The organism is Myroides sp. ZB35, from assembly GCF_001865835.1.
GTDB classification, from domain to species: domain Bacteria; phylum Bacteroidota; class Bacteroidia; order Flavobacteriales; family Flavobacteriaceae; genus Flavobacterium; species Flavobacterium odoratimimum.
This window is the reverse complement of record NZ_CP017769.1, coordinates 3,595,048-3,652,718: the sequence shown is the minus strand read 5'-3', so window position 1 is coordinate 3,652,718 and position 57,671 is coordinate 3,595,048. Positions and strand designations below refer to the sequence as shown.

Here is a 57,671-nt window from a genome sequence, read left to right as displayed (position 1 = left end):
GAGTATCATAATTACCAATCTGACAATCCTCGATATGTAAAGACGCTCTTACTCCATCAACCTATTATAATACAGTATAGGACTACAGTAGAACAATGGAGAGGATTAGAAGTAAGAAGAGTACAGATAGAAGGTGTAGAGTTGTATTTGACTCCATTGTTTGGACATACTTTAGGACATTGTGGTATTATTTATCAAGTAGAGGAGAAGTGGTATTTTTATATAGGGGATGCTTATTATTTAAGAGAAGAACTCAGTAATTCTAATCATCCTGTACACCAATTGACAGAGGCGAGAGCAGATAACAATAGACTGCGATTAGAGTCATTAGAGCGTATAAAGGAGTTTATAAGTCAGTATCCAGAAGTAGTGGTGTATGGCTATCACGATATAAAAGAGTTTTTAGAAGTATAGTATATAAAAAAGCACCTCAATAGTTATACTGAGGTGCTTTTGATTTTATAAAGTAGTGTTATTCTGCAGAATAATCATCTAAAATGTCTAAAGAAGGCACGAAGAATAACGTTCCTGATATGGCTTTACTAAAGTCTAATAGTCTATCGTAGTTACCTGCTGGTTCTCCAATAAACATATTTTTAAGCATTTTTTCTGTTGTGCTGAAGGTAGAGGCATAAGAGATAAAATAAGTTCCTGCTTGTCCTTTAGAAGGATTAGCATAGGGCATATTCGCTCTAATGATTTTTAGTTCATTACCGTCTTCATCTTCTATCGCTGTAAGGGCAGTATGTGAGTTGGCAGGTTTTTTATCTTCTTCCATCTCTATATCTGTAGCTTTATATCTACCGATTACTTTCTCTTGTTCTTCTGTAGATAAATTGTCCCAATCTTTCATAAAGTGAATATACTTTTGGACGAATAAGTAACTACCTCCTTTGTATTGAGGATCTTCGTTTCCTACGATTCCGAAGTAATCTCTGTCTTCTCCGATAGGGTTTTCAGTACCATCTACAAAACCTATGATTGCACGACCATCCCAATATTTAAACCCTTGTACTTCATCTATACAGTCTGCTACAGGCAGTAGGACTTTAGATATCGCCATGGCCATATCATAGCAGATAGCAGGATTAATAGCGCTCAAGTGTAGGTGTAAGTCTGCATCTGTAGATACAGCAGTATGTTTATCTCCTTTGATTTCTTCAAAAACTTTTAATTCCTTCGGCATTGGAGTAGGTAAGTCTAGCTTTAACCAAGCGTTATGACTTACTCCTAAGATACAACTAGTAGGTCCAGCGTTTACTCTAACTTTAAATGAATTGTTTAAGTTATTGACTAGACCACATAAAGCCTCAAAAGCTTGTTTTATTTCAGCTTCTTCTTTAAACTTCCAAACTGAAAAAATAGTATTGTTATTTGGATAATCTGTCACATTTTGTGCTTTTTGACTCATTTGTCTTTCTTTTTAACGATTAAACTAACTGTGTTCTGTAAAGATATTTAAAATTTTGGCAATAGGTCAAGGATAAGGCAGTATTTAAAAAGGTTTTAAGAACGAGAGTATATCTTTGTTAGAATAATTGAACACACTAGTGAAATGATAAGGACAAGTTAAAACGTTAGTATCTTTATCTAGTTATGTTAGTTTTGTGATGGATATAAGAGAAATATGGATATTATTTTATGGATTATAGTTAGTGTGGCTTTTATTGGGAGTATCGTTATGTTTGTTCCTTCTATTATGTCGATTGCATCTCCTAAGTCTAGAGTTGTAGGACGAAGATATTATTGGTTAGACAAGGTATCTAGAGTTTTTTTATATCCGTACTTTTTTATCCTCTATTATTTTTGATAGCTGTATTGTGTTATCGTTTTTTTGATCTAAAGGTTCTACCTTGGTTATTTGGCTATGTAGTAGTCTCTGTTATTTTATTCATTATCTGGAGTAAGTTAGATCAGCTAATAAGGAGGTGATTTTTACAGAATCTGCTTGTAATAGAAATAACTAAATAATTTACCTTAGAGAATTGGTATCATCCATCTTGTTCTTGTAAGTTTGTGTCATAAAAGGACTATTTGTATGGAAATTGTATTATGGGTTATAGTTAGCCTTGTGTTTTTAGGAAGTTTAGTGATGTTCGTTCCTTCTCTGATGTCTTTGGCTTCGCCGAGGGCAAAAGAACTAAAAGGGATGTATTATTGGAATAGTATTGTTTCTAAAACATTCTGTGTATTGGTGATGTTATATCCTTTAGTATTTTTAATCGCAGTATTGTTTTATTTCTTTCTTCAGTCTCCTGTTCTTTCTTGGTTAGTGAGTTATGCTATTTTAGTAGTTCTTCTTTTTGCTATGTGGAATAGACTAGATAAGAAAGTAAATGGAGGTAAAAAGAACTAGTGAAACTAGCTGAAACTTAGATTCCGCATTAGCTAAATGCTACAAAGCAATTCTACTTCATATCTCTTGCATTAGTTGTTAAAACATACTATAGTACGCTTTACACACTAATTCAGAGCTATTTTGTATAATTACTTTTCGTTTATATGTCTATCGCGAATCTGAGTTAAATAAAGGACTTACAGCCTATAAAAAATAGGATAGACTCTGTTAAAAGATAGGAATAAATATTCGAGTAGAATTAAAATAAGTAGAGTAGGGACAAAAAATAATCATATTTTTTGATAATTATCATGTTTAAATACTGAAGTCATCTTGACTTTTTAGTTTTCTGAAATTTCTTTAGTTCTATAACAATAAAAGCCATAAAATTCCACGCCATCCAACTAGAAAGTGTGGTGTCAAATCTATTGAGTAAAGAACGAAAACTATCTATCCAAGCATTTGTTCTTTCAATCGCATATCTTTCTTTGTATAGTTGTTCATCAAAATAATCATCTTCATTATTTTGTCCATTTCGTTTATTAGGACAGATGTTAGCTATTATTTCTTTATCACTAAATATTTTTCTAAGTTTCTGTGAATCAAACCCAGCATCAGCATTAATAAACAATCCCGATAGAGGTATTTCTGCTTTAGTTAATTGATCGGTTATATCTTCAAAATAGATTTCTATATCAAATAAATCATTGTGATTTCCAGCTATCGGTTCTGACATAGCTAAAGGTAAGCCTTGACGATCTGTAAAATATAAGGAGTTTGTCGTCTTACGTTTTTTCCGACCTTGATAAGCAACCTGTTCACCTCCTCTTAAAGCTGTGGTATGGCTTCCATCTAAATCTCCACTTGATAAATCAATAAGAGATTTATTCTTTTTTAATAATTCAGTCCAACAAGATTGCCATACACCAGCTTTACACCAATTACGAAAATGACCAAATACTGTTTTATGACTTAATATTTGAGTGCTAAATAAAGCTTGAACTATTAAATAACTCCACTGGATACCTGTTTTTAGTTTATACAATATAGTACTAACTATCTCATAAAGTGGAGCTTTTGATTTAAACCCTCTTTTTGGAAGTGGTAAGTGAGGTACTATATCTAATTCTATACTATCTTTGTGGAGTACTTGGTACACGGGGTTGTAGGTTTTGTTTGTTTAGCGACACAAATTTCTATAACCCTTCTTTATTTTACAAAAGTCAAGACGACTTCATTATTTATTGAATAAAATGTTTTAGTTTTGTTAATATATTAGTCGTCCTTGTTCTGTCTTTTTGCCTATTAATTGATAAGGAGTATAGAAAAGAAGGTAAGTAAAACAAAAAAAGACGACATAAAACAATTTGTTAATTTTATTGTTTTATTATCAATATGAATAAAAATCTACAAAAATATATAACTTTAGATCAGTCATACTTCTTCGATATAGATGAAGTGTACTGTGGGGCAGAAATTATAGTTCAACGTTTAATTAACTATGATCTCTACCAAAGACTTCATTCAGAAGAGTGTAAAAACTATACTCAACAGGAACTTTGTGATTATTATGAAAAGGCAATCCAGACTGAACAAGTGGTTTTAGATAAAGGAGGATACATTATCGATAATAGTTTTTTTCATGGAGAGTTCTGCGTAGGAGAATTTGGCTTGCTGGATGGAGAATGTAAACTTAGAAGTAAGGTAAATGGAAGTATTTTCGATTTAACCTTTGTAAAAGGAGTAGCTGTAGAAGGTTCTGTAAAAGAAGAAGATATAGTTACCTCTAGATTTTCTTTAGAAGATAGAATCTTTACTGTAGAAGGATTTGAGTCAGGTAAATTAGTGAGTAAACAAGTTATCCATTTTGATTTAGAATTAGATTATAATACTATTTTTTATAGTTATTACGAGGATGAATCCGTTGAGAGTATAGAAGACAATATTAATCAAGCTCATAAAGTATACTATCGAAATGGAAATATACAGAAGATAAAAGATGTACTAAACGAGCGCACTCAGTTCTTCGACAACAGAGGAGTGCTTACAGAAGAGTTTTTTATTGAGAAAGGCTATAGATGTTCGCTGACTTATCAAGATGGTGTTTTAACTGACAAGACTTGTATCGGAGAAGAAGATAAGTACTTTTATTTTTATAAAGAGGGTAAACTAGATTTTTATGAAGTATTAGACAAGGCTACAGATACTATTAGTGTGTATAAGAGTAGTGGAGAATTAGTCCAACAAGATAGCTTAATCCAGTTGGGTTTTACATCATAATAAGTGTGTATTAGATGTTTTTAATCCTAAATAAATAGTGAAAAGGGAATCCTATCACATAAAAAAGAGCTTTAGCCTTTGGGTTAAAGCTCTTTTTTGTTTTTAAAATATTCGTTATAAGTGTTTTATATAAGTGATGTTTTTTTGAAAAAAAATGCGTTCAATTGCTTGTATTTACTGGAAAAGTAGTAATATTGCACTGTTGTCAAAATCTGTTATTTGATGACTCGCTCTCTAGTCAGGCTTCCAATTCTGATTAGGGAGCATTTTTTTGTATATATCCCATCTTTGTTTATGTATATTGTAATATAAGTATCTGTTAATGAGTTTTTTATTGAATTATCAGTTATTTTGTGTCAATTTTTGTAAAAAATAGTATTAAAAATATTGCATATTTACTCAAAAGGTAGTAATATTGCACTGTTGTCAAAATCTGTTATTTGATGACTCGCTCCCTAGTCAGGCTTCCAATTCTGATTAGGGAGTATTTTTTTATACCTACTTCATTTTTGCTGTAAAAGGATGTTTTTCTTTTAAAAGTACTCTTACTATGATGTGTGGTGCATCTCGTGTTAATCTATCAACTTGTGTTTATCATTATTTTTATTGATAAACTAAGTTTCTAAATGTGAACTATTGTTAGAATTCAAATATCATTGTTTACATTTGTTATGTATTGATACAAACTGATATGAAAAAACTTCGCCAAATTAATTTTCTATTTGTTGTACTTGCATTGTTATTAGTGAATTGTAGTCGGTCTAAAAAATTGAATGGAACTGATTATGATCAGCTATATGCAGTGTGGTATAGTGATGATTATAGGGATAGCTTAGCTGAAACTTTAAAACCTAGTGTAAAGAAAGTTTTAAGTTTAAAAAACACACCTGACAATCGTGTTTTTATTGATAGTGTTCTCAATCAATTGCGCTGAACACGTGATTCTTCGTCGTTTTATAAACTTAGTCAAAGGGCAATAAAGTTTGCCGAAAGAAAGTCTGATGATATGCATTGGCTAGTATATACAATGATTTAGGAGTTTATAATCATGATTTAGGAATCCTAGACAGTACATTCTATTACTATATTAAGGCAGAGAATATCTATAGAGAGATAGGAGATTCTATGAAGATGGGGGAGCTTAAATTTTATCAAGCCCGTGTTCTTTTTGAAAAAGGTCTACATATAGAAAGTGAAAGCAAAGTTGCAAGTGTTTTACAAGTATTAAATAACTACCCATTTAGCCCTATACCTTTTGAGGCTAATCAATTAATGGGGACCTGTCTTTTGAATCAGAATGATTTTGAAGGAGCTAAAAAGTATTTATTAGAAGCGCTAGCATTAATGCAAAAAGATGCTAAACAAAATAAAATACTAGATTTAAATAGATTAAAGATGGCAAAAAGTATGTTATACTATAATTTGTCAGAAGTATCATATTATTTAGAAGATTATAAAGAAGTAACTAAGTATGCTTCTACAGGATTGAGCTTTATTATACCTGAGATTCCCTCTTTATTAAAGAGTGTATTGAATTTAGGTATCGCAAAAGCGGAGTTTATGGATGGTTTAAAAAGCTATAGTCAAACAGAGTTTGATTATTATATAAAACAACTAGAGAATACTTATGATGAAGCAGCTATCTTAACCAATAGCTATGTGATGAATGAAATGGCTATGACTATAGCGAGCTTATATCTTCAAGATAAAGATAGTATTCAAGCATTTAACTGGGCTGAGAAAGTATATCAACTAGCAGTTGACCGGAATATAAAGGTAGATCAGAAGAATGCCTTAGAGTTTTTAGTTTCCCATCAGCATTATGATAATAATAGTAGAGTAAAAGAAATTATAACCTTGAGTAATGATCTTGCAGAACTAGATTATGCTACGCGTAATCGCTTTGCTCGTATTGCTTATGAAACAGAGAGAGTAGCTACCGAGAACGATGAGCTTCGAAATGTGATATTGATGGTCGTAGTGACGAGTCTTATTATTATCTTATTATTATCTTATTATTATCTGTAGGAGTGTTTATCTATAGGTTGAGAAATAAGAATAGAGAACTAAGTTTCATACATACGGCATATATGCCAGTTCGCGCGGATTTGCAATCCGTCCAGAGTATGTAGAAGTGTATCGTATATGTCCAACAACCTATACCAGTTCGCGCGGATTTGCAATCCGTGCGATAAATAAAAAAGGCTAAACAAAATATTTTGTTTAGCCTTTTTTTAGTTTATCTAATAAGTAGGAACATTAAAATATTCGTACCTATTAAAAAAGAATTAAGCTCTTCTTACGTTAACAGCGTTTAATCCTTTTTTACCTTTTTCAACTTCATAAACTACTGCATCGTTTTCACGAACTCTCTCGTTTAAACCAGTTGTGTGTACGAAAATGTCTTGTCCTCCATCATTTGGAGTAATGAAACCGAAACCTTTAGTTTCGTTGAAGAATTTTACTGTTCCTTCTTGCATAATATTAAGTATTTAAATTTTATTTACTTCAACGGCACTTAGGCCTCTTGGAGTTCTTTCTTTTTTGAAGGTAACTTTATCACCTTGCTGTAATGGCTGATTAGACTGACTACTGTGTACAAAGATGTTTTCTTTTGAATCATCTTCAGTTATAAACCCGAAACCTTTACTGCTAAAATAAGTCACTACTCCAGTGCATTCAGTATCTGGAGCAGAAGCTGCCGCTAAGCGCTCTTCAAGTTCCCTTTTAGCTGCTTCGATGTCTTGCTCTTCTGGCGGAACGTCTGTTAGATTACCATTGTAGTCTACATAAACCAACATATCTTCAAGGTCTTTCCCTTTGTTGTTGTTTATTTTACGATCCTCTCTCTTTAATGCTTTCTCTTGTCTTTTCTGTGCTTTCTTTTTATTTTTCTCTTTTTTCGAAAAAGAATCAGCCATATTTATTGCGTTTTTAAGTTAATATTAAATTTCTTGTTTTACCTGCATTTTGATCCCTGTGAATCGCTGAATATCCTTCAGCTCTTTTCGTTGTTCAGGTGTGCAAAAACACATGGCAACCCCTTGTACTCCAGCTCGTCCAGTACGACCGATGCGATGAACGTAAGTCTCTGGTTTGTCTGGTATATCATAGTTGATCACAAAGGGAAGTTTGCTTATATCTATTCCTCTTGCAGCAATATCTGTTGCAATAAGGATATTGATTTTCTTATTTTTAAAATCATCTAATGCTTTAACACGAGCACTTTGAGATTTATTCCCATGGATAGCCATCGCCACCATATTGACCTTTTGAAGGTATTTTACTAGGTTATTAGCCTCGTATTTCGTTCTTGTAAATACTAATGTAGACTCCGTATTCTCCTTTAAGATAGTGTGTAATAACGCTTTCTTATCTTTCTTCTCTGTATAGTATACTTGCTGTTCGATAGTTGTCGCTGTGATTACTTCAGCAGCTACTTCTATTTTTACAGGTTTGTAGACGATCGTTCTAGCGAATTGCTCTATTTCTTTAGGCATTGTAGCTGAGAAGAACAGAGATTGTCTTTTAGTAGGAACAAATTTAAGAATTTTTTTAAGATCGTGTATGAATCCCATATCTAACATCTGATCAGCCTCATCTAGTACTAATATCTCAAGATTAGAAAGCTTTACTATTTTTTGATTGATTAGATCCAATAGTCGACCAGGAGTAGCCACGATAATTTCGGGATGTTGTTTTAACGCTCTTACTTGAGGAGGAAGAGGTACACCACCGAATAAAGTTACTGTTTTAAGAGGAAGCTCAGTACTATAGTCTAAAAAACTATCTTTTACCTGTATTGCTAATTCTCTTGTAGGAACTAAAATTAAGGCTCTTATACCTTTTGTCGATTTAGGAGTAGAGTGCAGTTTTTGTAAAATAGGAATAGCAAAAGCAGCAGTTTTACCTGTACCTGTTTGAGCAGTACCGATTACATCTTTTCCTTCCAGAATAGGAGGGATTGCTTTTTGTTGTATTTCAGTAGCTGTAGAATAACCTATTTTAGTTAATGCTGTTTGTATCTCTTGTGTTAATGCTAAATCTTTAAAGTTCATTTATTATTGCCTGTACTTATTCTTTTATCTTTATATGCTTTAAAACTATTGGGGTCTTAAAGTCTTTTGGTATTATCTATCCTAGTGAACTTGTTTTTCTATTATGCATCAGAAACTCATATTTCGTAGGTAAGTGGTCTTTTGTTTTTGCAATAAAGCTCTAAGAGCATAAGCAGGGAAACATCTTTTACTTTCTATTGAAATTGTAAAAGAATCAAGAGTTAAATAAAGTAAAGACCAAGGAAGTAAAATTAAACGAGGTTTTTTTAAAACTATTTAATTTTAGAATAACTAAGGCAGAAATCTATTAACTAATAATACAGGTGCAAAGGTATAACTAATAATCGAATAATGAAGTATTTATTTCAAATTAGAGAAATAACAATTCAAATAAGATGTTAGTTTAAGAAATAAAATACGCTTTTTAGCAAAAAGGCGTTAGCAATATTGAGGAAGAATAGTAAATTTGGAAGAACATATAAAATCAGTATAAATCACTTGAATGAAAACAATATCTTGGTTAACAATAGTACAGCAGCATAACGACTTAGTAAGACGATGGTTTATTTGTTGTTGTGTATTGATGAGCTCTTTGCTGTGGGGGCAGCAAGTGGATGAGGATCAGGTTAGTGTAGTGAAACTTTGGCGTGACCTCAATGGAGAGAATAGCCTATATATAAAAGTAGGCGCGACCTGTAATAACTATGATAGCAAGGGGATTTTTGCTAAAAATGGATATGATTCTATTATCTCTATAGAGCTGATTAACGAAGAGAATAAAGTAAGTGTAAACTACGGAGAACGCCTTCCAGATAACCAAATGCTGATGTTTTATGACGAGGGAATTTGGTTTGAAGAACACGTCGATATTCAGGCGGTTTTTATTCCTGTTTTTTACTGTAGACCCTATTTTGGAAATCAAATGCCCCTTACTTATATCGTTCTTTACAACGGAAAACGCTATATGTACCATTTTGATTACTATTGTCAATCGGATATATTAGGAACCTGTTCACTTCCTTATAGCAAGGGTAAATTACAAAAAAGGCTATCAGATTTACCAAAAGAATTAGCCAAAAAGTTCGCAAACTATTTGACCAAAGTATATACCCAAAGAGAAGACCTATTTCCCAATCACCTTATCTTTAGAAAAGAGAAATATAACAATATCTATAGACCCTATGATTTAGCAACAGCTTATCACGCATCATATCCCTATGTCTTATTAGACAAGGTCAATGGTTATCTTGAAGAAAAAAAGTATTCTTTAGCCACAACGTATTTAAACGAATTTGAATATATCTATGTCAGAGAAAAACTTACTGTAAATGTAGCAGGCTTTTACGTTCAAGATAGAACCATTAGCCAAAAAGCAACGTCTTATCGCTCAAGAGTGCATGCAGAAAGAGAAAAATTATTAGAAGAAGCTAAATTCCTAACCCGTAGAAATCAATACCAAGAAGCCTATTTAATTTATAAAGTGATATTAGAAGAAGAAAGCTAAATATGCGTCTGACAACGTATACTGTTTAACAGTAGAAACAACACCTTGCGTTTACCACATCGATTGTCTACACAGTATGTTATCCTGAGTGTAACGAAGGATCTCATCCCTTTTGAGAATTAAAAATTAAGACGCTTTATTAGGGTACCTACTTGTATATCAAGGTAATCTATGCTATATATAATACATTTATACAACGGTATGGTAGTATCACATACAACCGAATTATTCAATTTCAGAAATAAAAGAAACTCCTTGTACTTAATAGGTAAATAATTAACTTTACACCTATTGTTTATGGCCCCTGATAATAGGGATTAAGACAAAAAGAGTTAATAGACTCTAAATAAGAATTATACTTTTGGAGATTATATGAAGAATATACAAAAAATATGTTGCATAGGAGCAGGTTATGTAGGTGGACCTACTATGGCAGTTATTGCACAGAAAAATCCACATATCCAGATTACTGTAGTAGATTTAAATGAAGCACGTATCCAAGCGTGGAATGATGAGGATTTGAGTAAGTTGCCTATTTATGAACCAGGTTTAGATGTAGTGGTTGGTGAAGCAAGAGGACGCAATTTATTTTTTGATACCAATGTAGATAAAGCTATTGATGAAGCAGATATGATCTTTATTTCAGTAAATACGCCAACCAAGACGTATGGAAAAGGAAAGGGAATGGCTGCAGATTTAAAATATATTGAGTTATGTGCTCGTCAGATTGCACGAGTAGCCAAGACAGATAAAATCGTAGTAGAGAAATCTACACTTCCTGTGCGAACTGCACAAGCAATTAAACGAATTCTTGATCAAACCGGCAATGCAGTAGAATTTGAAATACTCTCTAATCCTGAGTTTTTAGCAGAAGGTACAGCTATTCAAGACTTGATGAATCCTGATCGTGTATTGATTGGAGGAGCAGAAACTCCGAGAGGAAGAGAAGCTATTGAAGCGTTAGCATCTATTTATGAAGCATGGGTGCCTCAAGAGCGTATTTTGCGTACCAATGTATGGTCGTCAGAGCTTTCTAAATTGACAGCCAATGCCTTCTTAGCACAACGAGTATCTTCTATCAATGCGATTTCAGAACTATGTGAAGTATCAGGGGCAGATGTAGCTGAAGTATCTAGAGCTATTGGTACAGATAGCCGTATTGGGAACAAGTTCTTAAAAGCATCTGTAGGATTTGGAGGTTCTTGTTTCCAAAAAGATATCTTGAACTTAGTGTATATCGCTAAGTCTTATGGATTAGATGCAGTAGCAGACTATTGGGAGCAAGTAATCATTATGAATGATCATCAGAAACGTCGTTTTGCAGAAAATATCGTAACGACTTTATTCAATACGGTTAATGATAAGAAAATAGCCTTCTTAGGATGGGCATTTAAGAAAGATACCAATGATACAAGAGAATCAGCGGCTATCTATGTAGCCAATGAGTTAATTGAGGAAGAAGCACAGATCCACGTATATGATCCTAAAGTAACGGAACAACAGATGTTGTCTGATTTAGATTACTTAGCGACTCGTGAAGCAGAGTTGAATAAAAAACATTTGACAGTTCACCAAGATCCTTATACTGCTCTAGAAGGAGCTCATGGTATTGCTGTATTGACAGAATGGGATGAATTTAAGACGTACGATTGGCAACGTATCTACGATAAGATGCAGAAGCCTGCATTTATATTTGATGGTCGTAATATATTAAATCGCCAAGCGTTAGAAGATATAGGATTTGAAGTTTATACAATAGGTAGAGGAAAATAAACTTTAACACGTAAATTAAGCAATAAAAATGCAAGGATATAAAATATTAGGATTTATATTCTTTAGAGTATCTCTTATATTTAGATGAATTTTATTACATATGTAATATAAGAAGAGACTATTAAATTGATGATATTAACTGTTTTTTAAAAAAGTAAAAACAGACATTAACACATATTATTTAACTATGAAAAAGAATTTGATTGTATTTGGTACAAGACCAGAAGCTATCAAAATGGCTCCTTTAATAAAAGAGTTTAAGAAGCACAATGATCAATTTGATACACGTGTATGTGTAACTGCACAACATAGAGAGATGCTTGACCAGGTTTTAGAATTTTTTGATATTGTACCAGAGTATGATTTGAATTTGATGAAACCCAATCAAAATTTGTATTCTTTAACAGGAGATATTATCACAGGATTAAAGCCTGTTTTAGAGGAGTTCAAGCCTGATTATGTATATGTACATGGAGATACTACAACAACGATGTCAGCTAGTATTGCTGCTTTCTACAGTGGAGCCAAGGTGTGTCACGTAGAAGCAGGCCTTAGAACACATAATAAACGAGCACCTTTTCCTGAGGAAATAAATCGTCAGATCACTGGCCGTGTGACAGATTATCACTTCGCACCAACCACAGCATCTCAAGAAAATTTATTAAGAGAAAATATCAAAATCAAAGATATTTTAGTTACAGGTAATACAGTTATTGATGCTTTATTAGAAAGTGTAGAGCGTGTAGAAGACTTGCAAAATGAAGAAATCATACAATTAAAACAGATTTTAGATTCGTCTAAGAAACTAATACTTGTTACAGGACATAGAAGAGAGAATCATGGAGATGGATTTATTTGTATCTGTGAATCACTAAAAGAAATAGCCTTAACACATGCTGATGTACAAATCATTTATCCTGTACATTTAAATCCAAATGTAAAAGGCCCAGTTTACGAAATCCTATCAGGAATAGATAATATTCAATTAATAGATCCATTAGCTTACCCTTCATTTGTATGGTTGATGAATAAGAGTTATATGATTGTTACAGATAGTGGAGGAATACAAGAAGAAGCACCGAGTTTAGGAAAACCAGTTTTAGTCATGCGAGATACAACAGAACGTCCTGAAGCCGTAGCAGCAGGAACAGTAATCTTAGTAGGTACAGATAAAGAGAAGATTGTAAGAGAGGCGAATAGCCTATTGACAGATTCAGCTCGTTATGCAAAGATGTCAGCCTTACACAATCCTTACGGAGATGGAAAAGCATGTGCACGTATTGTTGAATTTATTAGTCAATTACAGTAGAGACGCATATTTTGCGTCTAATAGAAAAGAAATATAGAGATAAGATAATGTTTTATGATATAAACGAAATCACAAAACAACAAAATAACATAATGAATGAATACACAAGTAGTAACAATAGGATTAGGATACATAGGATTACCAACATCTGCATTAATAGCACAAAATAAAATAGGTGTACATGGAGTAGATATCTCTCAGCATGTGGTAGATACCATTAATGCAGGAAAGATTCATATTGTAGAACCAAACATACAAGACCATAAAGTGTTTAAATTAACGAACTATAGAGAAGCGGTAGAAAAAGCAGATATCGTTGTGTTCTTAGTAGCACATAATGAGTTTAAAACATTAGAAATACCGCAAGGTAAAGTAGTTTTAGATTTTTGTGGAATTAAAAAATAAAAAAAGACAAGGAGCATGAATAAAATACTTATTACGGGAGGCGCAGGGTTTATAGGATCACATGTAGTAAGGCTTTTCGTACAGAAATATCCAGACTATCAGATTTATAACCTAGATGCACTTACGTATGCAGGTAACCTAGAGAACTTAAGAGATATAGAAGCTGTTCCGAACTATCATTTTATAAAAGAAGACATAACCAATCAAGAAGCAATAGAGCAGCTATTTATAAAAGAGCGATTTAATGCGGTGATTCATCTAGCAGCAGAGTCTCATGTAGACCGATCTATTACAGACCCGCTTGCTTTTGTACGCACGAATGTCTTAGGCACAGTCAATTTATTACAAGCATTTAAATCCTTATGGCAAGGCGATTGGGAAGGGAATCGATTTTACCATATTAGTACAGACGAAGTCTATGGCGCACTAGGCGAAGTAGGTTTATTTACCGAAACGACGTCTTATGACCCTAATTCACCTTATTCAGCCTCTAAGGCAAGTTCAGATCACTTTGTGCGCGCTTATGGAAAGACCTATGGGATGCCTTATGTTGTAAGTAATTGTTCTAATAACTATGGGCCTAATCACTTCCCAGAGAAGTTAATCCCACTTTGTATTCACAATATCATCAATAAGAAACCCCTACCTATTTATGGAGATGGGAAGTACACCCGCGATTGGCTATATGTCTTAGATCACGCCAGAGCCATAGATGATGTATTCCATAAAGGAAAGAATGCAGAGACCTATAATATAGGAGGCTTTAATGAATGGCAAAATATAGATTTAGTCAAAGAGCTGTGTAAGCAGATGGATGTAGTTTTAGGTCGAGAAGTAGGAGAGAGTGAGCGATTAATCACTTTTGTAACAGATAGACCAGGACATGATCTAAGGTATGCGATTGATGCAACGAAGATTAATAAAGAGCTCGGATGGAGTCCATCCGTAACCTTCCCAGAAGGATTAGCTAAGACCATTGATTGGTATATGAATAATCAAAATTGGTTAACCAATGTAACCAGTGGAGCATATCAAGAGTACTATCATCAACAATATAAAAAGTAAGTAAAAAGGCCTTGTACTTCGACATAGTACAAGGTCTTTTTACTTGGTTTAATAAATTGTTATTCTATTGTCATTAAATATTCCCCATACCCACTTTTGCACAGAGGTTTAGCGATATGGTGCAATTGTTCTTTTGTGATATACCCCATGCGATAAGCGACCTCTTCGATAGCCCCGATTTTCAATCCCTGGCGCTCTTCGATGACTTGGACGAATTGACCTGCTTTCATCAGAGAAGCAAAAGTGCCTGTATCTAGCCAAGCCGTACCTCTGTCTAGTATTCCCACCTTTAATTTGCCTTGTCTGAAATACTCTTTATTGATGTCTGTAATCTCATATTCCCCTCTTTTAGAAGGTTGAATAGTCTTGGCGATATTCACTACATCATTGTCATAAAAGTATAACCCAGGCACTACAAAGTTAGATTTAGGTTCTAGAGGTTTCTCTTCTATAGAGAGTACATTTTTATGTTGATCAAACTCCACCACACCATAGCGTTGAGGATCCGTTACAGAATAGGCAAATATAGTCGGTTCTGCTCTTTCTACGCACGATTGTAATAGTTTAGACATTCCACTGCCATAGAAGATATTATCTCCTAAGATCAGCGCTACGTGATCATCACCTATAAATTCCTCTCCGATAATAAAAGCCTGTGCTAATCCGTTTGGTTCTTCCTGTATCGCATAAGTAAATGAACAACCGATTTGGCTACCATCTCCTAAAAGTTTTTGGAAGTTAGGCAGGTCAGTAGGAGTTGAGATAATCAGAATTTCGTTGATTCCCGCTAGCATTAACGTGGATAAAGGGTAGTAAATCATAGGCTTGTCATAGACAGGCATCAGTTGTTTACTGACAGCTAATGTAAGAGGGTGTAATCGAGTTCCCGATCCCCCAGCGAGAATAATTCCTTTCATCTTAAAATAATAAAGGGATAAAGTTAATGATTTTTTAAACCAAGATTACGCAATAGACAGATAAACGAAGAGTAGTTATACAAAATAGAGCCAAATTAGTGAGTAAAGCATACTATAATATGGTTTTTAGACTTAATGAAAGAGAAAGGAAGTAGAATTGCTTTGCAGTATTTGGCTAATGCTTAATCTGGGTTAAAGAAATAGAGGCGAAGCTGACCTTCTATATCTACTTCATTTACCCCCTTAAAAGCATAAAATAAATGCTGTTGTAAAGACCAAAAAGGGAAGTAATGATAAAATATTACAGTGTAGAAAAAGTATCATTTTATTATTTATCTGAAACAGATACCTATTGCTCTAAAATTAACAAATAAATTAGGTTTACTGTTTTTTTATCTCTAATAACTCGGATAGATTTAAAGGTGTTATGTGTTGATTATTAGTGGTTTATAGTATGGTTGCTGCTTGTGTTTAAGAGGCTTTGGGCTTTACAAGTCTTAAATTTAAGAGAGGGCAAAAGAAAGCCTTCTTTAATATAAAACATTATGAAAGCAAAACTTGTACTACTAACTCTTTTCTCGTTAGTAGTATTAGGGTGCTCCCCAGAAGATGGAGGCATTAGAGAAAAAGAAGTGACTATCATTTTTATCAATAAAGAAAACAAGTATTGATAAACGATAGTTTTGACTTGATTAATGAACTGAAAATTGAGAATGCAACTAAAGAACAAGTTGTGTGGCTCAGTGAAAACCCAAGTGTTGTTCGCTTAAATGGAAGCATAGCTAAAGCGCTTTCAGAAGGAGAAACCAAAATTACAGCCAAAGTAAAGAATACTAACGTTCAGGCGAGTATGAAGATTCGTGTACAAGAACAGATCTTACAATTTAAACAAAAAGAATTATCTTTAGTTACGAATAAGACTTTTAATCTAAATTATCTACTAGAAATTAAAAATATTGAGCAGAACCAGCTAAAATGGACTGTAGAAAACCCCAATATTTTAACTATAAATAAAGGACAGATTACTACTTCTAGAGAAGGACGATCTAAAGTGACTATGGATAATCCAATTATCAAAGTAGATCGTGAAGGATACATCAAAACGTTTTTTGGGCAAACAGGAGTAACGAATGTAACGCTTAGAAGTAGACAGAATCCACATGTATCGATCACGATGAGAGTAGAAGTGGTCAGTTTTATAAATGATGTTTTGGTCAGCTCACACATCTTTGACGAGATTATAATTGATGGAACCCATACAGGCGAATTACAGTATCAGCTGTTTAGCCCTAGGAGAGAAGGTATCTCTATACAAGATTTTGTTCTCTATGACGGATATAATCGAGTGATCTTTAGAGACTCTAAGACCTACGCACTAGAACAGATTTATAGTATTAAGCTAAACAAAGTCTATAAACCATACGCCGAGTTTACCTTAATGTATAAAGACATAGCCATCAGATGTAGAAAAGAAGTCAACGTAGTAACTGGAATACCGATACCAAAGGCGCCCCCTTCGGGGAATTAAGAATTAGGTTTCCTTACAGGATTGTGTTAACACGGGAGGGGGGCCGTAGGGCGGGGTGGTTCTTTCGTTTAATTCCTAATTCCCCGAAGGATCTGTGCGGTTATTATACCCAATGGTGTAAAATTTTAACATTTTGTGAGTTTAAACTACAACAGTGAGTTTAATTATTGTTATAAGTTTATAAATGAAATTTAGATCTATTCATTTTATGATATAAAACTTATAATAAGTGATTTAGATTTCTATCTATTGTAATTATTATAATTATATCAGCCATTTAATTAGATAAATAAAAATCTATTTAGAGTGAAAATGTTTAATATTCTAAAGGAATAATTATTCTTAATTAATAACCAGGACTAATTATGAGGTTGTTCTTATAGTTAGTTATTAAAATCGATACAGTATGAAAAAAATCTATTTTATGATGGGGCTAATAACTCTTTCAACAGTAGTAGTATCTTGTTCAAATGATGATAATTTACAACAAGATATACAAGCAGAACAAAAAGAAAAGCAGGCACAGGAGGTCTTAACAACACTAGAAGTGAAAAGCTTTTCTGATGATAATATGAGTGATCGTGGTGATTTTGATTTAGATAAAGATAAAACAAAGAGAGAAGGAAAAGGAAAAGGAAAATAATAAGTGTGTACCTTTTTTAAGGTTATAGATTTTGCAGTGTAATAAAGCGATTCATTTTGAATCGCTTTATTGTTTTGATTATAAAGCAATCGTTATGCGTTTTAGTTTATTATTATTTTTATTTTGTTTTCTATCTTGTAATGGCGTGGCAGAGAAAAAAACAAAAGAAACAAACTATTTTGAAGGTTATGCTGAGGCTATTGATAAAGAAGTTTATCTAGATAGTATTGCTACTTTGATAATAAAAAGACCTAATGACTCTTTAACTAGAGAAGCACTTTTGAGATTAGCTAACCGCTATGAGTGGATAAAGCGGGATAAAAAGGTTAAAAAAAATCTAGAAAAACTGTACTCTTACTCAAAACAACAGGGAGATACAGCACATATAGCCAAGACCTATTGGTATTTAGGAGATTATTACGATAGAAGACAGATTTTAGATAGTGCTTATTTTTACTATCTCAAAGCTGAGAAACTTTATGCCTTGCAAAAGGATAGTATTAATTGGGCTAAAATGCTTTCTTATAAAGCTGGTGTTTTACACGATACAGGGGTTTATACAGAGAGTGAGACTACGATAGCCCAAGTTCTACAAGTGTTATCCAAACAAAAAAATACTAGACTTATCTATGAGGCCAACTTCCAAATGGCGTCAGTACTGAAAGAGCTGAAAGAGTATAGAGGTGCTTTAGAGTATTATGTAAAAATACCAGAATTACTAAATAGATTAGAAGAAGAAGGATATGACAAATTTAATTTACAGCGCTCTTGGCTATCCTATTATAATAATATAGGAGGGTATTATCAAGAAGTAGGTAATTTAGAAGAAGCCAAAACTTACTTTCAAACTGCACTTAGAAATCAGTATGTAGATAGTTTTCCCAGATTAAAGGCAATGGTTTTAAATAACTACGGTTATAATCAGATGCTTCTTTGTGAGGATACTCGAGTGATACAACCTACGCTTGAATCTGCTTTAGATATTCGGACGCAGATTAACCATAAACAAGGTATTGTCGCTAGTAAAATAAGAATAGCGGAGTTAAATCTTTTAAAGCAAGATACCTTAACGGCTTTAGTTTTAATGAAGGAAGCTTATACTATGGCTGCAGAAGATAAGAATCTTTATGAATTGACAGAAAGTCTAAAATTTTTATCCGAATATAATGTTCAGGACAAAGAGCTCTATACCACTCTTTATCTCAGAACCCAAGATAGCATAAGAACTCTTGAACGTCTAACGAGAAATAAATTTGCTCGCATCGAATATGAAACAGGAGAAATAGAAAAGAGAAATGATCTTCTAAAGCAAAGAAATGCATATTTAGGAGGAGTTATTTTACTTGTAGTTATACTGTCTATTGTATTTTTTATTGTGCTTAGTTTGCAAATGAAAAATAAAAAACTTTTATATCAGCAAAAAGATCAACAAGCTATACACCAGATTCAAGCTTTGCTTTTACAGCAACAAAGCATAACCTATAAGGCAAAAAACAAACAAAGAAAACAAATAGCCAAAGACCTACATGACTCTATTATTAATAGGGTATTTACTGTGCGTATTAACCTTGGGCAACTGTCAACTGATCAAACTAAAGAGAGAGAAAAGTTAATAGATCAATTAACGCAAATTGAAGCACAGACCAGAGCTTTATCTCACAATATGCACAAGACCTTATTTAACCAAGAACAAGATTTTAGTTTAGTACTTGAGAATTTAATATTAAGCCAGAAAAATACATTCGAAACTGTTTTTGAGTGTTCTATTGATAGACTTATTAATTGGGAAGTGTATACATTGTACCAAAAAGCACAGTTATACCTTATTGTACAAGTATTGCTTCAAAATGTAAATAAACATGCTCAAGCTACTAAGTGTTTAGTGATTATTCTTTTAAGTGAGCACCATATTATTGTTAAAATCCACGATAATGGTATTGGTATCGATACTAAGAAAATAGATAAAGGATTAGGTTTTAAAAATATAAAACATCGATTAGAAGCTCTACAAGGAAAAATGACAATATCTACTATTAGTCAGATGACAACGATTAGTTTAGAAATTCCCTACTTTCAAAAGAATATTTAAGGATATTTTTGTTGTATTTTTTATAAATATAATATTGTGTAATTTTTTTTTAATAGTAAATTGCATTGTGTTTTTTATAAAATAATTATATGACTATATTACTTGCCGATGATCATTTCATGACTTTAGAGGGATATATTTCTATTTTAAACGATGAATCTAATACTTACATTAAAGCCCAAAACTGTGAAGAACTCTATAGTCAGATACTTTGTTTAGACCAGCTTGACGTAGCTATTATAGATTATGATATGCCTGTATACGAAGAGCAAAATATATCGTCAGGTTTAGATTGTACTTCCATGATTAAAGAGCGCTTTCCTTATTGTAATATTATTTTAATAACTGCACATGAGGAAGCCTTTATTCTTTATGGTATTTACCGTAATAAAACGATAGATGCACTGATTGTAAAATCAGATTTTTCTGCCAAGACTTTACAAGATTTGATTTATAATGATAAGAGATCAGAACCTTTTTATAGCCCTATTGCCAAGGAGTCTATAAAAAAGGTAATTGCTAAAAATACACTTCTAGATCCTAAGAACAGAGAGATTTTAATGTATTTATCTCATGGATATAAAATTACGCAGTTAGAGAGTTTTGTATTTTTAAGTACAAGTGCTATACAAAAGCGAATAAGTAAAATGCTACATGAGTTTAATGTAACAGATTATCAGGAATTAATTCAAATAATAAAATACAACCAATTGCTCTAGTATTTTAAGAATATATTGATTTACAATATATTACTTGTTTTTTAAGAGTAAAAAGTGTTTTTAGTTTGATTTTATAGGTGTTGTTTTGTTTATGACTAATATTTATACTTTAAATTTGCTTAAATGTTTGTTTTTTTAACACTTGTTGTAGGTTGACTTCCTATATAGTTAATTGTCTTGTTGTCAGTTTTTTATATTGAATCAGTGTTGTTAAATTTATGTTATTATAAACCAAAATAATATTGATAATATGAAATTACACCACAAGATCCTTTTAGGATCATTCATCTCAGTAGCTCTGGTATCATGTAATACAAATGACAATGATACACCAGCAAATGATAGTAGTAAGGGGTTAAAAGAATTAAGAGCAGTGCCTAAAGCTGATATTGTTTCAGGATTTGAAGGTGCGAAAGTCTGTAAGGATGTTTATCCAAAAGGAACTGATCCAAGAGGGGCTGTTGTCAGAAGTACAAAGTGGCCTAATGGAAGTGTTATTACTGTAGGGTTATATGGAGGAACTCCTTATGTTCGCAGTAAGGTTAAACAATACGCTCAAGAATGGTCTAACTATGCCAATATCACTTTTAACTTTGTAGAAAGCGGTACTCCTCAGATTAGAGTTACTTTTACTCAAGGAGCTGGATCGTATTCTTATTTAGGAACACAAGCCCTTAGTATTCCTTCTAATGAAGAAACAATGAACTTTGGTTGGTTTAATGATTCAACTAGCGATACAGAGTTCAGCAGAACAGTTATCCATGAGTTTGGTCATGCGCTAGGAATGATACACGAGCACCAACATCCTTTAACGAATATTCCATGGGATAAAAATAAAGTGTATGCTTATTACGCTGGTTATCCGAACTATTGGAGTAAAAAAGATGTGGATAACAATCTTTTTGCAACTTATTCAACTACGCAAACTCAGTATAGCGCTTATGATACACAGTCAATTATGCATTATAGCATAAGCAGCGCTCTTACAACAAATGGATTTAGCGTAGGAAATAACTCTGTTTTATCAGCAACAGATAAACAGTTTATTGCAACAGTGTATCCAAGAAACTAAATTATATACATTAGGTTAGTTTTAATAACAGTCTACCTTGCCCTGGTGTGAGGTAGACTTTATCTATAGATGGCTATGCGTAAAAATTATCTTCTATTGTGTCTTATTCTTTTGTCAACCTATTTGTCTGGTCAAGTCAAAAGCCCTCCTTCTTATATTATTCCCTATCTACACTGGAATCAAGAAAAACTAAATTGGAATATAGCAGGCAATGAGTTTGGACAGTATCCTAATGTACTCTCAGAACTAGAGTGGGAGAAGTTATATGGGCCAGAGATTGGGACAGAAGCAGCTCTAACAGTATGGTCTAAGTTTCAAGTAAAGTTAGACTTAAGTTATAAAACCACCTTAAGTGGAAGAGTTACCGATACGGATTACGCAGGCGACAATAGGCTGGTAACCACCTCAGAGTTTAATCTTAAAAGTGATAAAGGACATCATATCAAAACAAGATTAGAATTGTCTTATCTTGCTTGGTCTAATGATTTCTGGTCTATAAGTCCTCATATAGGCTATTGGGCAAGTTATCAGAAGCTGTATATGTTAGATGGAGATATTCCACTTATACCCCAAAAGAAACTTAACAGTAAATACAGCCCTCAATTACAGGGGATAACATTAGGTGTACAGACTTACTTTAGACATCATAAATGGGAAACTTCTTTAGACCTTACAGGGATCTATCTACCTTATTACACAGCCAAAGCAACTTGGAATCTTAGAGAGGAACTAAGGCAACCACTTAGTTTTAAACATAAATCTAAAGGAGTAGGATATAATAGCACACTGCGAATCGGATATCAACTCGCAAGACATATCCAACCTTTTGTATCGGCTAGTTATACACACATAAAAATAAAGAAAGGAACAGACGAACTTTTTAAAGCCAATGGAACAACTCATACCGCCCAGTTAAATGAAGTTCATTCAAGTGGTTTAAGTCTAGGGATAGGAGTAAAGATATTTTTAGGTTCCTTATAAATAGCGTCTTAAACGTTTAAAAAAATCACAAAAAAAACACTCTCTTGATGTTAAATATAACAGTGTTCTTTCAAATAATAGCAAAACTTGATTGCTTAAAATTCAAAAAAAATATAAAGGAAAAACAAACAGATAAACACAACAAAGGATTTAATAGTTGGACTCACCTTATATCTATGTTATTTTATTTAAGTATAGAAAACCACCGCCTTTGGCGGTGGTGATGTTTTATAGGCTATGCCTTTTATAGGTTTGTACTATAAAACATTTAAACAGTGAGTAAATATAGAAAATTAACGCATGTGTATTACAAATGTGATTATCACATAGTTTTTACACCAAAGTATCGTTTCTAAATTTTGGAAGGTATGATAAAGAGTTTGATTGAATATGATATTCAATTGATTAGTAGTTGGAAAGGTGTTCAAGTTCAAGAAATGAATATTCAGAAAGACCATATTCATTTAGTATATTCCATTCCCCCCCCCAAAGTATCTATCAGTGAATTTATGGGAATTCTTAAAGGTAAATTAGCTATAAAACTCTTTAAAACATATCCAACATTAAAACAGAAGCCATATTGGGGTAATCATTTTTGGTCTCGTGGATATTTTGTTAGTACAGTAGGATTGGACGAAGATATGATAAAACGATATGTCAAGTATCAAGAAGATAATGATAATCAATCATAATACCCCTTTGGGGCTAATCTGAAAAACAAAGCCATCATTTTTAATGGGGGCTTTTTACTATAGGGTTCTAAGACGTCAGAAATACAACAAAAACTGGCAATAGGATAAGAAGAATCTATGACCTGTTTTTGTTTGTAATGTAATATAAATGCAGTTAAAATATTAAAAAAGTTAAATAAGATTGATAATCCATAGAAAGAACTGTTTTATAGTAGCTAGCAAAATTAATTTTCTATTTTTGGACAATGTAAACTATTTATAACATTAAAAAAGAGAAATTATTTTATGAGGCAGTTAGATCAGACCCCAATTGAGAGGATGGTATCACCTATACAACGATTTATTAAACAAGAAAAGTCTGGTGGTATAGTATTAGGATTAAGTGTAATTATAGCACTTATATTAGCCAATACTTCTTTAAAAGAACATTATCATCATATTTTAGAATATAAGTTTGGTTTTCAATGGGCAGGAAATAGTTTTTTCGAATATAGTTTACATCATTGGATTAACGATGGCTTGATGGCAATTTTCTTTTTCGTAGTAGGTTTAGAGTTAAAAAGAGAAATTGTAGCGGGGGAGTTATCTAATCCAAGAAAGGCAATGCTTCCTATTGGAGCGGCATTGGGTGGAATGGTTGTTCCTGCTGTTATCTATTTTGTTTTAAATCCAAGTGGAGAAATGTCTAATGGTTGGGGAATTCCTATGGCAACTGATATTGCATTTGCATTAGGAGTACTTTATTTACTAGGAAGTAGAATCCCATTAACACTAAAGGTGTTTTTAACTGCTTTAGCTATTGTTGATGATCTAGGAGCTGTACTTGTTATTGCTTTCTTTTATACTTCAGAGATTTCAACTTTGCATTTATTAGTTGGATCTTCTATATTAGTTCTAATGTATTTAGGAAATAGAATGGGAGTAAGAAATATACTGTTCTATGCTATTTTAGGAATTGGAGGAGTATGGACAGCGTTTTTGTTATCAGGTGTTCACGCTACTATTGCAGCAGTATTGGCAGCATTTACAATTCCAGCTAATGTTAGAATTAGTGAAGAGGTATTCAGTGAAAAGATACAAGTCCTTTTAGATAAATTCAAAGCAATAGATCCTGATAATACCAAACCTACGTTGACTAATGAACAATTGCATATTTTAGAAGAGATTGAAAAGAGTAGTGCTTCTGCAACGCCGCCTTTACAACGTTTAGAGCACATGATGCATCCTATGGTTACTTTTATAATCATTCCTATTTTTGCTTTAGCCAATGCAGGTGTATCTTTAGCTATTGATTTTGATCATTTATTTAGTACAAATGTAGCCCTTGGAGTAGCTCTTGGTTTATTAGTAGGAAAAGTTGTGGGAGTAGTTGGTTTTACATTAGTTTTAGTAAAGTTGAAAGTAGCTCCTTTTCCTGAAGGGATGAATATTAAAAACCTTTTTGGATTGAGTCTTCTTGCTGCTATTGGTTTTACTATGTCGTTGTTTGTAACTTCATTAGCTTTTACAAGTGAGGAATATATGACTCAAGCTAAAATCGGTATTTTTGTTGCTTCTATAATTGGAGGAGTGATAGGGTATTACGTTTTGAGTAAAGCAAAAAAATAGAAAAAAGGAATTGTAGATGACAAATAAGTTTTTCGATTACATCAATCTTCATAAAGGAGAAGAAAAAGGAGAGAAAGTTCTAGAGAATATTAGAGCTAATATCGCTTTTAAGGGAGCTAATTTATGGATTTTAGCTTGCGCTATTATCATTGCATCTGTTGGATTAAATGTAAATTCAACAGCAGTAATTATAGGTGCCATGTTAATTTCTCCATTGATGGGACCGATTGTTGGAGCTGGATTTGCATTGGGGACGTATAATTTTTTGTTGCTTAAAATAGCTATAAAGAATTTAATTATTGCTACTATTGTTAGTTTATTGGTCTCCGCTATTTATTTCTACATTAGTCCTTTTAAGGATGTTCAATCTGAATTATTAGCTCGTACTTCTCCAACAATTTACGATGTTTTGATTGCGTTTTTCGGTGGGCTTGTTGGGGTTATTTCTATTACTAGAGTTGAAAAAGGGAACCCTATTCCAGGAGTTGCTATTGCCACTGCATTAATGCCTCCCTTATGTACTGCAGGATATGGTTTAGCTACATTTAATTTAAGTTACTTTTTTGGAGCTTTTTATTTGTATACAATTAACTGCTTCTTTATTTGTATAGCTACTTTTTTTGTAATTAAGTACTTGAAATATCCAACATCATCTATTTTAGATACCCAGAAAGAAAAGCGTATTAGATACGGAATTAGTATGCTGATTCTGGTTATGATAATACCCAGTTTCTATTTAGCTTATACGCTATTTCAAGAAAAGAAATTTACCAAAACGGTTGAGGAGTTTATTGATTCGGAGTTTACTGATAGGGGATATACTGTAATTTACAAAAAAATAAATTACAATAGTAAGCCTAAAAAAGTAGAGCTTGCTTTTTTGGATAAAAAACTAACAGAAGAAAATATTCTGCTGTACAATAGATTATTGCAAGAAAAAGGTTTGGGCGAAGTAAATCTTACATTTAAACAAGATGAAAAAGATATCAAATCAGAAATTTTAAATGAACTCAATAGGCAAGATCGCTCATTTGCAGAGAAAGATATTATAATTAATGATTTAAAGCGCGAGTTAGCTAAGTACAAGGTGAGCGAGCCTGGTCTGGTGAAAGAGATCGGAGTATTGTTCCCATCACTCGAACAAGTATCTTTAGGTAAAGTAGAGCGAAATCTAACCGATACAACTAGTCAAGTCGATTGGGTGTTAATGTATAAAGATAGTGTTGCACCTATAAAAAATTCAGAAAAGATACGTATCACGAATTGGCTAAAAGCTCGATTACAAGTAGATACTGTTTTAGTAGTGAATACATACCAGCCAGTTGTATATACTAAAGAGTAATTTAGCAATTAAAAACATATCAAAGAGCTCCTTACTTATTTTGTGAATAGGGGGCTTTCTTTTTTTGTTACTAATGAGAAAAATATATTGTTAAAATGAAGTAAATTGTCATATGTAAAAAAGAGAAAGATGGAAATAGTAGTTTTAGTTTGCTTGAGTGTTTTATCTATATTGATAGGTATTTCAGGTGTTTATATGACAATGTTATAGTTTGTACCTGTTCGCTGGGTATATTATATGGAGGTACGCTTACCATTAGCAATTGTAGTTTTATTAATTGCAGGAGGATTGACATTTTATTGGCCTGACTATTGGTCTTGGTTGAGTTATATCCCTTTTGTTTTGACAATTTTCGGAGTATTACTGGTTTATCGATTAACACAAGAACGCATGTTTGTCTCAGTAGATTTTACGGAAATGAAAGCAGTGACAACAGAAGAGTTACTGGTTGATGGCAGTGAGTTAGCTGTGATAGAATACAATGGGGTAACAAAGTGTTATACTTTAGATTATGTCATCGATCACCACATTATTAACGATCAGTTTGGTTCTAAGACCGTGTCATTGACCTATTGTGCAATGTGTAGAAGTATTATTCCCTTTGATGTAACGGCTATAGGACCTTTATATGTTAGTTCGTTTAAACATGCTAATATGATAGTCTCTGACCGCAAGACAGGAACTTTTTATCAGCAGGCTAACTTCGAATCACTCATAGGGAAACTACACACTAGTGAATTGGTGGCGATTCCGTTTCAGATAGCGACTTGGGAGGAAGTAAAGAAGATGTTTAAAAACCCTATAATGCTAGTATTAAGAGAAGGTGACCTTACACCCTTTGAACTTCCTATAAAAGGCTTGTGGAAGCGTATTGTTGCTTCAGAATGAACTGACACCAGGATTATCGAGTAAAAATAAGGATAAGACTTTTCCTGCTAGAACAGGGGTGATAGGTTTTGTAGATAAGGCAAATAATACAACCGTTGCTTATTTAAAACAAGCTGTTTTAGCTCAAGGATTAGTTGTTAATAAAAAAGGCTAATTTCTTTTTAGTAGCTCACCAAAACAATGTGATTGGTTTTCGTTGGGATCATAGACAGGATTTAACGTTAGATTTACCAGCTAGATATATTACAGCAGAGGAGAGACTCAATGTTGGGACTTGAATGGAAAGTATCAATCGGGAGATGATAAGCAAGATTTAGAGCTCATTCGGGTATCTGATGAGTACTGGTTTTCGTGGAAACGCTTTCATCCAAACACCCAGATCATTGATTTATAATTAAAAACAGGCAGTCTAAAAGGCCTGAAAAGCAAAAAACTGTCTAAAAAAGTGAGGGACATTGTTTTTCTTAAAAATAATTATCTTCAAGGTCGTTGAAATCGTATCAACTATACAACAACTGGTTTTGAATCTAAAGTATCTGTATCAAGCTTCAAATTGCTTGGAATGCTCGCTAAAAGTATAATGTAATAAAGCAGTAGAAAATAGAACAGTTACGATGAAATATAGACTTGTTAAATTAAATAGCAAAAATAAATTTACTAGATTTACATTAATAGGGGGGGTAAATGGTTGAAATTGAGCTGATAGCACTTGTGTATAATCTAAGTAAACGTACCAAAAATAAAGCCAAATCTACATCAAAAAACAGTTTTCCTCTTAAACAAAAAATAAAACAGCCTAGAGCTAAAATATGTTTTAAATGTGCTGAATCTTGATTGTAATCAAAAATGATGATTTTGTATACAAAATAAAAGGGTGACCTTTTGGGATACCCTCTTACTTTGTCATTACAATTACTATATTCAAAAATGTCTTATCTTTTAAAACTCTCCATTTTCTAAAATAAAATCAAACTTCTCTTCACTGTTCGTTTTTGTATAAAGAATTTCACTTTCAATCAATTCTTTTAAACTATTTGCCACTACATTTCGTTGCCATGATTCATTTTGAAGTTCTATAATTTGTCCATAGTAACCCGATTCACTTGGATCTGTATCATATAGTAAATAGTCACCATTTCTACCTTCTGCGATTGGGATCCAACGCTTGTTTACATAACCATCACATTTTAATTTCTTATCAAACTTGGCTATTAGTTCTTCTTTAACTTCTTCCTCTTCATCTATTACCCCATTAACATCTTCCCATTCCTCAACAATTTTTTCAAATGGTAACAAATCGTAGATCCAACCATTCACATTAAAACCAAAAACTGATGTGACTGCATTCCAATATACATTTCCACCTTTGTAAAAATTAATCAACTCGGCAGGTAATACCAGCTCTTCAGAAGAACTTATCACTGTATCAAGCTCTTCTTGAGTAATTCCAGGCTTTATATTATAGTACTTATTTTGTTTATCTACAAATTCAAGAATAGTCCCTTTCCAATTAGTCCATATATCCTCAAGATAAGCAAACTCAGGATCAATATGTAAAATATCTATAGATTCCTCTTCATTATATCCCCGTATCGATAAAGATTCCAATTTTCCGTCTTTCATACCATACCAAACACAAACATCACAAAAAGCAAAAGCCCCATTAGTATCTTCTGGCCAAAGCTTTACTCGATCCTCTTTATTGATTTCATAATAGGTCATCGGATCATACTCATCACTAATTGTAATCGTTCCCCTAAAGGTTGATTGAGGAGCATACTTATGTTCTACTTTCTTAAAAGGAACTTCTATAGCCTCTATTTTTCCCTCTTCCTTAGCAAAAGCTCTCAGTCCTACTTCATGCCATATATATATCGTATTAACTTTTAAAGATACAACTTCTGGTTGTCCAATTTCACTAATTAGAGATTCAATAGGAATTGGAAAGTCATAATAGGTATCGTTAATCAAGAAGCCTACATAACGAAAATTCAAATTTACCATCGTAGTTTTTTTTCGAAAGTAGTAATTTTGTTCGTATTCAAGAAAGATATTCTTCAAAACTTACGTTAGATAGCTTTCGTTCTTTACTCCATAGATTTGATACCTCAGGCTCTAGCTAGATGGTATTGAGTTTCAGAGTTTTTATTGTTACAGGACTGAAAAAGTTGTACAAAACTAAAAAGTTAAGATGACTTCTATTTTATTCTTATCAAAATGAAAGAAATGGAGTTTTAAGTATTTTTTTAAATTCAAGTAAACTTTCATTCTTGTAGAAGTTTAAAAATTGTAGTTTTGTTTTTAAAAACTTCACAAGCATTTGTTTTGTACCTAGACTTAACAAAAGAGCGGTGTGAATAAGAAGAAACGTATTAATATCTCATTGTATTGAATTTAGCTAATCCTATTAGTAAAGTAACTTTATTATTTATTATAATTTCTTTTTTTACTTTTAATCAAAGTAAAGCCCAGCAGCAAGTATCAACTACTATAGATTCTTTAGCAAAAGTATATTCAAAATATGTATATTCAGAACCACATAAAGCTAGAAAAGCTGCTGTTACTTGGTTAGCCTTGAGTGAAGAGCATGATTTAGAAAAAGAAAAGGCTCGAGCCTACTATTCTTTAGGTAACTTAAGTTCAATTAATGGTAATTATAAAGAGTCTGTAGAATATGCATTAAAAACAATTGAATTATTAGAAAAATTAAAGATGGAGCAGGGGTTACCTGCTGCATATAATCTGTTGTCGCTTAGTTATAAAAATTTATCGTTATACTCCAAAGCGATGGAAAGTTTTATGATATGTATTGAGAAGGCTAAAGCTGTGGGGGATGTTCTTCAAGAGGCAAATGCTTATCAGAATATAGCTACCCTGTATATAAAGAAGGGAATGCATGATAAAGCGATAGAAAGCTTAAAACTAGCTAATGATCTGTATAAATCAATCGAAGATACTGATGGAGTACTAACCACTTTGTTTAACTATGGTAATATCTTAAAAGAACAGAAAAAGTTTGATGAAGCTAGGGCGCAGTATATGACTGTTCTAAAATATCGTCAGCAAGAAGGGAATAAGATGGTTGAAGCTTATGTTAAGATTAATTTGGCTCAAATATTAGTACAAGAACAAAAGTTTAAAGAAGCTATACCACAATTGGAAAATACATACTCATTACTAGAGGAATTGAACTATGTTACTGATATGTCAATTGTATTGAATGATTTGGGGTTATGTGAGAGTAAAGTAGGAAATACAGCCAAGGCAATAAAGTATTTTGAAAAAGCATTGAGTATTTCTCAAGAACGTGCCATATTAGCTTATAATGCTGATTTTTTCCAGAATTTAGGATCACTTTATGCAGACCAAAAGCAATATGAAAAAGCGTATAATTACTTACATCGGAGTATTATTGCCCAAACCAAATTTACCACAATTGAGAAAGAAAAACATTTGGCCGGGCTACAACAACAGTATGAAACAGAACTAAAAGAGACAAAGATAAAACTGCTTGAAAAAGAACAAGGATTAAAAGAGGCAGAGCTTCGCGAGGTAGAACAATTAGTAGTTCGGCAAAAGCAGCTTCGAAATACTTTTATTATTGGGTTTATATTAGTTTCTATTCTCCTTATTATTTTGAGGTACTTTTATCTACAACGTTTGAAAGTGTCACAAGAACTACAAGTAGAGCTTGAGAAGAATGCAAATCACAAGATTAGTGAAATGGTCAAAGATCATAAAATTTCTATGATAGAGCGATATCAAAAAGGACAAGAGGAAGAAAGAGCTCGATTGGCTCGTGAATTGCACGATGGAATAGGTAGTGATCTGGCGGGAATCAAGATTGCCTTTGAGCATTATTTTTCTCAACAAGAGACTCAGCTGCAAACCAAGCGTTTACAAGAGGCCATTAACAATGCGTGTAAAGATTTACGTTTGTTGTCGCATCAATTACATCCGTTGGCTTTCTCGTCCATTGGTTTTAGTAGTTTCTTGAAAGAATATGTCGAAACTGTAAGTCAGAAAAATAATTTAATTATTAAAACCTATTTCTTTCCAGAAGCGGAAATCAATAAGCTATCTGATGATGTATTAGCAGGAGTGTATCGCATTGTTCAAGAATTAATTACTAATATTATCAAGCATGCTAAGGCATCAAGCGCTGAAGTTCAGTTGACAAAGCATGAGGATCACCTCAATATTCTTGTTAATGATAATGGTATTGGCTTTACTAAGGTAAAGAGACAAGGAATTGGGTTGCGCAATATTAGTGAGCGTTTAGAAAAACTAAAAGGAAGTATTGAAATAGATAGCAATGCTAAATATGGAACTTCTATAGCAATAAATATACCTATAATAAATAAGTAATGAGCGGAATAAATATAATCATCGCAGATGATCATCTGATGTTTTTAGAGGGATTAAACACCATATTACTTGATATGGAAGAAGTAAAACAAGTGCATTTAGCAACAGAGGGAACACAAGTATTACGTTTGTTAGAGCAATTTGATATACAGTTAGTCATTACCGATTTGAATATGCCTAAGATGGATGGTATAGAGTTGCTTACTAAGGTGAAAAAGGATCAATCATCTATAAAGGTACTGGTGTTAAGTATGTTGGATAACCCACGTGTGGTACACAAAGTAATTAAAAAAGGAGCAGATGGTTTTGTTCCTAAATTTACAAATAAAGAGGAATTGCAATTAGCTGTAAGAGAACTACTTAATAATAAGCAATATTTTTCAGAAGTTATTAAACAGCGTTATATGGAAAGTGTGTTTGATAAAAAAAAATATCAGGATATTGAATTGACCCAACGTGAAAAAGAAGTCTTAGCACTTTTGGCAGAGGAGATGACCTCTAAAGAAATCTCAGAGAAACTTTTTATATCTGTCAATACAGTAGAAACACATCGCAAAAATATATTATTAAAAACGGGATCTAAGACAACTACTGGTGCAGTAAAGTTTGCTATTGAGACAGGACTTTTTGATTCGTAGAAAACTAAAAAGTATAGGTTATTCCCAACTGAGGCTTTATATCTTCTATAAGAGATACAAATGATTTGGACTCAGTAATGGGGATTATATCTCGTTGTATCACATTTTGATTTGTCAAATTAATGGTCTCTATTAATACTGCTGTTATAGGAGTGCTGTGATAGCCGTTTTGCTCTTGTCCTACTGCTTTTGTATCCATCAATAGGTGTACCCACGCTCCTTTAGTGAAAGAATCTGTATCTATATATAATAAAGAAAAATCATGAGAGTTATAACGATGGCTTATTTTTTCTAAATAACTCATGCGATCTGGCACCGCCTTTTTTTCCAAAATTTCGAAATAATTTGTTTTTTGGTTTACTGTACAACTGTCGATTTCCCAAGCGCCATCTTTTGTATGTATGGCAATCTCTAAAATATCTTCCTTATTATTAGGTAAAAAATTTATAATGGTAAACGCACTACTAAGGTCTATTTTTTCCCTTTGTTGGTTAAGTAAACTTAGAAGTTTCTTAATAGTTGCTTTTCTTTCAGTTGCTTCAGGAGTATAATGAAATCTTGTAGTGAGTGAATAGTACTCAAATATTACGTTGCACTTTACTATATTCATTTGCTTATTTATCGCTTCTTTTGTGTAGTAATCTGTTAATGCCTTTTCATATTGTATATGTATTGGTTGGGCATAAGATACCCCTTGCTCAATTCTATTTTCAGTTTTTAATATTTTGGCATCAAAGTATAAAATCCATCTTATTTCCTCTAAATTTTTATCATACACAATAACGGAAAACATGTTAGGATTCATATTACCTGCATTAAAGAATCGTCTAATTTCTGTTACTTTAAGCTGTCCTTTAAATTCACAATCAAGATAGGTCTGTATCAAAAGATTTGCTTTTTTCCTAGACATACCTCCCATAAGAGTAGATAGGTTATTTACAGCGAGTATTAGTAAAAGCAAAGGAATTCCAATAATTAATAAGGGCTTTATCATGTTTATTAAGTTTGAAGAAAAGGTATGATACTTCTCTGAGAGTTTATATCACGGAATTCCGTGATATAAATAATTACCAAATTTAGGTCTATTAAGTCAAATCTAAAGAAGAGATCTTTGAAAAAGTATTAACAGGAAAATAAGTACCAATGGGATTACAAGAAAAAAGAGCTTATACAGCAATTGAAGAACAGTATGTGACTGAATATCAAAAAGAGCTAAATGCGCTTGTAGATAAAGAATTACCAATTCAAATTAATTGGGATACGTTTGAATTAGAACATATTAAATTTGTTCCAAGTGTGTGTTTGCAACGTCTAATGGATGCTATGAAAGAGCTGTGTAAAGATAGTTTTGGAAAAGAAGCAGTACAAGAGTCAATCGATAAGATTGAGGTAAACTGTATTGCAAACGAAGGAGCTGAAGAAAATAAAAAATTAGAGTTAGTTGAAAATGTATTTATTCTCACTGCTTGTTGGGGTGGACATCATAGTGGTTTTTTTACAGACTTGGTAATTAGAGAGTTTTTAGAAGGAAAACTATAAAAAATTGCTTGAAAAATAAAAGTCAAACCAGAGTTAACTTTGTTTCACTTGGAATTGTTTAGGGTGTAATAATGGGGGGAATTCCCCCCATTTGCTTTACTATAAAGGGAAGGATGTCCCTCAGGTTTATATTCAAGTTAGCAGAATCAACTCAAAATAATAGAAATTATGAATACAGAAAATTTCCCAAAGTTACTAGAACATATATTGTGTAAAAAAGGTGCAACGCTAGAAGATATTAAAGCTTTAGCAGAAGCGGGAATTATGACAAAAGAAGATTTTGTGATAATAGGTGATACGCGTACTTTGATTGAAATTACGGCTATGAATGTTGAAACTGCACATATTATAATGCAATGGGCTTTAGGTACTCAGGCTAGTACTGGGATAGGTGTTGCCGAATCTATAGCTAAACAAGAGGCAGTGGTGATTGAGAGTGCGGATATTGTAAAATGTACTCATTGCCAAGCCAAGCAACCAAAAGACTATAAAGTGGGAGATTTGTGTTTGTCTTGTGGTCTTCAAGCAGAGCCTGTTCACAATTGTTATTGGTGTTTAAGTACGGGACCAGGTCAATTTTGTCGTACCTGTGGAGCTGAGTTTGTCGCTTCCTCTGATTACGAGGTAGCTTTACAGCTAAAAATGGAAGGAGAGTCAAAGTCGTCAATAGGTAAGCTAGTTAAAGAAATGACAGCAATTGAGAAAGAGAACATTTGGGCAAAAATTAGAAAAGGTAGATAGAAAAATAGTTCGTATAGTATGGCAGTTATCACTTATTGTGAATCATGTTCTACACCACAGCCAGTTGATTACCAGCCAGGGGATATATGCGTGGCTTGTGCAGGTAGTGTCCGTGTAGATGTACGTTGTGGCTGGTGTGTTTCTCTTACCCCAGCTCAGGGGAATTTCTGTAGAGGATGTGGAAGTAAGTTAGTAGAGGAGAAGCACTTTGGAGTAGCAAGGATTTTAAAGAGTTTGGGGTATAATCAAGAGCAAATACCTGAAAAGATACACCAGCTTTCCGAGGGTGAAGTTACAAAGTATAACGATGAGTTTTATAAAAACTATCGAGTTATACAGTATGCAAAGGAACAACTGCAGTTGTTAGAACCCTATTTGTTATTGCCTATAAATGAGGCTGTAATAGCTATGGAAACTGATCTTCTAAACTATATTCCATATTCAAAGCAGATACTAGATGAATATGAGGATTTACTATCTGAGCCAGCTTCACTGGATTCTTTGTTGAAGGAAGAAACTTACGGTATTCACCGTATTGTTAGACAATTAGTAAATCTAGTTCAGTTAAAACAATATCCTCTTGATGAGCAGGTCAATAAAAATATTCATTTGAAATGGGCGGATTTAACTACTGTGTTTGAATATGAATTTGTTCGTATAGAAGGCTTTTTATGGTTTGCTCATCCTAATAGTTTCCAAGGAAACTTTAAAGTGGATCAGGCCTTTGAACACCTTATTCAATGTACATCGGAGAAAGACTTAATTGAAGTCTATGACAAATTAACTGATCGACTAAAAGATACAAATAGGCTTAAGCCTTATTTAGATGTAGCTCGTCTTCATTTATATTCTTTCCTTAATCGAATAGAAGAGCAGGAGCCGACTCGTCTTTTTGATGCGATATCAGCTTATACGACGCATACAGATTACGATTTAGCCATGAGTAGTGCGCTAATCATCGATGATCAAATTAGTTTAGCCTCATTAACGGCTAAGAATAGAGGAGCAGCTACGACAGGATATTACTATTTGCTTTATTATGGAGAGGAGTACTTGATGCTTCAAAGCTTACAAGAGAGCGGTTTAAATTATTATCAATTTAAAGGTTTACTTCAATTTGTAAAATATAACAAGTATTTACAAGATCAAGGAAATACAGATGTATATACAAGGCAAATAGTTGTAAATGAAGCCATCAGTTTATTACTTAAGAAGTTCAATTCGCATGTCGTATTTGATCGGCATACAGATACTTTTTCTGACAATGAACTATATTCATGGGTTGATCTTATTAGTCTTTATGATAATACTGAGGTGGAGTTGGATTACTCTGGTTTTGTAAGTTTATTGATTAACCGTAATCTTCGTCATGCTCTAATTCAGTTATTAGAAGAGGCACCAGCACATTTAGTGTTTACTGATGAACTTGCAAAGGAATTATATCTTGTAGGTAATGAATTTGACAATACTTTAGACGGATTCAATCTTATTGCAGGTTGGAGTAAGGTCTGTGAGTTGGGGTATTTTCCAAGTGAAGATATTGTTGATCGCATGCTTCTTTTTATAGATGATAACTATAAAAATTACACTAGTAGCGAGGAAGAGAATGCCATACGTTTAATGGTCCTCAATGTATTGAGTGTATTGGTACAAGAAAGTTCTAGACATTCTTATAAAGTAGTTGTTAAGCTTATAAAGCTGTTGTTGATCAATGAAGATACGTCCAATACATGGTTGCCTAACGAGGAGCTTAAAAATAGTGTTTTAAGTAGTCATTATTATGTGAAAATACACGATGATTCATTTGAGTATAGACCTTTTGCAACAACTGATATTTTCATCACTGATTTCTTTAGAGGAGATTGGCACGCATTTACAAAAGCTTTAACAACAAGTTTAAGTATTGGCAAACGATATGATACCTCACCTTATAGTATATTGTTGTTTTGGATTAGTCAATCTGGTCATTATTTTGCAGATGTATTGACGAAAGATATGACCTTATCTCAATCTATTTCTGAAGTATTAATCGAGAGCCTTATTGCTTTAGATCAAGGAGAAGAATTGTTATGCCTTCAAGATAGTGATAAACAATATCCTTTATTGGAGGTTCTTTTTAATGATTCTTGGGATTATCGACAAGTGTATTATTACAGTCGTCGTCCTGATAACCTACCTATAGAGTTGGAATATAAAATGCATGCAGCATTTGTTTCGTGGTTATCTTTGGATATAGAAGAAAAACTACTTTCTGAGTTGTTTCAAAAAATTATCATTGTTCAATTTCAACAAAAGCCAAGTGGACAATTGCCTATATGTTTATTGATCTTATGGTTTATCTATAGTGATCGAATCAATTATAAACCCTTTGTAAGTCAATCTATAGCTTTATTATTTGAAAATATTGAAATAGGTCCTTATGAATGCAAACTGCCTAAGTTATTGACGGCAAAGGGTGTAAACCAAGAAGTAGAGGGACGAGAAATATTACAAACTGTTTTTTACAATACAGATCAATGGTTAGATTGGTTAGATAATCGCACAACAACGGGAAGTATAAATGAACCTATCCATCAGTTTATGTTGTTGGTATTACTTGATTTTGGAAGTGATTTAGAGGCGTTTATTCAAGCGCCACGAATTACAACCGACGATTTAGAGATACCTACAGAAGAACAACATAAAAGTAATAGAAGTATTCTATTTGGCTATTTAAAACAAATGGTAGCTACATTAGATACAATAGAGGAAGTTAAGTTTAGGTCGTTATATGCCAAGAAGATATTAAAGATTGTTGAAGACTTCTACTATGAGGATAATTTAGAAGATTGTATTGATATAGTAACCTTAGTGAATGATAGTTGTGATGATTTAAATGATGAGTGTGATCAAGTGGAGATTACTTTACGTATTGATAAATCAACAATAAATTGGTTTACCTTGCATACAGGGTATATGGCATTAGAAGATTACTTACTCAGTGAAGGAAAGCATGATCGTTGGGTGGGTAAGTTATTAAAAGATTATAGAAAAGATGCCTTTAAAGTAATGACAAGCGATGCGCTGACTTCAGAGCAAGTTAGTGTTTTAGCAGACTTATTATTACGATGTTTAGGTAAAGAGCATTGGATGGTTGATATCAGTTATCAAACAGAAAAGGTCTTTAGATTGGTTGTAGATAATCTTGGCGATATGCTAGAAGAACTTCCTCCTGAGAAATTTGATCCTGATTTTGTTATTTATATTGACAATTTTATTCAAAAAAACAGTTATTGGTCAAACTATTTAGATCGTTTAGCGGTAGCTGTTAGAGAATTAAAGAGGTATTATTTTGAAGATGTAGAGCAGCAAGAGGATTGGTCTTATGGTGATCAGCAACAAGAGCAAGATCAAGAGAGCATAAGTCAAGTAGTAGTGGACGAAGATCAACAGTACTCTTCTGACCAGGAAGAACAAGGTGCTGCTACAGTATTGTCAGATGTAGAGATAGCAGGGGTAATGATGAGTTTTTCGATTGACAAAGAAAATCTATTAATGATTAGTAATCATTTTAACGATTATACTCGTAGCGCTATTGACAATCCAATTGTCTTTTCTCCGATATTGACCAATGTGGTTGGTGTAAAAGAATTTTTGGCAGTTAATGTTGATCTAGCTATAGAGTTTTATCAAAAGCTATATATGATTGTATTAGATCCACAGACAGCCCCATCAGGTATTTATCCATCGATAGGTGCGATGGCTCGTATGGTATTTGCACAATTATTACACGGTACGATGTATAGTGGAGCTTATGCAATAGGGGTAGAAGCAATGGTTCAGTCTGGAGTCTATACAGCTGATTATTCTCAAGCATTAAATGTATTAGTCAATCAATTAAAAGCATAATTATGAGTGAATGTATAGCATTAAGTAGTTTTTTAAATAATCCAAAATCTATATCTAACGGTCTATTGTTGTATTATTTTCAAGACGTTTTATTAGATACACCTTTTGGTTTAGATCCGAATAATGAAGAACACGTTTATGATGTACAAAGTTTTATGCAAATGCATCAAATCAAGAATAGTAAGTCGTTTCGTGTTTTCTTACATAATTTAAAAAAAGGAGAGTATTTTCATGCCAACGTAAAAGATATTATTGAAGAGATATATCACCTAGATGAGGTTGCTTTTGCAGAGCATGTAGAGCAACTAGAAGGGGCTTACCTAAGAAATAGATATCGTTTATTGTATCCACAACGCTATGCTATTGTAGGTTATGGTATTTTAGGATTTAATTATGCACTCTATAGTTTAGTTTGTAGAATAGGTGGAGTGTTGGGATATATAACAAAGAAGGAAGTTCATACAAGGCATTGTGAGTTATTTGAATATATCTCACGTGTATTTGTAAATGGAAGAGAGTTACAAGAAAATATAATGTTGGGAATTCAATTTTATGAAGCCTCTTTACAAGCAAGCCCTACTAGTTTTTCTCGAAAAGGAAATTATTGGAATATAGTACGCGAGTTACAAAACGATCAGCTAAATAGTAATCATAATTTAAGGAAAAACAGAGATGAATTTTAATGAGTTAGTTACTTTTATTGCTCAGAGTATTAGTCAAAGAGATTACCAATGCTGTGAACAAACTTTGATTGAAGGATATGAATATCTTAATCAAGAAGAGAAATCACCAGTAGAAAGTGTAGAAGAAGTCTCTTTTTATCGTCTTTATATTGAGTTTTTTACCCGATTTATTGGTTCGGATAATTTCGATTATGATAAAGTAATTAATGCCCTTTCTGTTTTAGAGTATTATGGAGCAGATCAGCAGAGAGAGTTTGAGCTTATCGGTGGGTTAGAGCAATATTGTGAGGTTGCTTTTTATGAACGAGCATTGGATTATCACCCTAATAGTATGGCTCTTCTTTTAGGGTATGCTAATAAGATGGAAGAGATACAAAAGTACGATGTAGCCATTGGATGCTTACATCACGCTTTATCTGTATATCCAGAAGCAAATAACCTTCGCCTTCGCTTATGGGATTTACAAGTGAATTATAGTAAACAACTATTAAATAAAGATATTCTTGAAGAAGCAGAGATTGATGTTCTTGTAGATTATGCTGTGCGAACACAAGTACAGAGTGTCATAGAAGGTTTACTAAATCAAGATCGTTATAATTTATCTGATAAGCAAGTAAATGAATTATTAATAGCGCAGTATGTAGCCAACGACACTTTCGATTTAGAGGAGTGTATTTCTTTATGGGAACAAAAGTGGAGTAAAACCTTGTTGAGTGTTCAGGCGGGAATATATCTCGTTGATTGTTTTCATAGTTGTGGGATGTTAGAACAGATGTCAGAAGTTTTAGAAGTAATAACTTTTAAAGAAAAAAGACCTGTTGATATGCGTGAGCTGACAAAAGAATACGTCGAAGAGTTTTTTCAGTCATATAGTCGTGAAGATAAAGAATTAGTTGTGAGTTATTATAATTATAAAGCGATCTATCACAAGTATCAATACGAGTTAGAGCTAGCATTAAAGTATATCAATGTTGGGAAGATAGTGGTAGAAGATCACCCTAGCATATTACTGACAGAAGGGAGTATTTTAACTATGATGTTTAATCCAGAAGATGAGACAGTATTAAATGTTTTGATGGAAGCAGCTAATAAAGGGGCTAGTTTGCTTAATTATCTCCTTGCACTAGCACATTATTATACTATGATGGGAAATTTTCACCAGGTTCTTAGTTTAGTGGATTCTTATCATGATTATGCACTTGCTACGGGTGAATCCTTATATCTTCAGGGGAAGGCATACTTTATTTTAGGTCAGTATGGTCAAGCCTTAAAATCATTAGAAACAGCCATGAACTTAAAGGAAGATAGTCCGTATCGACTAAGTATAAACTCAGTTTTACTGACGACGTGTAAGTATTTGAATGATACACACAAGTTTGTAGAAGCTTTACAGTATAGACTTTCATGTTTTCATGTTTCAAGACCAGAACATTGGGAGGCGCGTAATTATTATGTGGTATTCCTTTATGAAATCAAAGCTTATAAGGAGTGTGCAAAACTAATTGTTCAATTATATCAGGTCAATCAATTATCTAAGAGTAATGAAGCAATCTTGTACTATCTTATAGATAATGAGTATTTGAGCAAGTCGCAAATACAATTGCCAGAGGTAACAGAATCTATGCTTGTACCAGACCCAAAAAGTTTAGAAGATTATCGAGCTAATGCACTTTACTATTGGATTATGGGTAACAATTTAGAATCGGCTAAGGCTTTTGAAGCTGCAGCTGATTTAAGTTATGAAAAGGGCTTTTATTTGGCGAGAGCGTATTGGCGTACAACTTATGATGCGTCCTTGTATGAATATTCATTAGCCTTAATAGAAAGATTAAAAAATGAAGCAGTGGAAAATGTAGATTATCAAATGTTGTATTGGGAACAAAATATATACTTTAGAAATGATCTAGCCCAGCCAGCCTATGATAGCTTTAAAGAGTTAATTACCAAGTTTCCTGTTACCACAATGCGCAAAGATAGCAGCGTTAGTCATTATGCAATACGACAAAAAATAAATACAGAAAAATTGGGTAATCAGTCAGAATGTAACCGATATCTTAGTATGTATACTAGTGTATTTCGAGAGAAATAAACAATTTCACTATTGTAGAACGTCCGCTGATAAAAAATAAATTATTTTTACTTCACTTAGTTAATGATTAATGATTAAACACTTATATTTTGGAACTGTCTCCATTGATATTACGACAGACTTGTCTAATCTAGACCAACAGTATAGTAGTTTTTTTAAAATTTTATTCTTGAAAGCAGGGAGCCAAATACAAATTGATTTTACCAATTATACTTGTGAACAAGATGCATTCTTTTTTTTAATGAAGAACATGCCTTTCAAATTCTAGATCAATCAAAGGGAAAATTAATCTATTTTCACGCTGATTTTTATTGTGTAGAAATTCACGATCAGGAATTAGCGTGTGACGGAATTTTGTATAGTAATGTATTAACAACTCCCTATGTCTATTTAAAACAAGAACAAAATGAAGTATTGTGCAATCATATTCTTGAAATTGAAAGAGAAAAAGATTTAGCTGATAGTTGGAGTGAAGAGAAAATTAGAATATTGATAAAATATATTATTATTGAGGCAACTAGGACTTGGGTAAAACGAGAAAATAACAATACGGGAGTGTTATCTGAATACCAAGAATTTTCAAGAAAATTTAATCAATTAGTAGATCGGAACTATATGAATTTACATAAGGTAGGTGATTATGCAGCACTACTAAATGTGACTACTAATGTTCTAAATAAGCGTATAACTGAAGGTTGTGGTATTTCTCCAAGTTGCGTGATTGTTAATCGTCTTATACTTCAGGCAAAGCGCTTGTTGGCTTATAGTGATTTAAGTGTAAAAGAAATTGCCTTCTCTTTAGGATATGAAGATGTGTCTTATTTCAATAGATATTTCAAGATTCAAACTAGTTATACTCCCTTAACTTTTAGACGTAATCAAGAACTGTCTAAGCGACCTTATTGAGCTGTTTGTTTTTAAAGGCATTATGTCAGAAATAAATCTTTAATATACTGAATTTCAGTTTTTTTTACAAATTATCCCGTCCTTTATTTATTTTAAAAATCAACTAATTAATACTTTTGTCGTGTACTAAGAGATATGTTTTTGAATTATTTTGTGTTTTGATATTTATTTCTGATTAACGTATTTTTACCTAATAGTAAAAAGTAAGTATTATATGAAAAAAATGTTTTTAGGCCTTTTCGCCTTGTTTATTATGACTTCTTGTTCTACCGAGAGCAATGATGCTGTAAATGTTGGTAAAGAAACTCCTGAAGTACCAGGTGAAGTGGTAACTACTCCTTTTGTGGAAGGAAAGATGACTATGAGTCTTTATACTAAGGAAATAAATGTTGGCGGACTATTGGATAAAATAGATTATTCAAAAGGGGACGTGTATGGACAGTTCCAAACACTAATGACAAATTTGCCAAAAGATGAAAATCCTTTTTTAGCATGGGGAGATTTCTTTGATAAGAAACCTATGGCTGCTTTTGCATTAATGTTGAGTATGACCAAGGCAGATTACTATGTGAAAAATAGTACAGTCTTAGCTAAAGCGAAGGGGGTAACTTGGCAGATGGATCATTTTCACAGTGAAGATCAAGATCAAGCGTCTGTTTACTTAAAAGCAATGGCTCCTGCTACTGATATGCCAGTTGAAAATCAAACAGCTTATGCTATATATACGCCTTCGAAAGGAGAAACTTATACAGAAGGTAGTACTATTGACTATAAGGAGTTTAATAGAAGAAAATTAGATAAGGTAGCTTATGTAAGCAATTATGCTTGTGATGTGATTGAATATACACGAATTAAAGCGCCTTCTGATCCAAATAATGAGTTTTCATTTGGTTATAACAAGTTGTTGGTTTATACTTCTCCACTGTTTGACAAGACTATAAACTTTACTCATTCTACATATCTTCCGGAGGATGGAGGTATTCTGAAAATTGAAATGTATGTAGATGGAATAGAAGAACCTTTTATGGTTTTTCAACCTGAAAAAGTAGAAGCGAAGACCATTGCAGATAGTGAATTAGAGACTAGAGTTTCTACACCAGTTTATGCTATTGACGATTTAGAATTTAGTGCTAAGGTACTTGGAATTATGTTTGCTCCTACAGATGAGCAAACTGAAGAACCTTTTCTTGCAAGTAAATCCTTATAATTAGGTATTCTGCATATATTCTGTTTTCATAGGGTAAGCTAAGTAAGAAGTGAATAACTAGTTTTTTAAATTCTAGTTATCTTTTTAAATAGTTGTTAGATAAGTAAACTCCCGTATAACTAATGATTCGTTATGCGGGAGTATTGTATATACAAAAGTATTTCTTTTTGGTAATAAGTCTTGTTATTTTTAGACTAATCTTCATCAGTGAACCACTTGACTAGATCAGTGTATCCATCAGTGATGAGGTTGTTGTAATATTTAGGGTTCATATTGGCTCCACTAAATTTACTAATAGTATATTGTAATTTCTTCAATTTAAGTGATCTAAATGAAGGAGGTATAGGTTCGCTAAAGTCACACCCTTCAATACTAAGACGTTCAAGGTGCTTAAGTTCTAATAGGGACTCTGGCAATCCTTCTGTATCAAAGTTGGTAAGGTGTAGTGTACACAATTCTTTAAACTGACCGATATACGTTGGTATCATGTCTATTTGATAGCCTGATAGGTAAAGTTCTTCTAGTGGTAAACTTGTAAGTTCTTGAGGCACATAGCACAACGAGTCGTTAGTTCCTTGTAGCTTAAGTTTTTTGAGTTTAGGGTATTTAACCAAAGCATTCGCACCAGCTAATCCGAACTCATAACACAGGGATAGATCTACAACCTCTAAATTTGGCGCGTCTAATTCTTCTAATGTCGGGATTTTGGAATAGGACAAGTCAACTACCTTTAAAACAGGTAATTGGACAGCAGGGAAGTGATCATAGCCTTTGAGTCTAATCGACTCTAGTAATGGACTATGTGTCAAGAGTTGGTCTAAGTTGTCAATCTCAACGTTTTCCAACTGTAAGGTGCGTAATTTAGTCTTATGATCCACTTGCAAATGCTGGCGACCATCAGGTATGTTAGCATTGCTTTTTATCTTTAATAGCGTTAGGTTTTTACAGTTTACCAAGGCGCTAGTCAATAGTTCTATTGGTAAGTTGGTGTACAAGCTAACCAGGACATCAGGTTGAGGCATTAGGCTAGTGAGATCTTCTATTTCATAGGTGTCGTTTTTTAATGGGAAGTACAAGAGGTCTTCTGTAGTTATATACTTGAATAAATCACTGTGTTTTTCAACCTTACAGTTTTCAAGCGAGGCTTTATTTATGTGAATTACTTTGTCAGATATCTTGATCTGTGCACAGTTTACGATTTTAAGTTCCCCTATAACACTAGGCAAATGAGCAGTATCTATGATCAAGTTGTTAGATTGTTCTATGGATACAGATATAAGCTGCTTGATATGTCCAAGTGACTCTGGTAATTGCTCAGCCTTGTAGTTAGCAAATTCAATGTGCTCGAGCGAGGTACATTGCTCTAGATTTTTTGACAAACCACTAGCATCATTCAGGTTGCCAAACTTAACACTTGTTAGTTTATTGAATTTGGACCAAGGCATTTCTATCTCTGTAAGGTTCTCCATAGTAGAAAAACTTAACATTTCTAAGTTGGGAAAAGATTCAGGGTTTTGACATAGATATATTAATATTGCCTGGTCTGAAACTACTAGGTTTGTCAGTGAATCAAAAGTATATTGTTGTTCTAAGTTGATCAATTCTCCAGAAAAGCAAGTAATCTTACTATTAAAAATTACCTTAGGATGAATTAGCTGGAGTCTATCATTTTTCCAAAGGCTCAACACAGTTAGGCTAGGTACGTTTAACTTGTCACTTATTGTAGTAAAATCTGGACATTTCATAATCTTGATTTTGTTAAGTTCAGGGAGTGTATTTAGTTCTTCTCCGATTGATTGAAAAGTGCTTACTAAAGAAAACTCTATTGATTCGATACTTCTAGGTAGTACGGGTAGTGTCGAAGTAGGCCAATTGGTGTCCATACACTTTAAAGACCTTAAAGCGGTTAGTTTTGTAAAGTCAAATTCGATATGTGTCAATTCGGGAAGTTCCAATTCCAAAGACTCTAGTGTCGTTAAGGTCTCTATTGAGTTTGGAAGTATAGTATATTCTCCTTCAATGCTTAGCTTTTCAAGTTGAGTAAATTTGTCAAAAACATCAGGTAGTCCTTGTTCAAAGTTTAAGGTTTCGATGTTGATAATTCTAACTGAGGGGAATCTCCCTAGTAGCATTGGATTTTGAATCAGAGTAGTTGGGTCATGACTATCCCTAACGTCAAGTACATCAAACCCTAGTTTACTATACATAAAATCAACATCTAAATCATCTGATATATTGGCATATTCTAATAAGGTATTAAAAACCTCGTACCATTGGGGAATACCAATTGACTTGATTAGTTTTTTTCGAATTTTGAAGGCTTTAATAACTTTCTCACTAGCATTTTGCTCTAAAGTTTGTCTGATTTCTTTAACTGTGTTTGTGTCTTTGCTACATTTTCCAATCAAAAATAAATCATTGATATAGTCTTTAGGAAAGTTAGTTTGACTTTGAATAGTAGCATAGTATTCAGGTAATGATTCAATAAACTTATACATATTATTTTTTTCTTTTTTCGTTTCTGATTTTAAAATTATTTTTGGATTTTGAGTAATAGTATAAATCAGTTAATGGTAAAAAATATTTATGGATCAAAGTAAATATTTTGTTTAGACATATTATTCACTGAATTAGGTGATATTAATACAGGAGTTAGAAAGAAGTAAGTCGATCTTTTTGAGTTTTTATTTAAACTATGTTATTGATATATAATGTATTATTTAGGGTGTGATTTTAAAATAGTGGTACATCTAGTATGGTGTATAAACAAAGAAAAATTTAATAAAAATGGGGAGTTTATTTAGAAATGTGGGTTATGTTATAGCTATTGTTTTAACAGTGCTTTGTGTCTTGGGAATGCTACTTAGTTTCTTTGACTTTAGTAGAACAAATGAACGGGCTGCAGCCAATATAATATCTTATATTGCAGCTCCTATGTTATTTTTGATAATAGTAATTATTACTTGTACTATTTTAATGATTGTTAATCTTATTGACGGACAAACTTTATTTTATGATTTTAATCGTTTTGTCAAGTTTTTTAGCTATTCAGGTTTAATCGTAGCAGTTTTATTTTTATTAAGTTTATTGAGGCTATAGTAGTAAAAAAGAGAAAGCCCAAAAGACTTTCTCCTTTTAAAGACAACTAGTAAATAAGGAGAACTAGTTTAGTGCTGTAAATCTCTAATATTGAATAAAATTATTTTTATCTAATTTAGAATTACAGTAGTAAAAATAAAGAATGAGATTTCTCACATTCAAAAATAGTGAAATTAATAGGTTAATGGTATTAATTACTGTTTTTTTATTCGTGAATTCAACTTTTAAATACTGTTGCATTTACTTATTGAATCTAAGATTGAAATAATTTTGTGAATCAAAAAAAATACGCTAAAATGAAATTTAAAATTATGTTTTTGTTAAGTTTATGCTATACCATTTTATTAGCAAGTTGTGGTTATAAGAATACAATTCAGGATGTAGTGCCTAAACATGATACTTTTAAACTAGAATCAAATCAATTAAAAGAAGAAAGAACTATTAATGTATGGACACCAAAAAATTATGAGAGTACTCAGGATTCTTTGTCCGTAATCTATATGGCTGATGGAGGAATAGGAGAGGATTTTCCTCATATCGCATCTACCATAGAAGAACTTATAAATGAGCAAAAAATTCCTGCTGTAATCTTAGTTGGAATTGAAAATACACAAAGAAGAAGAGATTTGACAGGATTTACAACTGTTGCAAAAGATAAAGAAATTGCACCAGAGGTAGGAGGTTCTAATCAGTTTAGAGCCTTTATTAAAGAAGAGTTATTTAAGGAAATCGATAAAAGATATAGAACCAAAGAAGAAAAAACGATATTAGGAGAATCTGCTTCAGGTTTGTTTGTGATGGAAACCTTTTTTGTTGAACCCGCCATGTTTGCAAATTATATCGCCTTTGACCCTTCATTATGGTGGAATAATCATTATTTAGTTAGAACCGCAAAAGCTAGTTTAAATCAAAATAATGCGGTAAAAAGAAAGCTTTGGTTTGCAGGATCGAATGCTGCTGATATTTCTCTCTATACAAATAAGTTGGCTACTATTTTAGCAGAAAATGAAAATAAGAATTTAGTGTGGCACTATGTAGATGAGCCAAATGAAGGACATACAACTATATTTAGAGCAACTAAAAAACAAGCCCTAATTTGGATATTAAATAATTAAAATAGCAGTAGTTTAGTATTTTATAATAAGATATGGATAGAGGTATTAAGAAAAAGACATTTTTAAATTTTGTTGGACTTTTAAGAAGTTTTTAATCAAGTGTTTTATTGGAATTGTCTTATGTAGTAGCATAGCGTTTTTTATATACTAACTTTATTTTTGAGCAAATATTATTTGCTCCTAAGAACCCTAATTTTCCTATTTATATTTGGCATCGTTCTTTGATAGATTTTTTTAATTTGAGTTCATCATTGTATATGGAAGGGATTGATTTTGATATTCAAAATCGAAAAATGGATGGTCAGTTAATGATTATGATTTGGACTAGTTTTACCTTTGGACTAATAGCTTCATTTCCTTGGATTTTGTATCAAATTTGGAAACTTGTACAACCTAAATTATATAATAGTAAGACAAGATACAGTATTGTATTTGTAACAATCACAAGTCTTTTATTTTTTATAGGTGTCTTGTTTGGATATTTGATTATAGTTCCTTTATCTATTCATTTTTTTATGAATATAGAGATTAGTAGTATTGTTGCCAACCAAATCGATCTTACCTCATATATTTCTCTTGTTAGAACCACCATACTAGCATCAGGTATTGTGTTTGTTTTGCCAGTTGTCATTCTAGTATTATACAAGATGGGAATTTTATCAACAGATATACTCAAAGGTTATCGCAGATATGCTTATGTTTTGATTTTAGTTTCATTAGCAATTATTACACCTCCAGATGTATTGAGTCAAGTTATTTTGGTTATACCATTAGTTTTATTGTATGAAGTGAGTATTTTTTTTCAAAGTTTATGAAGTCTAATCACATTACAGAATAATATATTATCGTATTTGCTATAAATATTAATTAAACTTGCATAGTTTAAATATACATCGTAATGTATAATCAAAAGATTTCCTCGAGACTCTGCCTCGGGGTAGACAAGTAAAGATTAGTATATTTGTTTGATGAGTGAACATATTTTCAAAAGAATAATAAAAGCTTGCTGCTCTATCATTTAGTTTGTCCTATAAAATACCGTAGAAATGTTTTATCAGAGGATGTAGAAATTAGTTTAGTTGAAGTTTGTAGAAAGATTTCAGAACGTTATGAAATTCATTTTGTTGAAATCAGAGCAGATGAAAATCATGTACATTTTTTGATTCAAAGTGTGCCAAAAATTTCTGATGAGATTATTGTTAGAACAGTTAAGAGTATAACTGCCAAAGAGATTTTTCGAATACATCCAGAAGTAAAACACCAGTTATGGAGAGGTAATTTTTGGACAAGTGGATATTATGTAAATACAGTTGGTCAATATGGTAATGAGGATGTAATTAAGAAATATATTCAAAATCAAGGAGAAGACAACACTGTATATAAATCGTTCAACAAAAATCAGTTACTACTATCTTTTGAGTAACGCGATACCTCGAGGTAGTTCATTGATTTTAGCCTTTTACATGTCTGGGACAGCAAACAAGTATTCTTTGTCATTAGACATAAAGACAACTTAAAATTTGAAACAATTAAAGAGCTGGAACTACCAGAGAATAGACATCAAAATATTTTAAAAGATGAGATAATCATACTAACTAATACTAGGTCATCACAAGTATATTCTAATAAACTAAGACGAGTAGCTGTATGGGATCAAGAAAATGAGCAAGTTATAGAGTTTATCACAAATCAATTTACCTGTACTGCTAATACAATTAGTGAGCTTTATAAAAGTAGATGGATGGTGGAAATATTCTTTAGAGACCTTAAACAACTTCTGCATATTAAGTCTTTTATAGGAACTTCTGAAAATGCTGTAATGATACAAATTTGGACTGCACTTATCACTATTTTAATACTGAAAGCTCTGCGTGCTCAGTCTCAATTTGGATGGCATTTATCTAATTTAGTCGCTTTTATACGTTTAAACCTTTTTGTTAAAATTGAACTACAAAAATGGTTAGATAATCCCCTAAATGAGATAGCAAAACCTCCTCCAAAATTACAACAAGGGGGGTCTATTTTAAATTTTAGCGAAATATAGCCTTAATCCTACTAAAGTGGGAGGATACTTTATGCCTTAAATTTATTTAGGACGCTATTGAAATAAAGGCTATTTAAAGCCAATTAAAGCCTGTATATACAAGGTTTTAATAACAGATAGTTTTCCAAAGACATTTGGATCTAGATATTAAGCAAGGTGCTTAATAGATAATCTAAAAATGTCAATTTTATGAAAACAAAAACATTTCAAAAGGTAGTAGTGTTAGGTCTAACACTATTTTTATCAAGTAATCTTTTTGCCCAAGGAAACGGAGTAGCAGGAATCACTGAGGCTACCCAGATGGTTACTTCTTATTTTGATCCAGCCACAAAGCTTATCTATGCTATTGGAGCAGTAGTTGGTCTTATTGGAGGAGTAAGAGTGTATAACAAATTCTCAAGTGGTGATCCCGATACAAGCAAAACAGCTGCAAGCTGGTTTGGAGCTTGTATTTTCTTAATTGTATCGGCTACCATATTGCGCTCATTTTTTCTTTAAAACTGTGCTTATGAAAAAGTATAGTATCAATAAGGGCATTGGAGCGAGCGTAGAGTTTAAAGGACTCAAGGCTCAATACCTGTTTTATTTTGCAGGCGCACTATTAGGTAATCTCTTTCTTGTTATGGTTTTGTATATGGCAGGGGTAAACAATCTTATTTGTTTAATTCTTGGACTTTGTACCTCTGGCTATCTTGTTTACAAAGTATTTTCACTAAATAAGAAATACGGTCAGTATGGCCTTATGAAGCTTCAAGCCAGAAAATACTTTCCTAGGTATATTATCTCAAGAAAAGATTTTAGAGGGTATTTAAGTAGTAACTTAAAACTAAGAAGTTATGAGAAATACAGCTAAGACAAACACCCTAGAGCGGATGTTTCCGATTCTAGCGGTTGAAAACAATTGTATTGTTTCCAAACAAGCAGATATAACGGTTTGCTACAAGGTAATCTTACCTGAGATATTTACCATCTCAGATAAGGAGTATGAAACTATCCACAGTGTGTGGCATAAGGCGATAAAGACCCTCCCTGAGTTTACTGTGATTCACAAACAAGATTGGTTTGTAAAAGAAAGGTATCAGGCGGATTTTAAAGACGAGCAGCAAAGTTATTTAAACAGAAGCTTTGAAAGGCATTTTAATGAGCGCCCCTACCTAAATCACAGCTGTTATTTGTTTATTACCAAAACTACCAAAGAGCGAATCAAAAGTCAGAGCAATTTTTCATCCCTTACAAGAGCAGAGCTTATTCCTAAAGAAATAAGAGATAAAGACGTGGTTTTAAGTTTTTTAGAGGCTACTGTTCAATTTGAGAAGATAGTAAATGATAGTGGACTAGTTCACTTAATTAAACTAACTGAACAGGATATCATTGGCTCAAAGGATAAAAGTGGACTCTTAGAGCAGTACTTAACCTTAAGTCCTAGTAAAAGAGGAAGCCTTCAAGATATTGCCATTAGCGCAGAAGAGGTTAGAGTAGGAGATAATAGGGTTTCGATGCACACCCTATCAAGGACAGATGACTTGCCTACTGAGGTATCGTATTTATCTTATTATGAAAAACTGTCAACCGATAAAAGCAACATGGCTTTGTCGTTTGCCTCGCCCGTTGGACTCTTGCTTAACTGTAATCACATCTATAATCAGTACTTGTTTTTAGAGGATAGCGACTCTAATTTAAAGCAGTTTGAAAAGTCAGCTAAGAATATGCACTCTCTTGCTAGATATAGCCGTGCTAATCAAATCAACAAGCAGTGGATAGAAGAATATTTAAATGAAGCTCATAGCAAAGGATTAATATCCATTAAAGCACACTTTAATGTAATGGCATGGTCAGATAATCATAGTGAGCTTAAAACCCTTAAAAATGACTGTGGGAGCGCAATCGCTTCTATGGAATGTGTACCAAGACACAATACGGTTGACGCTGCGACACTTTACTGGGCCGGTATGCCAGGCAATAGCGGGGACTTTCCAAGTGAAGAGAGCTTTTATACCTTCATAGAGCCTGCACTTTGCTTATTTACAGGGGAGACTAGTTATCAAAACTCACTATCTCCCTTTGGAATAAAGATGGCGGATCGGCTTACTGGTAAACCGATTCATCTAGATATCTCGGATCTACCTATGAAAAAGGGAATTATCACCAACCGCAACAAGTTTATCTTGGGACCTTCGGGAAGTGGTAAGAGTTTTTTTACCAATCATATGGTAAGGCAGTATTATGAACAAAACGCCCATGTACTCTTAGTAGATACAGGAAACTCTTATCAAGGGTTATGCGAACTAATTAAAGCAAAGACAAAAGGGAAAGATGGGCTGTATTTTACATACACCGAAGAAAACCCAATTGCTTTTAATCCTTTTTATACCCAGGATGGGGTGTTTGATATTGAAAAAAGAGAGAGTATTAAAACTCTTATCTTAACGCTTTGGAAGCGGGATGACCAGCCACCCTCAAGATCGGAAGAAGTAGCGCTTTCAAACGCCGTTAGTGGCTATATTGGGTGTCTTCAAAATAGCGATATAAAACCTAGCTTCAACACATTTTATGAGTATATCAAAACGGGTTATAAAAAAGAGTTAGAACAAAAACAGGTTAGAGAAAAAGACTTTGACCTCTATAACTTTTTAAATGTACTAGAGCCTTACTACAAAGGCGGGGAGTATGACTATTTGTTAAATTCAGAAAGTGAGCTTGATTTACTTAATAAACGCTTTATCGTCTTTGAGATAGATTTAATCAAAGATCACAAAATCCTTTTCCCCATAGTTACTATTATCATCATGGAAGTATTTATAAATAAGATGCGACGTCTTAAAGGAAAGCGCAAGCTAATTTTAATTGAAGAGGCTTGGAAGGCTATAGCTAAAGAGGGGATGGCAGATTATCTACGCTACCTTTTTAAAACCGTTAGAAAGTTCTTTGGAGAGGCAATTGTGGTTACTCAAGAGGTTGATGATATTATTCAATCCCCGATTGTCAAGGAGAGTATTATCAATAATTCTGACTGTAAGATCTTACTTGATCAGCGCAAGTACATCAATAAGTTTGATGATATACAAGCTATGCTTGGACTTACTGACAAAGAAAAAGCTCAGATACTTTCAATAAACTTAAACAATAATCCAAATCGCCTTTACAAAGAAGTATGGATTGGCCTTGGCGGTATGCAATCAGGAGTGTATGCAACAGAGGTGAGCTACTCAGAATACCTGGCTTATACAACAGAGGAAACTGAAAAACTTAAGGTAATGAACCTATCTAAAGAGCTTGATGGTAATCTAGAGATGGCTATAAAACGCCTTGTACAAGAAAAACAACAAAAATAGACTATACTCTACCCCAACTTCTTTAAGGACAAAAGAGTAAACAATCAATTAAAAACATATTACAATGAAAAAATTATTGCAGGTAGTTGTGGTAGCGATGCTACTGGTTCTGCCAATAAAGAATTATGCCCAGTGGACAGTATATGACCCTGGAAATTTAGCCCAAGGTATTATAAATAGTGCTAATGAAATAAGACAAACTTCTGCTACAGTGAGTAATGTTATTAAAAACTTCAAGGAAGTAGAAAAGGTCTATAAACAGGGTAAGGAATATTACGATAAACTTCAATCGGTTAATAACCTAGTTAAAGATGCAAGGAAAGTTCAGCAGACAGTGCTTTTAGTAGGGGACGTTTCAGAGCTATATGTCAAAAACTTTGGCAAGATGCTTAATGATCCAAACTTTTCCCCTCAGGAACTTGTAGCTATAGCTAATGGGTATTCCGTGCTTCTTCAAGAAAGCACAGAGCTTATCAAAGAGCTCAAGCAGATTATAAGCGCCTCGAGTCTTTCTTTAAATGATAAAGAACGCATGGATGTTATAGATAGAGTTTACAAAGAGGTAAAAGACTATCACAACCTTGTGAGCTATTATACTAGAAAGAATATTGGTATCAGCATTTTAAGGGCTAAAAAGAAAAACAATAGCCAAAGAGTGTTTGATTTATACGGCACTTCTAATCAAAAATACTGGTAGTTATGGGTGAGAGTAATCTTCATGAGGTTTTACAAAACCTCTACTATGATATGATGCCACTTACAAGTCAGATGGTATCTGTGGCTAAGAGTTTAGCAGGTCTTGGAGCGCTTTTTTTCATTGGCATTAAAGTATGGCAAGCCCTGGCAAGAGCAGAATCTATTGACGTGTATCCGATGCTAAGGCCATTTGCGTTGGGGATTTGTATTATGTTTTTTCCCACACTTGTTCTAGGAACTTTAAACACGGTCTTAAGTCCAGTTGTAAAGGGAACGCATCAGATATTAGAAACCCAGGTTATAGATCTAATTTCTTTACAAAAACAGAAAGATATTTTAGAAAAAGAAGCGATGCTAAGAAATCCTGAGGCTGCTTATTTAATTTCAGATGAGGCCTTTGATAAAAAACTTAACGAGCTTGGCTGGTCTCCCTCGGATCTAGCCACTATGACAGGAATGTATTTAGAGAAATGGCAATATGACTTTCAAAAGAATCTAAGAGATGCTTTTAGAGAAATACTAGAGATGCTTTTTCAGGCTTCAGCTTTAATTATAGACACGATTCGAACCTTCTTTTTAATTGTGCTATCCATATTAGGACCTATTGCATTTGCCATCTCCATTTGGAGTGGTTTTGAATCTACGCTCTTACAATGGCTCACGCGGTATATCAGTGTGTATCTCTGGCTTCCTGTAGCGGATTTATTTAGCGCAATGTTAGCTAGAATACAATCCTTAATTCTTGAAAGGGATATGCTGTTGCTTTCAGATCCAAGTTTTATCCCTGATACCTCAAACACGATATATGTGATTTTTATGATCATTGGCATTGTGGGATACTTTACAATTCCTACAGTGACAAGTTGGATTATTCAAGCCAGTGGAGGCTCGGGCTTTCTTCGTAATGTAAATCAATCTGCGCTTAAAACAGGTAATATTAGCTCGGCGGCAGTTGGGGCTACCTCGGGAAATATAACAGGTAGACTAATTAAATAATTTAAACACTTTAAATATGGAATTTAAATCACTTCGAAATATAGAAAATAGTTTTGTGCAGATTCGGCTCTACGCTATTGTATTTGCAGTTGTTTGCCTTATAGTAGTAGGATTCGCTATTTACAAAAGCTATGATTTTGCTAAAGAGCAACGAGAGAAGATCTATGTGCTTGACAAAGGTAAATCCCTTATGCTTGCTCTGTCTCAAGACGCAAGTATAAATAGGCCAGTAGAGGCAAGAGAGCACGTAAGACGCTTTCACGAGCTGTTCTTTACTCTCTCACCTGAAAAATCAGCCATTGAGGGTAATATGCAAAGAGCGTTTAATCTATCTGATAAAACCGCCTTTGACTATTATAAAGACTTACTTGAAAAAGGATATTACAGCAGAGTCATTTCAGGAAATATTCAGCAACGAATTGAGGTGGATAGTATTAAAATAGATTTTAACACCTATCCCTATAAGACGCTAACCTATGCAACGCAGTATATCATACGATCTAGTAACCTAACTAAAAGAAATCTTGTTACAAGTAGTCAGCTTATCTCAGCTGTACGGTCTGATAATAACCCGCAAGGATTTATTATCGAAAAGTTTACAGTTGTAGAGAACAAAGACTTAGAAGTTGTTAAACGTTAAAAAAACAAGATTATGAAGAAGCTACAACTTTTAAGACATAGTTATTTAAGTAAACTACAAGCTTACTGGAATAACCTCTCTATAAAAAGACAACGAGTTTTATTACTTACCGCTTTTACTCTTTACGGGGTAGTTTGTCTTTTTATTGTAAAGACAAGTTTTAGCTCTAAAATAAAGCAGGCAATAAGTAGGGAGGATCAGAGTAATATAAAACCAGTTAAGTATTTGCTTAAAAGGCAAAAGATAGAATCACACTCAATTATTAAACTAAAATATTATGAATCAAGATCAGTTGTCAAATAAAACCCACCAGATAGAGAAAGTACCCAAAGAAAATAAGACAATTCAAAATCTTATAGAAAAACACAAAAAGCACATAGTCTTTGCTTTAATGGGCATTGTCTTTTTAGGGGTAATGTACCTTTTGTTTAAACCCGAAGCAAAGGAGTTAATCTCTCACAATGATTCTGTTCCTGAGGCGATAACCAAGGGGATGCCAACAGATAAAGTAAAAGCTTATGAGAAAGAGCTATGGGAACAGAAAAAGCAAGAAAATGAAAATCAGATGCACTCCTTAGCAGACTATTGGAATGATTCGCAAGAGGAGCCAACTAGCAGTTATAATCATAAAAATTACAACGAGGAGCCTACATACACGCCCTATGAGCGGTCTTACGAGAACTACAAACAAAGCCAAGATGTACTTGGTAGTTTTTACAGTAGTAGTACTGAAAATTCTGAAACCGAAAATCTTAAAAAGCAAATACAAGAGCTAGAGAAACAATTACAAGAAAAAGACACTCCAACACCTATTACTATGGATAATCAATTAGAACTTATGGAAAAGTCTTTTCAGATGGCAGCAAAGTATTTGCCAGGAGGTCAAAATCAAACTGAATTACCGTCTTCAAATAAGACTAAAAACGCTAAAACAATTTCAAGTAAAAAACAGGCCATAACAGTGCTTGATAAAACAAGTAAAGAGATTGTATCTTTACTTGTAAAACCAACAAGTTTACTGGATTTTTTACCTATTAATCCTAAATCAAATCAAACCTTTTATACAGCAGAAGGAGAACGTAAAACACAGAACCATAAAAACAGTATAAGGGTAAGTATTAAAGAAAATCAGGTCATTATAAACGAAGGTTACATCAAACTAAGACTCTTAGAAAGAATCGTAATAAATGGGGCTCTGTTACCTGAATCAAGTACACTGATTGCTAAGGTAAAGATTAGTAACGCTCGATTAGAGCTTAGTGTAAACTCTATTAAGATCGAGGATAGTATCATTGATACAGAGCTTATCGGTTATGATAATTATGGGCAAAGAGGCTTAGAGGTATTAGACCTTCAAGAAATAAGCGCCTCAAAAGAAATCATTGCCAATATGGGACAAACAGCAGGAACGAGTATATCTATGAGTAGATCTGCTTCCGACCAAATTGCTTCAGATCTAACTAAAGGACTTATTCAAGGAGTATCTGGTTACTTTTCAAAGAAAGTAAAAGCCCAAAGAGTAACGCTAAAACAAGGACAAGAGCTGTTTCTTGTACCGAAAGAATAACATTTAATAACCAAGTAAAACAAATCATTATGAAAACAATCATTAAATATATGTTACTATGCTTATTAGCAGTAAACACAGTAACTTCCCAAAATTATACCAAGTCTATCAACTTATCTAATGCTGAGGTAACTCCTTATGAGGTAGAACTAACCCAAAACAAAACTACTCATATCTTGTTTCCAAGCAGCGTTGAATACGTAGATTTAGGAAGTAGTGAAATTATAGCTAGTAAAGTAGAGGTTACATCAAATGTACTTCGTTTAAAAACGATTACAGAATATATTTCACCTACAAACTTTACTGTAATTACAAACGATGGTAAATACTATAGTTTTTGTGCTACTTACAATGAAGAGCCAACACAACTGAGCTATGACTTAACCAAGTTTGAAAATCAAAACAGTAAACAGCAAAGCGAAGTGTTATTTAAAGACTTAGGGGACACCAGTCCAACTCTAGCAGATCTTTTTATGAAAGCAATCATCAAAAGGAACAAGAAAGAGCTAAATATTAAAAGCAAAAGCTACGGGGTAGAAGCAAGGCTGAAAAGTATCTACACTCAAGATGGTAAACTCTACTTTCATCTTTCTATTAACAATAAAAGCAATCTACCCTATGAAGTTGACTATATTAGTTTTAGAATAAAAGACAGAAGGACCTCTAAACGAACCACTATGCAAGAAATGAGTTTAAAGCCCATTAGAAGCTATAGTGATGCTCAAACTATCAATATTCAAAGTAAACAAGACAATGTATTTATGTTAGATCAGTTTACCCTATCAGATAAACAAATGCTTTTAATTGAAATTAATGAGAAGAATGGAGTGAGAAATCAAAAAATAAGAGTGCTAAAACACAATGTATTAAGCAGTAAACAGATTGAATTGTTAAGAATATAGTTTTATACAT

General features: G+C 33.0%; 53 protein-coding genes and 2 pseudogenes (1 of these 55 running past the window's edge). 46 read left to right on the top strand and 9 right to left on the bottom strand.

What is annotated here, in order from left to right:
• Positions 1-414: the 3' portion of an MBL fold metallo-hydrolase gene (locus BK054_RS16155; protein WP_006263970.1), read on the top strand. It extends 339 nt beyond the left edge of the window; 414 of the gene's 753 nt are visible here — the last part of the coding sequence; its start codon lies off the left edge, out of view; its stop codon occupies positions 412-414.
• 58 nt (positions 415-472) lie between these two features.
• Here BK054_RS16155 and BK054_RS16150 read toward each other — a convergent pair whose 3' ends face one another.
• The gene (locus BK054_RS16150) at positions 473-1,411 is read right to left on the bottom strand and encodes a Dyp-type peroxidase (RefSeq protein WP_071307547.1); all 939 of its coding nucleotides are present in this window, start codon (positions 1,409-1,411) and stop codon (positions 473-475) included.
• A gap of 627 nt (positions 1,412-2,038) precedes the next feature.
• On the opposite strand from BK054_RS16150, the gene BK054_RS16140 reads away from it, so the two are divergent.
• The gene (locus tag BK054_RS16140) at positions 2,039-2,356 is read left to right on the top strand and encodes a hypothetical protein (RefSeq protein ID WP_006258148.1); all 318 of its coding nucleotides are present in this window, start codon (positions 2,039-2,041) and stop codon (positions 2,354-2,356) included.
• A 310-nt stretch (positions 2,357-2,666) separates the two neighbouring features.
• Here BK054_RS16140 and BK054_RS16135 read toward each other — a convergent pair whose 3' ends face one another.
• Positions 2,667-3,497: an IS5 family transposase gene (locus BK054_RS16135; protein WP_071307546.1), complete on the bottom strand. Its 831-nt coding sequence runs from the start codon at positions 3,495-3,497 to the stop codon at positions 2,667-2,669.
• Positions 3,498-3,733: 236 nt separating this feature from the next.
• On the opposite strand from BK054_RS16135, the gene BK054_RS16130 reads away from it, so the two are divergent.
• Both BK054_RS16130 and BK054_RS16120 read left to right on the top strand, forming a co-directional pair.
• A complete protein-coding gene (locus tag BK054_RS16130; RefSeq protein ID WP_006258146.1) occupies positions 3,734-4,618 on the top strand; it encodes a hypothetical protein in 885 nt (294 codons plus the stop codon).
• A gap of 1,011 nt (positions 4,619-5,629) precedes the next feature.
• Complete coding sequence (locus BK054_RS16120) at positions 5,630-6,646, top strand: hypothetical protein (protein WP_232234301.1); 1,017 nt, start codon at positions 5,630-5,632, stop codon at positions 6,644-6,646.
• Between the two features lie 260 nt (positions 6,647-6,906).
• Here BK054_RS16120 and BK054_RS16115 read toward each other — a convergent pair whose 3' ends face one another.
• The 3 genes from BK054_RS16115 to BK054_RS16105 are packed head-to-tail and all read right to left on the bottom strand — an operon-like array spanning position 6,907 to position 8,676.
• Positions 6,907-7,098: a cold-shock protein gene (locus tag BK054_RS16115; RefSeq protein ID WP_006258143.1), complete on the bottom strand. Its 192-nt coding sequence runs from the start codon at positions 7,096-7,098 to the stop codon at positions 6,907-6,909.
• A gap of 12 nt (positions 7,099-7,110) precedes the next feature.
• Complete coding sequence (locus tag BK054_RS16110; RefSeq protein ID WP_006263952.1) at positions 7,111-7,539, bottom strand: cold-shock protein; 429 nt, start codon at positions 7,537-7,539, stop codon at positions 7,111-7,113.
• A 24-nt stretch (positions 7,540-7,563) separates the two neighbouring features.
• Complete coding sequence (locus BK054_RS16105) at positions 7,564-8,676, bottom strand: DEAD/DEAH box helicase (RefSeq protein ID WP_071307544.1); 1,113 nt, start codon at positions 8,674-8,676, stop codon at positions 7,564-7,566.
• A 502-nt stretch (positions 8,677-9,178) separates the two neighbouring features.
• On the opposite strand from BK054_RS16105, the gene BK054_RS16100 reads away from it, so the two are divergent.
• The 5 genes from BK054_RS16100 (at position 9,179) to rfbB (ending at position 14,732) form a co-directional block, all read left to right on the top strand.
• A complete protein-coding gene (locus tag BK054_RS16100) occupies positions 9,179-10,180 on the top strand; it encodes a hypothetical protein (RefSeq protein WP_071307543.1) in 1,002 nt (333 codons plus the stop codon).
• Between the two features lie 372 nt (positions 10,181-10,552).
• The gene (locus tag BK054_RS16095; protein ID WP_006263949.1) at positions 10,553-11,953 is read left to right on the top strand and encodes a UDP-glucose 6-dehydrogenase; all 1,401 of its coding nucleotides are present in this window, start codon (positions 10,553-10,555) and stop codon (positions 11,951-11,953) included.
• 187 nt (positions 11,954-12,140) lie between these two features.
• The gene (gene wecB / locus BK054_RS16090) at positions 12,141-13,262 is read left to right on the top strand and encodes a non-hydrolyzing UDP-N-acetylglucosamine 2-epimerase (protein WP_071307542.1); all 1,122 of its coding nucleotides are present in this window, start codon (positions 12,141-12,143) and stop codon (positions 13,260-13,262) included.
• 96 nt (positions 13,263-13,358) lie between these two features.
• A complete protein-coding gene (locus BK054_RS16085) occupies positions 13,359-13,667 on the top strand; it encodes a hypothetical protein (protein WP_006263947.1) in 309 nt (102 codons plus the stop codon).
• 15 nt (positions 13,668-13,682) lie between these two features.
• Positions 13,683-14,732, top strand: coding sequence for a dTDP-glucose 4,6-dehydratase (rfbB, locus tag BK054_RS16080; protein ID WP_071307541.1), 1,050 nt, complete (start codon positions 13,683-13,685; stop codon positions 14,730-14,732).
• A gap of 59 nt (positions 14,733-14,791) precedes the next feature.
• Here rfbB and rfbA read toward each other — a convergent pair whose 3' ends face one another.
• Positions 14,792-15,649: a glucose-1-phosphate thymidylyltransferase RfbA gene (gene rfbA, locus BK054_RS16075; protein ID WP_071307540.1), complete on the bottom strand. Its 858-nt coding sequence runs from the start codon at positions 15,647-15,649 to the stop codon at positions 14,792-14,794.
• Between the two features lie 545 nt (positions 15,650-16,194).
• Here rfbA and BK054_RS18760 point away from each other — a divergent pair.
• The 14 genes and pseudogenes from BK054_RS18760 (at position 16,195) to BK054_RS18855 (ending at position 27,605) form a co-directional block, all read left to right on the top strand.
• Positions 16,195-16,320, top strand: coding sequence for a hypothetical protein (locus tag BK054_RS18760; RefSeq protein WP_006263943.1), 126 nt, complete (start codon positions 16,195-16,197; stop codon positions 16,318-16,320).
• Positions 16,317-17,177, top strand: coding sequence for an Ig domain-containing protein (locus BK054_RS16070; protein WP_006265599.1), 861 nt, complete (start codon positions 16,317-16,319; stop codon positions 17,175-17,177). Before BK054_RS18760 ends, BK054_RS16070 begins: the two co-directional genes overlap by 4 nt.
• 406 nt (positions 17,178-17,583) lie before the next feature.
• Entirely contained in the window at positions 17,584-17,820 is a 237-nt protein-coding gene (locus tag BK054_RS16065; RefSeq protein WP_006263941.1) for a hypothetical protein, read from the top strand.
• A 94-nt stretch (positions 17,821-17,914) separates the two neighbouring features.
• Positions 17,915-19,909, top strand: a complete 1,995-nt coding sequence (locus BK054_RS16060; protein WP_232234300.1) for a sensor histidine kinase — start codon at positions 17,915-17,917, stop codon at positions 19,907-19,909.
• An 89-nt stretch (positions 19,910-19,998) separates the two neighbouring features.
• Positions 19,999-20,628 (top strand): response regulator, encoded by a 630-nt coding sequence (locus BK054_RS16055; RefSeq protein ID WP_071307538.1) that lies wholly within the window; start codon positions 19,999-20,001, stop codon positions 20,626-20,628.
• A 250-nt stretch (positions 20,629-20,878) separates the two neighbouring features.
• Positions 20,879-21,700 (top strand): M12 family metallopeptidase, encoded by an 822-nt coding sequence (locus tag BK054_RS16050; protein ID WP_006263938.1) that lies wholly within the window; start codon positions 20,879-20,881, stop codon positions 21,698-21,700.
• Positions 21,701-21,775: 75 nt separating this feature from the next.
• Positions 21,776-22,681, top strand: coding sequence for an omptin family outer membrane protease (locus tag BK054_RS16045; protein WP_232234299.1), 906 nt, complete (start codon positions 21,776-21,778; stop codon positions 22,679-22,681).
• 47 nt (positions 22,682-22,728) lie between these two features.
• On the top strand, positions 22,729-22,905 hold the full coding sequence (locus BK054_RS18230; protein ID WP_006263936.1) for a DUF4372 domain-containing protein: 177 nt from the start codon (positions 22,729-22,731) through the stop codon (positions 22,903-22,905).
• 51 nt (positions 22,906-22,956) lie between these two features.
• A pseudogene (tnpA, locus tag BK054_RS16040) lies at positions 22,957-23,373 on the top strand (IS200/IS605 family transposase).
• Positions 23,374-23,658: 285 nt separating this feature from the next.
• Positions 23,659-24,981: a Na+/H+ antiporter NhaA gene (gene nhaA, locus BK054_RS16035; RefSeq protein ID WP_006263934.1), complete on the top strand. Its 1,323-nt coding sequence runs from the start codon at positions 23,659-23,661 to the stop codon at positions 24,979-24,981.
• Between the two features lie 16 nt (positions 24,982-24,997).
• Entirely contained in the window at positions 24,998-26,323 is a 1,326-nt protein-coding gene (locus BK054_RS16030; protein ID WP_071307537.1) for a DUF389 domain-containing protein, read from the top strand.
• A gap of 237 nt (positions 26,324-26,560) precedes the next feature.
• The gene (locus tag BK054_RS18225) at positions 26,561-27,211 is read left to right on the top strand and encodes a DUF3179 domain-containing (seleno)protein (protein ID WP_006263932.1); all 651 of its coding nucleotides are present in this window, start codon (positions 26,561-26,563) and stop codon (positions 27,209-27,211) included.
• A complete protein-coding gene (locus tag BK054_RS18385; RefSeq protein ID WP_156860102.1) occupies positions 27,198-27,365 on the top strand; it encodes a hypothetical protein in 168 nt (55 codons plus the stop codon). The genes BK054_RS18225 and BK054_RS18385 overlap by 14 nt, the downstream gene beginning before the upstream one ends.
• 84 nt (positions 27,366-27,449) lie before the next feature.
• Complete coding sequence (locus tag BK054_RS18855) at positions 27,450-27,605, top strand: DUF3179 domain-containing (seleno)protein (protein ID WP_156860109.1); 156 nt, start codon at positions 27,450-27,452, stop codon at positions 27,603-27,605.
• Between the two features lie 545 nt (positions 27,606-28,150).
• Here the strand turns inward: BK054_RS18855 and BK054_RS16020 are convergent.
• Complete coding sequence (locus tag BK054_RS16020; protein ID WP_071307536.1) at positions 28,151-29,215, bottom strand: SMI1/KNR4 family protein; 1,065 nt, start codon at positions 29,213-29,215, stop codon at positions 28,151-28,153.
• Between the two features lie 384 nt (positions 29,216-29,599).
• Between BK054_RS16020 and BK054_RS16015 the strand changes: the two genes are divergently transcribed.
• Together BK054_RS16015 and BK054_RS16010 are read left to right on the top strand one after the other, a co-directional pair.
• Positions 29,600-31,579 (top strand): tetratricopeptide repeat protein, encoded by a 1,980-nt coding sequence (locus BK054_RS16015; RefSeq protein WP_071307535.1) that lies wholly within the window; start codon positions 29,600-29,602, stop codon positions 31,577-31,579.
• Positions 31,579-32,217 (top strand): response regulator, encoded by a 639-nt coding sequence (locus BK054_RS16010; RefSeq protein ID WP_006263928.1) that lies wholly within the window; start codon positions 31,579-31,581, stop codon positions 32,215-32,217. The genes BK054_RS16015 and BK054_RS16010 overlap by 1 nt, the downstream gene beginning before the upstream one ends.
• Positions 32,218-32,221: 4 nt before the next feature.
• Here BK054_RS16010 and BK054_RS16005 read toward each other — a convergent pair whose 3' ends face one another.
• Positions 32,222-33,211 carry a hypothetical protein gene (locus tag BK054_RS16005; protein ID WP_071307534.1) on the bottom strand — a complete coding sequence of 330 codons (990 nt, stop codon included), beginning with the start codon at positions 33,209-33,211 and terminating at the stop codon, positions 32,222-32,224.
• Between the two features lie 149 nt (positions 33,212-33,360).
• Between BK054_RS16005 and BK054_RS16000 the strand changes: the two genes are divergently transcribed.
• The 7 genes from BK054_RS16000 to BK054_RS15970 all read left to right on the top strand — a co-directional run bounded on the left by BK054_RS16000 (position 33,361) and on the right by BK054_RS15970 (position 43,270).
• Positions 33,361-33,756: a hypothetical protein gene (locus tag BK054_RS16000; protein ID WP_006263926.1), complete on the top strand. Its 396-nt coding sequence runs from the start codon at positions 33,361-33,363 to the stop codon at positions 33,754-33,756.
• Positions 33,757-33,924: 168 nt separating this feature from the next.
• Positions 33,925-34,497, top strand: a complete 573-nt coding sequence (locus tag BK054_RS15995; protein WP_006263924.1) for a hypothetical protein — start codon at positions 33,925-33,927, stop codon at positions 34,495-34,497.
• 18 nt (positions 34,498-34,515) lie between these two features.
• Positions 34,516-38,385: a hypothetical protein gene (locus BK054_RS15990; RefSeq protein ID WP_071307533.1), complete on the top strand. Its 3,870-nt coding sequence runs from the start codon at positions 34,516-34,518 to the stop codon at positions 38,383-38,385.
• A gap of 2 nt (positions 38,386-38,387) precedes the next feature.
• Positions 38,388-39,068, top strand: a complete 681-nt coding sequence (locus BK054_RS15985; RefSeq protein WP_071307532.1) for a DUF1266 domain-containing protein — start codon at positions 38,388-38,390, stop codon at positions 39,066-39,068.
• Positions 39,058-41,157: a hypothetical protein gene (locus BK054_RS15980; RefSeq protein ID WP_071307531.1), complete on the top strand. Its 2,100-nt coding sequence runs from the start codon at positions 39,058-39,060 to the stop codon at positions 41,155-41,157. The genes BK054_RS15985 and BK054_RS15980 overlap by 11 nt, the downstream gene beginning before the upstream one ends.
• A gap of 615 nt (positions 41,158-41,772) precedes the next feature.
• Positions 41,773-42,063 (top strand): helix-turn-helix domain-containing protein, encoded by a 291-nt coding sequence (locus BK054_RS18685; protein ID WP_232234298.1) that lies wholly within the window; start codon positions 41,773-41,775, stop codon positions 42,061-42,063.
• Positions 42,064-42,277: 214 nt separating this feature from the next.
• Positions 42,278-43,270, top strand: a complete 993-nt coding sequence (locus BK054_RS15970) for a hypothetical protein (RefSeq protein WP_071307530.1) — start codon at positions 42,278-42,280, stop codon at positions 43,268-43,270.
• A 194-nt stretch (positions 43,271-43,464) separates the two neighbouring features.
• On the opposite strand, the gene BK054_RS15965 is transcribed toward BK054_RS15970, so the two are convergent.
• Positions 43,465-45,768: a hypothetical protein gene (locus BK054_RS15965; protein ID WP_071307529.1), complete on the bottom strand. Its 2,304-nt coding sequence runs from the start codon at positions 45,766-45,768 to the stop codon at positions 43,465-43,467.
• A gap of 289 nt (positions 45,769-46,057) precedes the next feature.
• Here BK054_RS15965 and BK054_RS15960 point away from each other — a divergent pair, with 289 nt between their 5' ends.
• The 14 genes and pseudogenes from BK054_RS15960 (at position 46,058) to traN (ending at position 57,661) form a co-directional block, all read left to right on the top strand.
• The gene (locus tag BK054_RS15960) at positions 46,058-46,369 is read left to right on the top strand and encodes a hypothetical protein (protein WP_006263914.1); all 312 of its coding nucleotides are present in this window, start codon (positions 46,058-46,060) and stop codon (positions 46,367-46,369) included.
• Positions 46,370-46,665: 296 nt separating this feature from the next.
• Positions 46,666-47,484 carry an alpha/beta hydrolase gene (locus BK054_RS15955; RefSeq protein WP_006263913.1) on the top strand — a complete coding sequence of 273 codons (819 nt, stop codon included), beginning with the start codon at positions 46,666-46,668 and terminating at the stop codon, positions 47,482-47,484.
• A gap of 221 nt (positions 47,485-47,705) precedes the next feature.
• Positions 47,706-48,299: a twin-arginine translocase subunit TatC gene (gene tatC / locus BK054_RS15950; protein WP_394798175.1), complete on the top strand. Its 594-nt coding sequence runs from the start codon at positions 47,706-47,708 to the stop codon at positions 48,297-48,299.
• Between the two features lie 153 nt (positions 48,300-48,452).
• A pseudogene (tnpA, locus tag BK054_RS15945) lies at positions 48,453-48,907 on the top strand (IS200/IS605 family transposase).
• 21 nt (positions 48,908-48,928) lie between these two features.
• Positions 48,929-49,528 (top strand): IS4 family transposase, encoded by a 600-nt coding sequence (locus BK054_RS15940; RefSeq protein ID WP_255404283.1) that lies wholly within the window; start codon positions 48,929-48,931, stop codon positions 49,526-49,528.
• Positions 49,529-49,717: 189 nt separating this feature from the next.
• On the top strand, positions 49,718-50,026 hold the full coding sequence (locus BK054_RS15935; RefSeq protein WP_071307528.1) for a DUF4134 domain-containing protein: 309 nt from the start codon (positions 49,718-49,720) through the stop codon (positions 50,024-50,026).
• 10 nt (positions 50,027-50,036) lie between these two features.
• Positions 50,037-50,381 carry a DUF4133 domain-containing protein gene (locus BK054_RS15930; RefSeq protein WP_006263907.1) on the top strand — a complete coding sequence of 115 codons (345 nt, stop codon included), beginning with the start codon at positions 50,037-50,039 and terminating at the stop codon, positions 50,379-50,381.
• Entirely contained in the window at positions 50,365-52,860 is a 2,496-nt protein-coding gene (locus tag BK054_RS15925) for a TraG family conjugative transposon ATPase (protein ID WP_071307527.1), read from the top strand. The genes BK054_RS15930 and BK054_RS15925 overlap by 17 nt, the downstream gene beginning before the upstream one ends.
• Positions 52,861-52,924: 64 nt before the next feature.
• Positions 52,925-53,557, top strand: a complete 633-nt coding sequence (locus BK054_RS15920; RefSeq protein ID WP_071307526.1) for a DUF4141 domain-containing protein — start codon at positions 52,925-52,927, stop codon at positions 53,555-53,557.
• Between the two features lie 2 nt (positions 53,558-53,559).
• Positions 53,560-54,552, top strand: a complete 993-nt coding sequence (gene traJ, locus BK054_RS15915; protein WP_071307525.1) for a conjugative transposon protein TraJ — start codon at positions 53,560-53,562, stop codon at positions 54,550-54,552.
• Positions 54,553-54,568: 16 nt separating this feature from the next.
• Positions 54,569-55,192 (top strand): conjugative transposon protein TraK, encoded by a 624-nt coding sequence (traK, locus tag BK054_RS15910; RefSeq protein WP_006258122.1) that lies wholly within the window; start codon positions 54,569-54,571, stop codon positions 55,190-55,192.
• A 12-nt stretch (positions 55,193-55,204) separates the two neighbouring features.
• Entirely contained in the window at positions 55,205-55,495 is a 291-nt protein-coding gene (locus BK054_RS15905; RefSeq protein WP_039329900.1) for a hypothetical protein, read from the top strand.
• Positions 55,470-56,759, top strand: coding sequence for a conjugative transposon protein TraM (gene traM / locus BK054_RS15900; RefSeq protein WP_071307524.1), 1,290 nt, complete (start codon positions 55,470-55,472; stop codon positions 56,757-56,759). The genes BK054_RS15905 and traM overlap by 26 nt, the downstream gene beginning before the upstream one ends.
• A 29-nt stretch (positions 56,760-56,788) precedes the next feature.
• Positions 56,789-57,661 carry a conjugative transposon protein TraN gene (gene traN / locus BK054_RS15895; protein ID WP_071307523.1) on the top strand — a complete coding sequence of 291 codons (873 nt, stop codon included), beginning with the start codon at positions 56,789-56,791 and terminating at the stop codon, positions 57,659-57,661.
• Positions 57,662-57,671: the final 10 nt, after the last annotated feature.

What these genes read in the sequence shown, in the direction of transcription:
- BK054_RS16150 (WP_071307547.1), bottom strand. Translation starts at nt 1,411, where the DNA reads ATGAGTCAAAAAGCACAAAATGTGACAGATTATCCAAATAACAATACT.
- BK054_RS16140 (WP_006258148.1), top strand. Translation starts at nt 2,039, where the DNA reads ATGGAAATTGTATTATGGGTTATAGTTAGCCTTGTGTTTTTAGGAAGT.
- BK054_RS16130 (WP_006258146.1), top strand. Translation starts at nt 3,734, where the DNA reads ATGAATAAAAATCTACAAAAATATATAACTTTAGATCAGTCATACTTC.
- BK054_RS16115 (WP_006258143.1), bottom strand. Translation starts at nt 7,098, where the DNA reads ATGCAAGAAGGAACAGTAAAATTCTTCAACGAAACTAAAGGTTTCGGT.
- BK054_RS16110 (WP_006263952.1), bottom strand. Translation starts at nt 7,539, where the DNA reads ATGGCTGATTCTTTTTCGAAAAAAGAGAAAAATAAAAAGAAAGCACAG.
- BK054_RS16105 (WP_071307544.1), bottom strand. Translation starts at nt 8,676, where the DNA reads ATGAACTTTAAAGATTTAGCATTAACACAAGAGATACAAACAGCATTA.
- BK054_RS16100 (WP_071307543.1), top strand. Translation starts at nt 9,179, where the DNA reads ATGAAAACAATATCTTGGTTAACAATAGTACAGCAGCATAACGACTTA.
- BK054_RS16095 (WP_006263949.1), top strand. Translation starts at nt 10,553, where the DNA reads ATGAAGAATATACAAAAAATATGTTGCATAGGAGCAGGTTATGTAGGT.
- wecB (WP_071307542.1), top strand. Translation starts at nt 12,141, where the DNA reads ATGAAAAAGAATTTGATTGTATTTGGTACAAGACCAGAAGCTATCAAA.
- BK054_RS16085 (WP_006263947.1), top strand. Translation starts at nt 13,359, where the DNA reads ATGAATACACAAGTAGTAACAATAGGATTAGGATACATAGGATTACCA.
- rfbB (WP_071307541.1), top strand. Translation starts at nt 13,683, where the DNA reads ATGAATAAAATACTTATTACGGGAGGCGCAGGGTTTATAGGATCACAT.
- rfbA (WP_071307540.1), bottom strand. Translation starts at nt 15,649, where the DNA reads ATGAAAGGAATTATTCTCGCTGGGGGATCGGGAACTCGATTACACCCT.
- BK054_RS18760 (WP_006263943.1), top strand. Translation starts at nt 16,195, where the DNA reads ATGAAAGCAAAACTTGTACTACTAACTCTTTTCTCGTTAGTAGTATTA.
- BK054_RS16065 (WP_006263941.1), top strand. Translation starts at nt 17,584, where the DNA reads ATGAAAAAAATCTATTTTATGATGGGGCTAATAACTCTTTCAACAGTA.
- BK054_RS16060 (WP_232234300.1), top strand. Translation starts at nt 17,915, where the DNA reads ATGCGTTTTAGTTTATTATTATTTTTATTTTGTTTTCTATCTTGTAAT.
- BK054_RS16055 (WP_071307538.1), top strand. Translation starts at nt 19,999, where the DNA reads ATGACTATATTACTTGCCGATGATCATTTCATGACTTTAGAGGGATAT.
- BK054_RS16050 (WP_006263938.1), top strand. Translation starts at nt 20,879, where the DNA reads ATGAAATTACACCACAAGATCCTTTTAGGATCATTCATCTCAGTAGCT.
- BK054_RS16045 (WP_232234299.1), top strand. Translation starts at nt 21,776, where the DNA reads ATGCGTAAAAATTATCTTCTATTGTGTCTTATTCTTTTGTCAACCTAT.
- BK054_RS18230 (WP_006263936.1), top strand. Translation starts at nt 22,729, where the DNA reads ATGTTAAATATAACAGTGTTCTTTCAAATAATAGCAAAACTTGATTGC.
- nhaA (WP_006263934.1), top strand. Translation starts at nt 23,659, where the DNA reads ATGAGGCAGTTAGATCAGACCCCAATTGAGAGGATGGTATCACCTATA.
- BK054_RS16030 (WP_071307537.1), top strand. Translation starts at nt 24,998, where the DNA reads ATGACAAATAAGTTTTTCGATTACATCAATCTTCATAAAGGAGAAGAA.
- BK054_RS18225 (WP_006263932.1), top strand. Translation starts at nt 26,561, where the DNA reads ATGGAGGTACGCTTACCATTAGCAATTGTAGTTTTATTAATTGCAGGA.
- BK054_RS16020 (WP_071307536.1), bottom strand. Translation starts at nt 29,215, where the DNA reads ATGGTAAATTTGAATTTTCGTTATGTAGGCTTCTTGATTAACGATACC.
- BK054_RS16010 (WP_006263928.1), top strand. Translation starts at nt 31,579, where the DNA reads ATGAGCGGAATAAATATAATCATCGCAGATGATCATCTGATGTTTTTA.
- BK054_RS16005 (WP_071307534.1), bottom strand. Translation starts at nt 33,211, where the DNA reads ATGATAAAGCCCTTATTAATTATTGGAATTCCTTTGCTTTTACTAATA.
- BK054_RS16000 (WP_006263926.1), top strand. Translation starts at nt 33,361, where the DNA reads ATGGGATTACAAGAAAAAAGAGCTTATACAGCAATTGAAGAACAGTAT.
- BK054_RS15995 (WP_006263924.1), top strand. Translation starts at nt 33,925, where the DNA reads ATGAATACAGAAAATTTCCCAAAGTTACTAGAACATATATTGTGTAAA.
- BK054_RS15990 (WP_071307533.1), top strand. Translation starts at nt 34,516, where the DNA reads ATGGCAGTTATCACTTATTGTGAATCATGTTCTACACCACAGCCAGTT.
- BK054_RS15985 (WP_071307532.1), top strand. Translation starts at nt 38,388, where the DNA reads ATGAGTGAATGTATAGCATTAAGTAGTTTTTTAAATAATCCAAAATCT.
- BK054_RS15980 (WP_071307531.1), top strand. Translation starts at nt 39,058, where the DNA reads ATGAATTTTAATGAGTTAGTTACTTTTATTGCTCAGAGTATTAGTCAA.
- BK054_RS18685 (WP_232234298.1), top strand. Translation starts at nt 41,773, where the DNA reads ATGAATTTACATAAGGTAGGTGATTATGCAGCACTACTAAATGTGACT.
- BK054_RS15970 (WP_071307530.1), top strand. Translation starts at nt 42,278, where the DNA reads ATGAAAAAAATGTTTTTAGGCCTTTTCGCCTTGTTTATTATGACTTCT.
- BK054_RS15965 (WP_071307529.1), bottom strand. Translation starts at nt 45,768, where the DNA reads ATGTATAAGTTTATTGAATCATTACCTGAATACTATGCTACTATTCAA.
- BK054_RS15960 (WP_006263914.1), top strand. Translation starts at nt 46,058, where the DNA reads ATGGGGAGTTTATTTAGAAATGTGGGTTATGTTATAGCTATTGTTTTA.
- BK054_RS15955 (WP_006263913.1), top strand. Translation starts at nt 46,666, where the DNA reads ATGAAATTTAAAATTATGTTTTTGTTAAGTTTATGCTATACCATTTTA.
- BK054_RS15935 (WP_071307528.1), top strand. Translation starts at nt 49,718, where the DNA reads ATGAAAACAAAAACATTTCAAAAGGTAGTAGTGTTAGGTCTAACACTA.
- BK054_RS15930 (WP_006263907.1), top strand. Translation starts at nt 50,037, where the DNA reads ATGAAAAAGTATAGTATCAATAAGGGCATTGGAGCGAGCGTAGAGTTT.
- BK054_RS15925 (WP_071307527.1), top strand. Translation starts at nt 50,365, where the DNA reads ATGAGAAATACAGCTAAGACAAACACCCTAGAGCGGATGTTTCCGATT.
- BK054_RS15920 (WP_071307526.1), top strand. Translation starts at nt 52,925, where the DNA reads ATGAAAAAATTATTGCAGGTAGTTGTGGTAGCGATGCTACTGGTTCTG.
- traJ (WP_071307525.1), top strand. Translation starts at nt 53,560, where the DNA reads ATGGGTGAGAGTAATCTTCATGAGGTTTTACAAAACCTCTACTATGAT.
- traK (WP_006258122.1), top strand. Translation starts at nt 54,569, where the DNA reads ATGGAATTTAAATCACTTCGAAATATAGAAAATAGTTTTGTGCAGATT.
- BK054_RS15905 (WP_039329900.1), top strand. Translation starts at nt 55,205, where the DNA reads ATGAAGAAGCTACAACTTTTAAGACATAGTTATTTAAGTAAACTACAA.
- traM (WP_071307524.1), top strand. Translation starts at nt 55,470, where the DNA reads ATGAATCAAGATCAGTTGTCAAATAAAACCCACCAGATAGAGAAAGTA.
- traN (WP_071307523.1), top strand. Translation starts at nt 56,789, where the DNA reads ATGAAAACAATCATTAAATATATGTTACTATGCTTATTAGCAGTAAAC.